At 61.8% G+C, this 53,599-nt stretch carries 59 protein-coding genes (2 of these 59 cut by a window edge); 19 read left to right on the forward strand and 40 right to left on the reverse strand.

The window, feature by feature from the left end; genetic code table 11:
• From Q7C33_RS05410 to Q7C33_RS05455, 10 genes are all read right to left on the reverse strand, one after another.
• Positions 1-371 carry the 5' portion of a type III secretion system chaperone gene (locus Q7C33_RS05410; protein ID WP_407682960.1) on the reverse strand. 55 nt of this gene lie to the left of the window's left edge, so only the first 371 of its 426 coding nucleotides appear in the window; it begins with the start codon at positions 369-371; its stop codon lies off the left edge, out of view.
• Positions 358-582, reverse strand: a complete 225-nt coding sequence (locus Q7C33_RS05415; protein ID WP_030138396.1) for a type III secretion protein — start codon at positions 580-582, stop codon at positions 358-360. The genes Q7C33_RS05410 and Q7C33_RS05415 overlap by 14 nt, the downstream gene beginning before the upstream one ends.
• A gap of 292 nt (positions 583-874) precedes the next feature.
• Positions 875-1,456 (reverse strand): type III secretion system stator protein SctL, encoded by a 582-nt coding sequence (gene sctL, locus Q7C33_RS05420; protein ID WP_407682961.1) that lies wholly within the window; start codon positions 1,454-1,456, stop codon positions 875-877.
• Positions 1,434-2,021, reverse strand: a complete 588-nt coding sequence (locus tag Q7C33_RS05425) for a hypothetical protein (RefSeq protein WP_407682962.1) — start codon at positions 2,019-2,021, stop codon at positions 1,434-1,436. Before Q7C33_RS05425 ends, sctL begins: the two co-directional genes overlap by 23 nt.
• Positions 2,018-2,893 (reverse strand): type III secretion system inner membrane ring lipoprotein SctJ, encoded by an 876-nt coding sequence (sctJ, locus tag Q7C33_RS05430; protein ID WP_198796905.1) that lies wholly within the window; start codon positions 2,891-2,893, stop codon positions 2,018-2,020. The genes Q7C33_RS05425 and sctJ overlap by 4 nt, the downstream gene beginning before the upstream one ends.
• Positions 2,894-2,906: 13 nt before the next feature.
• Complete coding sequence (gene sctI / locus Q7C33_RS05435) at positions 2,907-3,281, reverse strand: type III secretion system inner rod subunit SctI (protein ID WP_030138392.1); 375 nt, start codon at positions 3,279-3,281, stop codon at positions 2,907-2,909.
• A gap of 27 nt (positions 3,282-3,308) precedes the next feature.
• Positions 3,309-4,238: a type III secretion protein gene (locus tag Q7C33_RS05440; RefSeq protein WP_407682963.1), complete on the reverse strand. Its 930-nt coding sequence runs from the start codon at positions 4,236-4,238 to the stop codon at positions 3,309-3,311.
• 58 nt (positions 4,239-4,296) lie between these two features.
• A complete protein-coding gene (locus Q7C33_RS05445) occupies positions 4,297-4,506 on the reverse strand; it encodes a hypothetical protein (protein WP_030138390.1) in 210 nt (69 codons plus the stop codon).
• A 92-nt stretch (positions 4,507-4,598) separates the two neighbouring features.
• Complete coding sequence (locus Q7C33_RS05450) at positions 4,599-5,522, reverse strand: sigma 54-interacting transcriptional regulator (RefSeq protein WP_407682964.1); 924 nt, start codon at positions 5,520-5,522, stop codon at positions 4,599-4,601.
• A 404-nt stretch (positions 5,523-5,926) separates the two neighbouring features.
• The gene (locus Q7C33_RS05455; protein WP_030138388.1) at positions 5,927-6,502 is read right to left on the reverse strand and encodes a DUF6436 domain-containing protein; all 576 of its coding nucleotides are present in this window, start codon (positions 6,500-6,502) and stop codon (positions 5,927-5,929) included.
• A 107-nt stretch (positions 6,503-6,609) separates the two neighbouring features.
• Here Q7C33_RS05455 and Q7C33_RS05460 point away from each other — a divergent pair, with 107 nt between their 5' ends.
• Complete coding sequence (locus tag Q7C33_RS05460; RefSeq protein WP_323155914.1) at positions 6,610-7,557, forward strand: alpha/beta hydrolase; 948 nt, start codon at positions 6,610-6,612, stop codon at positions 7,555-7,557.
• Between the two features lie 96 nt (positions 7,558-7,653).
• Here the strand turns inward: Q7C33_RS05460 and Q7C33_RS05465 are convergent, their stop codons facing one another.
• Entirely contained in the window at positions 7,654-8,397 is a 744-nt protein-coding gene (locus Q7C33_RS05465) for a DUF2059 domain-containing protein (RefSeq protein WP_030138386.1), read from the reverse strand.
• Positions 8,398-8,537: 140 nt separating this feature from the next.
• Here Q7C33_RS05465 and Q7C33_RS05470 point away from each other — a divergent pair, with 140 nt between their 5' ends.
• Both Q7C33_RS05470 and Q7C33_RS05475 read left to right on the forward strand, forming a co-directional pair.
• Entirely contained in the window at positions 8,538-9,170 is a 633-nt protein-coding gene (locus Q7C33_RS05470) for a 2OG-Fe(II) oxygenase (protein WP_407682965.1), read from the forward strand.
• Between the two features lie 2 nt (positions 9,171-9,172).
• On the forward strand, positions 9,173-9,664 hold the full coding sequence (locus tag Q7C33_RS05475; RefSeq protein WP_407682966.1) for a DUF523 domain-containing protein: 492 nt from the start codon (positions 9,173-9,175) through the stop codon (positions 9,662-9,664).
• A gap of 166 nt (positions 9,665-9,830) precedes the next feature.
• On the opposite strand, the gene Q7C33_RS05480 is transcribed toward Q7C33_RS05475, so the two are convergent.
• Both Q7C33_RS05480 and Q7C33_RS05485 read right to left on the reverse strand, forming a co-directional pair.
• Positions 9,831-11,204: a GTPase/DUF3482 domain-containing protein gene (locus Q7C33_RS05480; protein WP_407682967.1), complete on the reverse strand. Its 1,374-nt coding sequence runs from the start codon at positions 11,202-11,204 to the stop codon at positions 9,831-9,833.
• A complete protein-coding gene (locus Q7C33_RS05485) occupies positions 11,197-12,564 on the reverse strand; it encodes a DUF2868 domain-containing protein (protein ID WP_407682968.1) in 1,368 nt (455 codons plus the stop codon). Before Q7C33_RS05485 ends, Q7C33_RS05480 begins: the two co-directional genes overlap by 8 nt.
• A gap of 77 nt (positions 12,565-12,641) precedes the next feature.
• On the opposite strand from Q7C33_RS05485, the gene Q7C33_RS05490 reads away from it, so the two are divergent.
• Positions 12,642-13,154 carry a dihydrofolate reductase gene (locus Q7C33_RS05490; RefSeq protein ID WP_407682969.1) on the forward strand — a complete coding sequence of 171 codons (513 nt, stop codon included), beginning with the start codon at positions 12,642-12,644 and terminating at the stop codon, positions 13,152-13,154.
• Between the two features lie 120 nt (positions 13,155-13,274).
• On the opposite strand, the gene Q7C33_RS05495 is transcribed toward Q7C33_RS05490, so the two are convergent.
• A complete protein-coding gene (locus Q7C33_RS05495; protein ID WP_334598477.1) occupies positions 13,275-14,666 on the reverse strand; it encodes an L-cystine transporter in 1,392 nt (463 codons plus the stop codon).
• A gap of 241 nt (positions 14,667-14,907) precedes the next feature.
• Between Q7C33_RS05495 and Q7C33_RS05500 the strand changes: the two genes are divergently transcribed.
• Positions 14,908-15,963 carry a phosphorylcholine phosphatase gene (locus Q7C33_RS05500; RefSeq protein ID WP_030138379.1) on the forward strand — a complete coding sequence of 352 codons (1,056 nt, stop codon included), beginning with the start codon at positions 14,908-14,910 and terminating at the stop codon, positions 15,961-15,963.
• A gap of 264 nt (positions 15,964-16,227) precedes the next feature.
• On the opposite strand, the gene ilvD is transcribed toward Q7C33_RS05500, so the two are convergent.
• The 6 genes from ilvD to Q7C33_RS05530 all read right to left on the reverse strand — a co-directional run bounded on the left by ilvD (position 16,228) and on the right by Q7C33_RS05530 (position 23,806).
• The gene (ilvD, locus tag Q7C33_RS05505; RefSeq protein WP_323155191.1) at positions 16,228-18,069 is read right to left on the reverse strand and encodes a dihydroxy-acid dehydratase; all 1,842 of its coding nucleotides are present in this window, start codon (positions 18,067-18,069) and stop codon (positions 16,228-16,230) included.
• 258 nt (positions 18,070-18,327) lie between these two features.
• On the reverse strand, positions 18,328-19,533 hold the full coding sequence (locus Q7C33_RS05510) for an MFS transporter (RefSeq protein WP_217860565.1): 1,206 nt from the start codon (positions 19,531-19,533) through the stop codon (positions 18,328-18,330).
• A complete protein-coding gene (locus tag Q7C33_RS05515) occupies positions 19,526-20,479 on the reverse strand; it encodes a diiron oxygenase (protein ID WP_198796894.1) in 954 nt (317 codons plus the stop codon). Before Q7C33_RS05515 ends, Q7C33_RS05510 begins: the two co-directional genes overlap by 8 nt.
• Positions 20,476-21,558: a SagB/ThcOx family dehydrogenase gene (locus Q7C33_RS05520; RefSeq protein ID WP_217860564.1), complete on the reverse strand. Its 1,083-nt coding sequence runs from the start codon at positions 21,556-21,558 to the stop codon at positions 20,476-20,478. Before Q7C33_RS05520 ends, Q7C33_RS05515 begins: the two co-directional genes overlap by 4 nt.
• A gap of 407 nt (positions 21,559-21,965) precedes the next feature.
• The gene (locus tag Q7C33_RS05525) at positions 21,966-23,162 is read right to left on the reverse strand and encodes a class I SAM-dependent rRNA methyltransferase (RefSeq protein WP_030138377.1); all 1,197 of its coding nucleotides are present in this window, start codon (positions 23,160-23,162) and stop codon (positions 21,966-21,968) included.
• A gap of 104 nt (positions 23,163-23,266) precedes the next feature.
• Positions 23,267-23,806: a type 1 glutamine amidotransferase domain-containing protein gene (locus tag Q7C33_RS05530; RefSeq protein ID WP_030138376.1), complete on the reverse strand. Its 540-nt coding sequence runs from the start codon at positions 23,804-23,806 to the stop codon at positions 23,267-23,269.
• Between the two features lie 178 nt (positions 23,807-23,984).
• On the opposite strand from Q7C33_RS05530, the gene Q7C33_RS05535 reads away from it, so the two are divergent.
• From Q7C33_RS05535 to Q7C33_RS05545, 3 genes are read left to right on the forward strand one after another with little or no spacing between them, the layout of a single operon-like run.
• Positions 23,985-24,854 carry an HDOD domain-containing protein gene (locus Q7C33_RS05535; RefSeq protein ID WP_198796891.1) on the forward strand — a complete coding sequence of 290 codons (870 nt, stop codon included), beginning with the start codon at positions 23,985-23,987 and terminating at the stop codon, positions 24,852-24,854.
• 30 nt (positions 24,855-24,884) lie between these two features.
• A complete protein-coding gene (gene mutM / locus Q7C33_RS05540) occupies positions 24,885-25,697 on the forward strand; it encodes a bifunctional DNA-formamidopyrimidine glycosylase/DNA-(apurinic or apyrimidinic site) lyase (RefSeq protein WP_030138374.1) in 813 nt (270 codons plus the stop codon).
• 54 nt (positions 25,698-25,751) lie between these two features.
• Positions 25,752-26,072, forward strand: a complete 321-nt coding sequence (locus Q7C33_RS05545; RefSeq protein WP_198796890.1) for a multidrug transporter — start codon at positions 25,752-25,754, stop codon at positions 26,070-26,072.
• A gap of 139 nt (positions 26,073-26,211) precedes the next feature.
• Here the strand turns inward: Q7C33_RS05545 and Q7C33_RS05550 are convergent, their stop codons facing one another.
• The 5 genes from Q7C33_RS05550 to Q7C33_RS05570 all read right to left on the reverse strand — a co-directional run bounded on the left by Q7C33_RS05550 (position 26,212) and on the right by Q7C33_RS05570 (position 30,935).
• Positions 26,212-26,463 (reverse strand): YfhL family 4Fe-4S dicluster ferredoxin, encoded by a 252-nt coding sequence (locus Q7C33_RS05550; RefSeq protein ID WP_003206534.1) that lies wholly within the window; start codon positions 26,461-26,463, stop codon positions 26,212-26,214.
• A gap of 133 nt (positions 26,464-26,596) precedes the next feature.
• On the reverse strand, positions 26,597-27,076 hold the full coding sequence (gene coaD, locus Q7C33_RS05555; RefSeq protein ID WP_007897855.1) for a pantetheine-phosphate adenylyltransferase: 480 nt from the start codon (positions 27,074-27,076) through the stop codon (positions 26,597-26,599).
• Positions 27,077-27,191: 115 nt separating this feature from the next.
• The gene (locus tag Q7C33_RS05560) at positions 27,192-28,787 is read right to left on the reverse strand and encodes a GMC family oxidoreductase (RefSeq protein WP_407682970.1); all 1,596 of its coding nucleotides are present in this window, start codon (positions 28,785-28,787) and stop codon (positions 27,192-27,194) included.
• A 145-nt stretch (positions 28,788-28,932) separates the two neighbouring features.
• Complete coding sequence (locus Q7C33_RS05565; protein ID WP_030138371.1) at positions 28,933-29,478, reverse strand: hypothetical protein; 546 nt, start codon at positions 29,476-29,478, stop codon at positions 28,933-28,935.
• Between the two features lie 26 nt (positions 29,479-29,504).
• Positions 29,505-30,935, reverse strand: a complete 1,431-nt coding sequence (locus Q7C33_RS05570; protein WP_407682971.1) for a coniferyl aldehyde dehydrogenase — start codon at positions 30,933-30,935, stop codon at positions 29,505-29,507.
• A 151-nt stretch (positions 30,936-31,086) separates the two neighbouring features.
• On the opposite strand from Q7C33_RS05570, the gene Q7C33_RS05575 reads away from it, so the two are divergent.
• Both Q7C33_RS05575 and Q7C33_RS05580 read left to right on the forward strand, forming a co-directional pair.
• A complete protein-coding gene (locus Q7C33_RS05575; protein WP_198796886.1) occupies positions 31,087-31,758 on the forward strand; it encodes a TetR/AcrR family transcriptional regulator in 672 nt (223 codons plus the stop codon).
• Between the two features lie 37 nt (positions 31,759-31,795).
• On the forward strand, positions 31,796-32,650 hold the full coding sequence (locus tag Q7C33_RS05580; protein WP_407682972.1) for a sulfurtransferase: 855 nt from the start codon (positions 31,796-31,798) through the stop codon (positions 32,648-32,650).
• A gap of 146 nt (positions 32,651-32,796) precedes the next feature.
• Here the strand turns inward: Q7C33_RS05580 and Q7C33_RS05585 are convergent, their stop codons facing one another.
• From Q7C33_RS05585 to Q7C33_RS05600, 4 genes are read right to left on the reverse strand one after another with little or no spacing between them, the layout of a single operon-like run.
• A complete protein-coding gene (locus Q7C33_RS05585; RefSeq protein WP_030137928.1) occupies positions 32,797-33,795 on the reverse strand; it encodes a hydrolase in 999 nt (332 codons plus the stop codon).
• 31 nt (positions 33,796-33,826) lie between these two features.
• Positions 33,827-34,438 carry a 16S rRNA (guanine(966)-N(2))-methyltransferase RsmD gene (rsmD, locus tag Q7C33_RS05590; RefSeq protein WP_030137927.1) on the reverse strand — a complete coding sequence of 204 codons (612 nt, stop codon included), beginning with the start codon at positions 34,436-34,438 and terminating at the stop codon, positions 33,827-33,829.
• The gene (locus Q7C33_RS05595) at positions 34,438-35,928 is read right to left on the reverse strand and encodes a M16 family metallopeptidase (protein ID WP_407682973.1); all 1,491 of its coding nucleotides are present in this window, start codon (positions 35,926-35,928) and stop codon (positions 34,438-34,440) included. The genes rsmD and Q7C33_RS05595 overlap by 1 nt, the downstream gene beginning before the upstream one ends.
• On the reverse strand, positions 35,921-37,276 hold the full coding sequence (locus Q7C33_RS05600; RefSeq protein WP_030137925.1) for a M16 family metallopeptidase: 1,356 nt from the start codon (positions 37,274-37,276) through the stop codon (positions 35,921-35,923). The genes Q7C33_RS05595 and Q7C33_RS05600 overlap by 8 nt, the downstream gene beginning before the upstream one ends.
• 344 nt (positions 37,277-37,620) lie before the next feature.
• On the opposite strand from Q7C33_RS05600, the gene ftsY reads away from it, so the two are divergent.
• The 4 genes from ftsY to rpoH all read left to right on the forward strand — a co-directional run bounded on the left by ftsY (position 37,621) and on the right by rpoH (position 41,672).
• Complete coding sequence (gene ftsY, locus Q7C33_RS05605) at positions 37,621-39,018, forward strand: signal recognition particle-docking protein FtsY (RefSeq protein WP_407682974.1); 1,398 nt, start codon at positions 37,621-37,623, stop codon at positions 39,016-39,018.
• Entirely contained in the window at positions 39,015-39,686 is a 672-nt protein-coding gene (gene ftsE, locus Q7C33_RS05610; protein WP_030137923.1) for a cell division ATP-binding protein FtsE, read from the forward strand. The genes ftsY and ftsE overlap by 4 nt, the downstream gene beginning before the upstream one ends.
• A complete protein-coding gene (gene ftsX / locus Q7C33_RS05615) occupies positions 39,683-40,705 on the forward strand; it encodes a permease-like cell division protein FtsX (RefSeq protein ID WP_030137922.1) in 1,023 nt (340 codons plus the stop codon). The genes ftsE and ftsX overlap by 4 nt, the downstream gene beginning before the upstream one ends.
• 112 nt (positions 40,706-40,817) lie before the next feature.
• Positions 40,818-41,672 (forward strand): RNA polymerase sigma factor RpoH, encoded by an 855-nt coding sequence (rpoH, locus tag Q7C33_RS05620; RefSeq protein WP_030137921.1) that lies wholly within the window; start codon positions 40,818-40,820, stop codon positions 41,670-41,672.
• A 201-nt stretch (positions 41,673-41,873) separates the two neighbouring features.
• Here rpoH and mtgA read toward each other — a convergent pair whose 3' ends face one another.
• Positions 41,874-42,596 carry a monofunctional biosynthetic peptidoglycan transglycosylase gene (gene mtgA / locus Q7C33_RS05625; RefSeq protein WP_030137920.1) on the reverse strand — a complete coding sequence of 241 codons (723 nt, stop codon included), beginning with the start codon at positions 42,594-42,596 and terminating at the stop codon, positions 41,874-41,876.
• 73 nt (positions 42,597-42,669) lie between these two features.
• Here mtgA and Q7C33_RS05630 point away from each other — a divergent pair, with 73 nt between their 5' ends.
• From Q7C33_RS05630 to trmB, 4 genes are all read left to right on the forward strand, one after another.
• Positions 42,670-43,050, forward strand: coding sequence for a DUF423 domain-containing protein (locus Q7C33_RS05630; protein WP_030137919.1), 381 nt, complete (start codon positions 42,670-42,672; stop codon positions 43,048-43,050).
• A gap of 84 nt (positions 43,051-43,134) precedes the next feature.
• Positions 43,135-43,335, forward strand: coding sequence for a sulfur carrier protein ThiS (gene thiS, locus Q7C33_RS05635; RefSeq protein WP_018609493.1), 201 nt, complete (start codon positions 43,135-43,137; stop codon positions 43,333-43,335).
• Between the two features lie 54 nt (positions 43,336-43,389).
• Positions 43,390-44,184 carry a thiazole synthase gene (locus Q7C33_RS05640; protein WP_003177480.1) on the forward strand — a complete coding sequence of 265 codons (795 nt, stop codon included), beginning with the start codon at positions 43,390-43,392 and terminating at the stop codon, positions 44,182-44,184.
• A 9-nt stretch (positions 44,185-44,193) separates the two neighbouring features.
• Entirely contained in the window at positions 44,194-44,919 is a 726-nt protein-coding gene (trmB, locus tag Q7C33_RS05645) for a tRNA (guanosine(46)-N7)-methyltransferase TrmB (RefSeq protein ID WP_030137918.1), read from the forward strand.
• 145 nt (positions 44,920-45,064) lie between these two features.
• Here trmB and Q7C33_RS05650 read toward each other — a convergent pair whose 3' ends face one another.
• The 9 genes from Q7C33_RS05650 to Q7C33_RS05690 all read right to left on the reverse strand — a co-directional run bounded on the left by Q7C33_RS05650 (position 45,065) and on the right by Q7C33_RS05690 (position 51,836).
• Complete coding sequence (locus Q7C33_RS05650; RefSeq protein ID WP_014340681.1) at positions 45,065-45,388, reverse strand: DUF3392 domain-containing protein; 324 nt, start codon at positions 45,386-45,388, stop codon at positions 45,065-45,067.
• Between the two features lie 18 nt (positions 45,389-45,406).
• Positions 45,407-46,606: a radical SAM family heme chaperone HemW gene (hemW, locus tag Q7C33_RS05655; RefSeq protein WP_030137917.1), complete on the reverse strand. Its 1,200-nt coding sequence runs from the start codon at positions 46,604-46,606 to the stop codon at positions 45,407-45,409.
• Entirely contained in the window at positions 46,603-47,199 is a 597-nt protein-coding gene (rdgB, locus tag Q7C33_RS05660) for an RdgB/HAM1 family non-canonical purine NTP pyrophosphatase (RefSeq protein WP_030137916.1), read from the reverse strand. Before rdgB ends, hemW begins: the two co-directional genes overlap by 4 nt.
• Entirely contained in the window at positions 47,196-47,630 is a 435-nt protein-coding gene (locus Q7C33_RS05665) for a DUF4426 domain-containing protein (protein WP_198796882.1), read from the reverse strand. The genes rdgB and Q7C33_RS05665 overlap by 4 nt, the downstream gene beginning before the upstream one ends.
• A gap of 25 nt (positions 47,631-47,655) precedes the next feature.
• Positions 47,656-48,276 carry a methionine biosynthesis protein MetW gene (gene metW, locus Q7C33_RS05670; RefSeq protein ID WP_198796881.1) on the reverse strand — a complete coding sequence of 207 codons (621 nt, stop codon included), beginning with the start codon at positions 48,274-48,276 and terminating at the stop codon, positions 47,656-47,658.
• A gap of 7 nt (positions 48,277-48,283) precedes the next feature.
• Complete coding sequence (gene metX / locus Q7C33_RS05675) at positions 48,284-49,423, reverse strand: homoserine O-succinyltransferase MetX (protein WP_407682975.1); 1,140 nt, start codon at positions 49,421-49,423, stop codon at positions 48,284-48,286.
• Positions 49,424-49,695: 272 nt separating this feature from the next.
• Positions 49,696-50,286 carry a YggT family protein gene (locus Q7C33_RS05680; RefSeq protein ID WP_198796880.1) on the reverse strand — a complete coding sequence of 197 codons (591 nt, stop codon included), beginning with the start codon at positions 50,284-50,286 and terminating at the stop codon, positions 49,696-49,698.
• Between the two features lie 10 nt (positions 50,287-50,296).
• Positions 50,297-51,115 carry a pyrroline-5-carboxylate reductase gene (gene proC / locus Q7C33_RS05685; RefSeq protein ID WP_198796879.1) on the reverse strand — a complete coding sequence of 273 codons (819 nt, stop codon included), beginning with the start codon at positions 51,113-51,115 and terminating at the stop codon, positions 50,297-50,299.
• A 28-nt stretch (positions 51,116-51,143) separates the two neighbouring features.
• A complete protein-coding gene (locus Q7C33_RS05690) occupies positions 51,144-51,836 on the reverse strand; it encodes a YggS family pyridoxal phosphate-dependent enzyme (RefSeq protein ID WP_407682976.1) in 693 nt (230 codons plus the stop codon).
• Positions 51,837-51,892: 56 nt separating this feature from the next.
• Here Q7C33_RS05690 and Q7C33_RS05695 point away from each other — a divergent pair, with 56 nt between their 5' ends.
• Positions 51,893-52,927 carry a type IV pilus twitching motility protein PilT gene (locus Q7C33_RS05695; RefSeq protein WP_198796877.1) on the forward strand — a complete coding sequence of 345 codons (1,035 nt, stop codon included), beginning with the start codon at positions 51,893-51,895 and terminating at the stop codon, positions 52,925-52,927.
• A 175-nt stretch (positions 52,928-53,102) separates the two neighbouring features.
• On the opposite strand, the gene Q7C33_RS05700 is transcribed toward Q7C33_RS05695, so the two are convergent.
• A protein-coding gene (locus tag Q7C33_RS05700) for a C40 family peptidase (protein WP_030137908.1) crosses the window boundary here: on the reverse strand, positions 53,103-53,599 show its 3' portion. Its footprint extends 115 nt past the window's final position; 497 of the gene's 612 nt are visible here — the last part of the coding sequence; its start codon lies off the right edge, out of view; it ends in the stop codon at positions 53,103-53,105.

Consider the following 53,599-nt stretch of genomic DNA (forward strand, 5'->3'; position numbering starts at 1 on the left):
ACGGCGCGTGGGCTTTTATGAAGGGCCGACTGCCAGGTGTCCCGCTGGTTGAGCAATGCTTCGAGCGTTTCGAGCAAATCGTCGAGGTGTGCGTCCTGGGCCAGGTGCGCCAGTAGCCATAACCGGTCGTCCTGGGGCGAACGGGCCAGCGCACCGGGAAACCGCGAGAGGCTTGGGTGCGCCAGCCGCAGGACGTCTTCCAGGGACGCTTCGTTGCCCAGCGCGACGTTCAACTCGACCGACACCAGCAAGCCGGCTTCGAGCGTGTTGAAAACCGCTTCGCCATCGTCGACGACAAGGGCGAAATGCTCGGGGCCATCGACGCTGGCGCGCCAGCGGGCGAGCTGTGTGCGCAGCTCATGGCATTGCATCGATGATCGCCTTGGCGAGGTTGTGGTGGGCGGTGGTCTGTTGAGTGGCCGCATTCACCGCGACCGACATGCCGTTCATGCTGGTGAAGAACGAATGCATGTCGTCCAGCGATTGGCTCTCTGCGGCATTGATCGCCGCGTTGTTGACGTTATCGGTGGCGCGCTGGAAGTAGGTGTCGAGGCGGCGCTGCAAGGCATCGATAGAAGACATGGACGGTTCCTCCGAGATAGGCGTGTTCACCGGATGAGTGGTGGTTACGCCAGTGGCGGTTCCGCGAAAAGTGAGGAAAAGATCGAAGGGGAGGCGTGAGACTCTTCAGGGGCGCGCAATCCCCGTGGCGAGGGAGCTTGCTCCCGCTGGTTTTGTAGGAGCTGCCGAGCGAAGCGAGGCTGCGATCTTTTCACTACTCATTGAAGCTTGAGCAAAAGATCAAAGATCGCAGGCTTCGCCAGCTCCTACAGAGCCGAGCGGGAGCAAGCTCCCTCGCCACGGGGGCGTGGTGCTACCGCTGCGGTTCAGGCAGGCGCAACGCGTTGACGGCTGTTTCCCAATCGAGCAGGAACGTCCCCCCCGGCGTTTCCAGCTTCAGCTGGTGAACCTCCAGGTTGGCGTCCGCGACGGGCGTCCAGGGACGTTCGCCTGCCGCGCCCAGGCTTTGCGCCAGGCGCGTCAGGTCATCGGGATGACAGCGAAGGGTGGCCTCGATCGGGTCGTCCTGGCGGGCCGCCAACTGACGCACGAGCGCATCGATCCGTGCCTGCTCCGGGACATCGTCCAGTAGCGTCCCCAGGGCCTCGTTGACCAGCTGCGCGGCGCTGGTCTCGATCCGTTCCCACATGGCCTGGCGCTGGCTTTCCCAAGCGGCGAGCACGGTTTCGGCGTTCTCCCAGAATCGCGCTTGAGCCTCGATCACCGCGGCGTCGGCCTGCTCGGCGGCGCGTGCGATCAACTGCGCGGCCTGTGCCTGGGCATGCTCGAGTACGGCCTGGGCACGGCCACAATCCACCAGGGTTTCGTAAGGGATGTAAGGCTGTTGCAAGCCTTGACCTTCAGGGCGTAGTTCAAGCGAGCGCCGGGCGAGCATCGTGCGTCTCCGTTTGGGTAGTCGCTGGTGCCAGGCTTTGCTCGGCTTTCCAGCAGGCGGACTGCCACAGCGTGTTGAGCTTGGCGGCGGGCGGCTGTGGGGTGGGCTGCGATTCGAGGGCGATGATCCGGCTGCGAGGAAAGGCCAGGCGCACCCGCTTCCAGGTCCGCTCTCCCAGCCAGGCGCGTAGCAGTACAAGCGAATCCTGGTCCTGTTCGAGCCAATGGCCAGGACGCAGTGCCTTGGCGGTACGCTCGCACCAAGCCTGATCCTGTGGGCAAAGCTCGGCGGATACCGTTAACGGCGAGCACGTGTTCGCCACCAATTGACAAGCAAGGTGCAGGGTTCGGGGCGTGCCGCAACACAGCGAAAGCACCGAAGGATCGGGCGGGGGTGGCATGCAAGGCGTGATGCCGAAGCGGCGCGCCAATGCGGCGTGCTGCCCTCTCGCCAAGGCGTCCATTTGTGGCGCGGTCAACAGGCGAAGCGCCGGCGGATACCAGTCCCGATCGGCCTCGCGCCACGCAAGACTCCACCAGCGAACCCAATCGAGCGTCGCGTTCATGCCGCCGTCCCGTTGTTGTCAGGCTTGGCCCCCGGGGATTTCACTGCGAACAGCGACGGTGTCGCGCCGCTCGGTTGCGGCGCCGGCGTTCCAGCCTTGCGATCGAGAAAACGCGGCAACACCAGCACGCCGTTGCGCCACAACCGATAGACGCCGTACAAGACGCCCGCCAAGAGCGCGAGCAACGTGACGCTGGCCGCAACGGTCACGGCGCGCCAATAACCGACGTCTTCGGCCTGCATGAGGAACGGTCCGAAATAGGCCATCTTGCGCCGCTCCTGATAAGCCGCGGCGGGGACGAAGACCACCGACAGCTTGGCCGGGTTCTGGGCCGCGTCGGCCATGCCGGGGATCCCGCTGGCGACCAGGTTGCGCACGCGCGGCGTGATGCTGTCGGGATCCAGGGCGCTGGTGTGCTTGATGAACACCGAGGCCGATGCCGGTTGGACCGGCTCGCCTGGCGCGACCCGTTCCGGCAGGACCACATGGACCCGGGCGAGCACCACGCCATCGATTTGCGACAGCGTCGATTCGAGCTCCTGGGACAGTGCGTAGATGTAGCGGGCGCGCTCTTCCATCGGCGTTGAAATAACCCCTTCCTTGCGGAAGATCTCCCCCAGGCTGGAGCGCGACCGGCGTGGCAGGCCGGCCGCTTCCAGCACCTGCACGGCGCTGTTCATGTCGGCCGGCTCGACCAGTACGGTCAGCCCGTCCTTGTCGACCTGCTTGCTGGCCTCGACATTCTTGTTCGCCAGTTCGGCGATCACTTCATTGGCATCCTGCTCGGAGAGATGACTGTGCAGCGCGGTCCTTTCGTCGCAACCGGCGAGCAACAGGCACAGCACTAGAGATGAGAATGCGCGCATGAACATGACCGGCTTCCCTTTACTGGAGATTGGTGAGCTTCTCGATGGCCTGGGAGCCCTTGCTGACGATCTTCGCGGTCATCAGGCTCTCCAGGTGGAAGGACGACAGCGACCGGTTCGACTGCAACATGTCTTGCGGATCGGCGGTGCGGATGGCCTTGAGCATGTCGCGGTTGGCGCGATCATCCAGCCGCTGCAATTCGCCGGAGCGGCTGGACAGCGAATCGATGATCCTCGCCGCGACATTGTTTTCGCTGTCGGGGACTGGGGGCTTCTCGTGCATTTGCGCGTTGAACCAGCTGACATCGCTGGTCTCGGCTCGCGCGTGGGGGCTGCCGCCAGGCTTGGCAGCGGTGGAGGCAACGCTGGTCGTGTCGAGGGCTTGGATGGTCATGGATTTTCTCCAATTTCAGGGTGGGCTTCAGGCGTACATCAGCTTCAAGACGTTGCGAGCGCTACCGGTGACGCTCAGGTGAAACTCGACTTCTTCCCGGCTGCGTCGGCCGCGCCGCATCATCGGGGTGTGCTGGCCGGACAGGCGGGCGAGGGCGAGGTCCAATTCTTCCAGGGCAAGTTGGACCAACCGGGTTTCGCGAGCATCCAGGGACGCACCGCAAGCAACGCGTTCGGTCCATGTCCACTGCCCTGCATCGGGGCCTGTTGGTGATGGATAGCGCGTCGGGTGTTGGTCCATGAATCGTGCGACTTCGAACAGCAGGTCCAGGTCCTCTGGTTCATAGCGCGCCTGCCGTTCCTCTTCGTCGATGTCCAGCAGCGTCAGCAATTTCCTCCGGCCCAGGACCGCGATGATCTGCAGCAGCAGCGACAGGCTCGTGTCATGACGACTGCGCCGCGTGGCGTGTTCGCCCTCCATCTCCCAGGCGCCGAACAGCGCGCCACAGAACGGGTTGTTGGCGTTGCCGAAGTCGCTCTGGCTGTCGACATCGTTGTCGCCGATGGGCTGCCGGCGATGGGCGAGCATCTGCGCCAGGTCGTTGAACAGGTCTTCGTTGGAATAGGCGTCATCGATGTCCACGTCGAGCGTGGAGCCGGTGCCACCGTTGATCTCTTCAAGAATGTCTTCGAGCACCAGGTGCAGAGGCGCTTCGGTCTCTGCCGCCAGTCTGTCCTGTGGGCTGGGCAGGCCTGGCCGGGACTGGCCGCCTGTCGAGCCGTGCTCACTGCCCCATTGCACGAGCGATTCGCGCAGCCGATTGCCCGCACCCGGCTGTGCCAGATGTTCGGCGAGCAGATTCGCCAGGCCCGCCGAGGTCGAGGTGGGGCGCTGCGTCGTGTCGTCGCGGGGCAAGTCCCTGGGAGCGTGAAGGCTGTCGGGCGTATGGATCTGCATAGGGCCTCCTCTCATCGCACGTGAGGTTCCCCGCCGGAGCGGGGCTGGAGCGAGAGGGTCAGAATCGTATGTTTTTCGACGCCTCCCCCATGGCGGTGATGGCCTTGGTCGCGCTGTCCATCGACTCCGCTGAAATGGCATTCATGGTGTCGGCGACCAGTTTTTTCTGGTCGAATTGGGATTTCATGGTCGTCATCGCCGCCGACGTGGCGTCCATCTGCTGCATGGCAGCCATGGAGGCGGCGAGAGAAGCTCCACCGAAACTCATAGTCGTATCTCCGGATTGTGGAATGGCGAGACGATCGTGAACGTCTCGACGGTTAAGTGGCGACCGCTACGCAAACGGTTCCACCGATCCACTCAACTCGAGGAGATTTGCAGGCACTTCATCCGGTAATACAGCGTGCGCCGGGCGATGCCCAGCTCAGCGATGACTTTGTCGATGCAGTGATGGTGACGGCGCATGCAGTCTTCGATGAGGATCTTTTCGAACTGCTGCAAGTGTTCCTTCAGCTTGAGCGTCGAGCTGTTGTGCTCCAGCTGCTCGGCGCGGGGCAGTGCCGGGAGGCCGAGCACGTAGCGCTTGGCGGCCGATTGCAACTCGCGAATGTTTCCGGGCCAGGCGTAGCCGAGCAACTGGCGCAGCAGCGCCGGCGACGGTGCGACATAGGGGCGGTCCAGCGCCTGGGCTTCGCGCCGCACGAGGGTCTGGAACAGCGGCACGATGCGCTCCTTGCGGCTGCGCAGCGGCGGCAACTTGAGGCTGATGATGTTCAGGCGAAAATAGAGATCCCGGCGAAATTCGCCGCGTTCGACCATGTCCGCCAATGGGCTTTGGGCCGAGGCGATCACTCGCATGTCCACCGGGATGTTCTGGGTCGAGCCCAGCCGCTGCACCGTCCTCGACTCCAGGACACGCAGCAGCTTGGCTTGCAGCCCCAGCGGCATGCTGTCGATTTCATCCAGGTACAGGGTGCCGTTGTGCGCGGCTTCGACGAACCCCGCGCGATTCTGGCTGGCCCCGGTGAATGCCCCGGTGTTGGCTCCGAAGAGCTGGCTCTCCGCCAGGGATTCGGGAATGGCGGCGCAGTTGATGGCGACGAATTTTCCGGAACGGCCGGACAGGCCGTGGATCTTTTCCGCCAGGGTGTCCTTGCCAGTGCCGGTTTCGCCGCGCAACAGCACATCGACCCCTAGCGGGGCCACGCACTGGGCAAACGCCTCAAGGTTGAGAGCATCCTCTTTGGTGGAAGTGGAAAGTGCAGCGCATAGCAACTTTTGCATCACTGACGATTCCATTTTTTGTTTGGTTTAGGAGGGTCGACAAGTAAAACGATGAAAAGGCGTGTACAACTTCCTCGATATATAACGCCGCCGCGCAACCGAATAGGTGATCAACATCTGCTGTACGGGTTTAGAGAAGCGTTTAAAGAAAAGTTCACGTTGCGGCGGCGGTTGTTAAACGATTCAGCTCAACGGTCCGAAGGCCTCGAAAACCCCTGATCAACCCGGCTGGCCTGGGGCTTGAAGGCAAAAATGAGGCGCATCGGGCGCGCTGGGAGAAATTGGATCCGACAAACGGTTCAGCTGAAACCGTCACTTTGAGCAAGCGCTCTAAAACAGAGTAAACGCTCAACTTTGCGCGGCGAGGGTGGGCTATTGCCAATACGTATCGTAGTTTGCTTAGATCAATGCGAAGTCGACCACGGGCAATAACAGCCCACCGCGAGCGTATGGGTCGCGTTAACTTCCCGGTTAACACTTAGTGCTTCGAGAATCGGTTCGATAAAGCTGTTGCTCGAGTTGCACGTCAGGCCCTCGCTGTAAGGCCCGAAATACGCCAGCTTGCCAGCGCGGTCCCAGATCGCCACGGCGGGACTGGCAGGAATCTGCCCCGAGCCGGGCAACGCGGCCAGGGGCTTGAGGTGGGTCAGGTTGGTGGGTAGGTGCCCTTGGCTGCCGGTTTTCTGAACCGCATAGAACTCGACCCCTTGGGCTGCGTATTTGTCGATCAGCTCGGAAAGGTGCTGCTGGTTGCCGACGTTGCACGGGCAGGCCGGATCCCAGAAATGCACCAGGCGGATCGCGCCGGGGCCGGCCAGGTCGGGAGGCAGGCGCAGAGGATCGCCGGAAAACACCGCGGTATGTTGGCTGAATGCCCTGAGGAAGCGCCCCTGGAACCAGTCGTAGGCGAACCACAGCACGGCGGCGCACCCGAGGGCGATGAGGCTGGCAAGCAAGGTCGTGCGGTGGGACGAGCGCATGGAGTCGATCCTCTGAAGCGGCGTAGCTTGCCATGCCTGGCGCGACAGATGAATATCGCAGGCTCATAAAGCCTGTTTCGCGCGATGCGCTTTTGCCTGGACTCTTGATGCCTGCCTCTTTCGACCCCGATCAACTGCGCGCCAGCCTGCAACCGCTGGCGCAATGGCAGCCCCTTTCTGCGCAAGCGCAGGCTTATCAGCGCTTCTATGGGCTGGATTTCCCGACACGTACCTTGCGCCGAGGCCTGGGACGGTTCGAGCGCGCCGGGTATGAGTTGGTAGGCCAGGTGTGGTGGCCGGAAAAAGCCGTGGCGACCTTGTTCCTCTTTCACGGTTATTACGACCATATGGGGTTGTATCGGCATCTGATCGAGTGGGCTCTGGACCAGCAATTCGTGGTCATCAGTTGCGATCTGCCGGGCCATGGCCTGTCGGGTGGAGAGCGCGCCAGCATTGGCGATTTCGCCGACTACCAGGCAACGCTGCAAGGCCTGCTGGCTGAGGCCGGAACGCTGGATTTGCCGCAACCCTGGCACCTGTGCGGACAAAGCACCGGCGGGGCGATCGTGGTGGACCATGTGCTCAACCAGGGCGCGCAAAGTCCGGCCCAGGGCCAGGTCATCCTGTTGTCGCCCTTGGTGCGACCTCGGGCCTGGGGCTGGTCACGCCTCAGTTATTACCTGCTCAAGCCGTTCGTGACCGGCATTGCCCGGCGCTTCAGCGAGAACTCCACCGATCCGGATTTCCTGCCATTCCTGCAAGCCGACCCACTGCAACCGCTGCGCCTGCCCACCGCGTGGGTCGGCGCGCTGGCGCAATGGATCAAGCGTATCGAGGCGGCGCCGAGCAGCTCGCGCCAGCCGCTGATCGTGCAGGGGCAGGCGGACATGACCGTGGATTGGCGGCATAACCTGCAGGTGTTGCGCGGTAAGTTCGACCGGCCGCAAGTGTTGATGCTGCCCGAAGGACGGCATCACTTGGCGAACGAGGCGCTGGAGATTCGGCAGGAGATGTTTGGGTTCTTGACCAAGCGGATGAGCCGGGATCGGCGGTGACTGGGCTACCGTCAATCGCGAGCAAGCTCGCTCCCACAATGGAACTGTGCATTCAGTCCCTGTGGGAGCGAGCTTGCTCGCGATAGCGATGCTGAACTACTGCCCCAGGTTCTGCCCCACCGCCAACCCCGCCCGAATCGCCGCCAAGGCGGCTTGGTAATACGCCTGTCCCTCGGCCGACTCGGCGAAGGTGGCGAACTCTTCCAGCTCGGTGTCGCTCAGGTCGCGGTAGACGTACAGCAGCGTGTTGTTCAGGTCTGCGCCGATCTGGTCCATCAGGCGCTGGCGCTGGCCGTTCAGCATGCCTTGGGCCTGGCCGCCGCCCAGCAGGCCGGGAATCATCGAGCTCAGGCTGTCGGCGGCCACGCCGGCGATCGCCAGGCTGACTTCGGCACCCGCTTCACGGGCGGGCAGCGCCTGGGCCAGGTGGCCGATGATCAGCAGGCGGTTGTCGCTGGCTTGCATCTTCGGCAGGCCCTTGGCGTTCTTCGCCAATTGATCGCGGCGAGTGGCAAGCAGTTCGGCGGCGACGACTTTACGGCCCAGCGGCGTCTGGAAAAAGCTCAGGGCCGGGTTCGGGTCGGCCAGTTTCTTGCGCAGTTGGGCCTCGGCCCGTTGATCCATGGCCTGGGGCGCGAAACGCTGATTGCTGTTGTTCACCAGCGCCTGGAACACCGCCGGCGGCAGGCTGCTCTGGTAACGCTGCTGCGCGGCGCTCAAGGCGTCATTGAAATGCGCCCGTTGTTCCGGCCAGCCGGCGACCTTGTACAACTGGTCGTAGCTGTCTGCCCAGGCGGGCAAAACGCAGAACATCAACAGTGAGAAAAGCAAACGGCGCATAGGGACTCCTGTCAGCAGCGGACTATTCTCCGTGGGGTACGGGAACTTGTCGAGAATTCGTATCAAGTTCGTACGGCGGTGCTACCTGGCGTGGCTGATCTGCTGCGCGGCGCTGTCGGTTTTGCAGGCACAGGAATACTATGCGCGCCATGCAAATACCTTCTGATCATCCGTTGCTGTTACGTATCGTCGACGACCTGGCCGAGCGCGGCTGGTCGCAGCAGAACATCTTCCTGCCGGATGCGCTGACGCGTGCCCTGGCGGCTGAATGCCGCCAGCGCGCCGTTGAAGGCGAACTGGCCCCGGCCGCCGTCGGGCGCGGGCCGTTTTCCGAGATTCGAGAGGGTATTCGGGGTGATCGCATCCAGTGGATCGAGCCTGGCCAGGTCGACGCCTGCGATCGTTACCTGGCGCTGATGGACAGCCTGCGCGAGGCCTTGAACCGTGGGCTGTTCCTGGGCCTGGAGGATTTCGAAAGCCACTTTGCCCTGTATCCGCCGGGTGCGCTCTATCTCAAGCACGTCGACCGATTCCGGGATGATGACCGGCGCATGGTTTCGGCGGTGCTCTATCTCAACGACGCCTGGTTGCCGGAACACGGTGGTCAATTGCGCATGTACCTGGATGACGGCGTGGAGCATGACGTGGTGCCCACGGGCGGCTGCCTGGTGGTGTTTCTCTCCGGGGACATTCCCCATGAAGTCCTGCCGGCCACCCGTGATCGCCTGTCGTTGACCGGTTGGTTCCGGCGTCGCGGCAACGAGTTGTTCTGAACATGGAAAAAATCCTCGTCAGCCGCTGCTTGCTCGGTCACCGCGTACGCTACGACGGTGGCGCCAGTGGCCCGTTCGATCAGCTCCGGCAATGGCTCGACGAGGGTCGGGTCGTGCCGCTGTGCCCGGAAGTCGCCGGCGGCTTGCCCACGCCTCGGGCGGCTGCGGAGATTCCCGGTGGGCAGGGTGCGCAGGTGCTCGATGGCGACGCGGCGGTGATTACCACCGACGGCGAGGACGTGACCGTGCAGTTTCTGTCCGGTGCGCATCAGGCATTGGACCTGGTGCGTGAACACGGCATCCGGATCGCTGTGCTCAAGGCCAACAGCCCGTCTTGCGGCAACCTGCTGACCTATGACGGCACGTTCAGTGGTGTGAAAGTCAGTGGCGAAGGCGTGACGGCGGCGTTGCTCAAGCGGCATGGCGTACGGGTGTTCAATGAACTTGAATTGGCGGAAGCGGCTTCGACGCTAAAAGCGTTGGCCGCAAAATAATTGCGGCGAATCGCTTTTTTGTGGCGAGGGGATTTATCCCCGCTGGGGTGCGAAGCGCCCCCAAAAAATATCGGCCGCAGCAGCGCATCCAATGGAAAGCCGGGGCCGCTACGCGACCCAGCGGGGATAAATCCCCTCGCCACAGAGGAAGGCTTAGGCTGGTGGGCTAGAGCTGCTCGGCCAATTGCTCGATCTGCTCTTGTCGCTCGGCCTGGCTCAATCGCGGGTTGGCATTGAGCGACGACCACTGCGGATACGCCCGGGCCTTGGCCAACGCCTCGGGCAGCTTGCCCTCGCGCCAGGTCTTGTCCTGGGGTGTGGCGATGCGGATGCTGTCCATCGCCGCATGGCCGCGCTGGTTGATCGCTTGCAGCAATTGCCGTTGGCGCAAGGCCAGCAGGCGCAGCACGCCGTCGTCCACGGTCAGTTCACGCTGGCCCTTGAGCTTGCCCATCAACCGGTTGCCATAACTGCGGGCTGTTTGCAGCGCACCGCCAGCAATCGCCCCGGCCAGGGCGGCCGCGCCAAGGGTCAGCCCGCCCACCAGCAAATCCACGCCTGCACCAGCCGCTGCACCCGCCGCGATCCCGCCGCCGACGCGTACACCGAGTTGCTTGAGGGTATCGGGATTGAACAAGTCGTCGCCCCAGCGGCCATCCAGCAGCGGCAAGTCGCCAGTCGCGGCGTCCTCGGGGCGGAAGGCGTAGAGCTTGAGCAGCGCTTCGACGCAGCGCTGCTCACGCTGGCGAACGGCGTCGCGCAATTGGCTGATGGCTTGGTGCTCCAGATTGGCATCGCTGGCAACGCTGCGTCGGCAGGCGGCGCAGTCGATCAGCAGTTCAGCGATCAGGCGCTTTGCACTCTGCTGGCGCGCCTGGCGCTGGGCCTGTTGATCGGTGATCAGCCGCTCCAGTTGTTCGCGCGCGCTTTCCAGCAACAGCGCCAGGCTTTCATACAGGCGTCGTTCGCCATCTTCCGGTGGGGCGACGCTGTCGAAGCGCACCAACGCATGCAGCCCCAATCGCGCCAGGGCTTCGCGCCACTCAGGCTCGCGATGCTGGGCGCTGCTGACGAAGTTGAGCACTGGCAGCAACGGTTTGCCGCAACTGGCGAGGACTTCCAATTCATCACGGTACTTGGCCAGCACGGGCTCGCGGGCATCGATGACATACAGCCCGGCATCGCTGGCGAGCAATTGCCGCAGCACCTTGGCTTCCTGTTCGAAGCGTTGCCGAGCCTCGCTGCCGTCGAGGAAGCGTGCAAGCCGCGCCGGGCCGTCCAGGCGTTCACCGGGACGTTCGAGACGTTCGAGGTAATCGAGCAGGGCGATGGCGTCTTCCAGCCCCGGTGTGTCGTACAGTTCCAACAGCGCCTGGCCATCCACCGACAGGCGAGCGCCCTCAACATGACGGGTGGTGCTCGGGCGGTGGGAGACCTCGCCGAAGCCGACGTCGCGGGTCAAGGTGCGCAGCAAGGAGGTCTTGCCGACATTGGTGTGGCCGACCACCGCGAGCTTCAGAGGCTTGAAGGATTCAGTCATGGCCGGTCTCCAGCCAGTTCATCGGGGCGCAGTCGGCAAACGGCAGTTGCAGCTGTTGCAGCGCGTTGTGCCAGTCTCCCAGGCGCTCGGCATCCAGGGCTTCGCCGGGCGGCGCCTGCAGCAGCCAGACACGGGTGGCGCTGGCGCTGCGGGCCAGCTCGGCAATCAACGCGAGGCTGCCGCGGTCTGGCGAGCGCCGTGGATCACAGGCAATCGCCAGGCGCGCGGGAGGAAAGCGTGACAGTTGTTCCAGGAGTTTGTGGCGAGACTCGCGGCTGTCGAGGATGCCGGCGTTTTTAACGGAATCGGGCAGCTTCGGCGGCCAGGGCCGTTCGTCCAGCTCGATCGCCACCAGCAACGCGCCGTCACTTTCCATTGCGCCGATGGTGCTGTCGATTCGGTGCAGTTGCGCGGGCGCGGCATCGTTGACCCCCAGGCGTTCGCTGCTGGGCATCAACCGCTCGCGCAACTGCGCGTAGCCAGGCAGGTTCAAGTCCAGGCGAAGGCTGGCGCGGCCACGACGCCAACGCCACAGGCACAGCAGCGCCAGGCATAGACGTGGCAGTACGCCGTAGACCAGCAGGACGCCGACCAACCAGCCGGCCCAGGCCTGGCGGGCGCTCTCGATATTCAACGCGGCGTCGCCGCTGGCGCGGATCATCTCGATGGTCGGCACGCTGAAGCCCAGCAGGGCCGGCAGTGCGCCAAGGGCCTGGGTCATGGCGACAAAGGTCTCGCCACCGAGGATGGTGGTTTCCCAGACGAAGCCATAGCGCCGGGTCGCCATCAGCAGCAAGACGATGACCAACGCGCTGAGCATCGCCAACAGCCATAAACCGTTGACCAGCACACCGAGGGCCCAGCGATTGAGCCGGTGCCGTTGCAGCAACAGCAACAGGGCTGGCGCCAGTTGGGCGGCCTTGGCGTCGCGGGCGAGTTTTTCGCTGAGCCACAGCCAAAGGCGTCCCAGCGTGGCGCCTTGTTCCCCGGCGAATATCAAGCCCAGGGCCCAGCCGATGAGCAGGAGCACGTTCAACCCCAACAGACTGCCCAAGGCCCAGAAGACATTGACCGGCGCACGCCCATCCCCGAGTGCGGCAAACCCCAGGCCGGCGCCGCTGATGATGGCGAGCACCGCCAATACCACCAGTGCCAGACGCGCCCCTTGCAGCCAATGGCGCAGGGCTTGGGTAAGGCCATCGCGGTCGGCCAGCCAGCGGGCGCGGTGGCGGATGCGGGTGGTTAAATCGCCTCCTGCCGCGCGGGCCAGGCGATTGGCTTCCTGGTCCTCGAGCGGGCCGGCGTGTTCTTCACGCAGGCGTATCGTCTCGGTCAGCCAGAGGTTCTGCAGTTCTGTCACGGGGGCTTCCGTTGCTCGAATGAGCAAAGAGCATAACCGCTGTGGCGCCGGTCCGGGCCTCTGGTATCCTCGCGGTCATGAAAAAAACACTTCCCTTAAGCCTGATCGCAGCCCTCGGTGAAAACCGTGTGATCGGCATCGACAACAGCATGCCCTGGCACTTGCCGGGGGATTTCAAATACTTCAAGGCCACCACCCTGGGCAAGCCGATCATCATGGGGCGCAAGACCTGGGACTCCCTGGGTCGGCCGTTGCCGGGTCGCTTGAACATCGTGGTCAGCCGCCAGCCGGACCTGGTTTTGGATGGCGCGGAGGTTCATTCCACGCTTGAAGCGGCGGTGGAGCGGGCCGAGGCCTGGGCGTTGGAACAGGGGGTGGGCGAGCTGATGCTGATCGGCGGGGCCCAGCTCTATGCGCAGGCGCTGGACCAGGCTGATCGGCTGTACCTGACCCGCGTGGCGCTGAGCCCGGAAGGGGATGCGTGGTTCCCGGCGTTTGATTCGAGCCTATGGACGCTGGTGTCGAACCAGCCGAATCCGGCTGAAGGGGACAAGCCGGCCTACAGTTTCGAAGTCTGGGAAAAGCGCTAAAAGCATCGCGAGCAAGCTCGCTCCCACATTGGATTTTTGGCGAACATGAAATTTGTGTTCAGTGCTGATCCCTGTGGGAGCGAGCTTGCTCGCGAAGGCGATCGATCAGGCGCCGCCGAGTCAAGCGTGCACCAACTCCCCATGCTCCTCGGCATCCAGCAGCGCCTTGTCAGTCTGCTGCATCACCTGGCTGGTGATCGCCCCCGCGGTGATCGAGCCGCTGACATTCAACGCGGTGCGGCCCATGTCGATCAGCGGCTCCACAGAGATCAGCAGCGCCACCAGTGAAACCGGCAAGCCCATGGCCGGAAGCACGATCAGCGCGGCAAATGTCGCGCCGCCACCGACACCGGCCACGCCCGCCGAACTCAAGGTCACGATGGCGACCAGCGTTGCGATCCACACGGGGTCCAGCGGGTTGATGCCCACCGTCGGCGCGACCATCACCGCCAACATCGCCGGATAGAGCCCGGCGCAGCCGTTCTGGCCGATGGTGGCGCCGAACGAGGCGCTGAAGCTGGCGATCGCACGGGGAATGCCGAGGCGGCTGGTCTGGGCTTCGATGCTCAACGGGATGGTTGCAGCGCTCGAGCGGCTGGTGAAAGCGAACGTCAGCACCGGCCAGATCTTGCGGAAGAAGCACAACGGATTGATCCCGGCCGCCGATACAAGCAGGCCATGGACCACGAACATCAAGCCCAGCCCCAGGTACGACACCACCACGAAACTGCCGAGCTTGATGATGTCCTGCAGGTTGGAGCCGGCGACTACCTTGGTCATCAATGCCAATACGCCGTACGGCGTCAGTTTCATCACCATGCGCACCAGGCGCGTCACCCAGCCTTGCAAGGTGTCGATGGCATTGATCACTTTCTGGCCTTTCTCGGCGTCATCCTTGAGCAACTGCAACGCCGCGACACCCAGGAACGCGGCGAAAATCACCACGCTGATAATCGACGTCGGCTTCGCTCGTGCCAGGTCGGCAAACGGGTTCTGCGGAATGAACGAAAGCAGCAGTTGCGGGATATTCAGGTCGGCGACCTTGCCGGCGTAGTCGCTCTGGATCACTTGCAGGCGCGCCAGTTCCTGGGTACCGGCCACCAGGCCCTCGGCGGTCAGGCCGAACAGGTTGGTCAGGCCGATGCCGATCAGTGCCGCGATGGCGGTGGTGAACAGCAGCGTGCCGATGGTCAGGAAGCTGATCTTGCCCAGGGACGAGGCGTTATGCAGTCGTGCCACGGCGCTGAGGATCGAGGCGAAGACCAGCGGGATCACGATCATTTGCAGCAACTGCACGTAGCCATTGCCGACCAGGTCGAACCAACCGATCGAGGCCTTGAGCACCGGGTTGCCTGCGCCGTAAATCGTATGCAGGGCGATGCCGAACACCACGCCCAGCACCAGCGCCAGCAATACCTTTTTTGCCAGGCTCCAGGTGCCGTGGCGGGTTTGCGCCAGGCCGAACAGCAGCCCGATGAACACCAACAGATTGAGTATCAGCGGCACATTCATGAAATAGCTCCGATAAGACTTTGCCAGCCGCCAAGCGCCGCGACTGTGAGCCGGAAAGCCTAACAGTCTGAAATCTAAAGAATTAATACTAAAAAAGAATGTTTACTGTCGCTTTTGGAATAAGCCGCTGGCGCCCAGGGACATGCCGCTGCCGTTATCGAGACGCAAGCGGTCGCCCACAGGCGAGATCTGTCACAGGCATTTGTTAGCGTCGAACTCTTATCAAATGGGAGTAATGCCGATGAAGCTCGTACCTCACTTGCTCGCTGTCGCTTTAGGCCTGAGCCTCGCCGGCCAAGCGCTCGCCACCGATCTCAAGCACTGGCCGGCGGAACAGGCCAAGGCCTTGGAGGCCATGATTGCGGCCAATGCCAACAAGGGTAACTACGCGGTGTTCGACATGGACAACACCAGTTACCGCTATGACCTCGAAGAGTCGTTGTTGCCATTCATGGAGAACAAGGGGCTCATTACTCGGGAAAAACTCGATCCATCCTTGAAGTTGATGCCGTTCAAGGACACGGCGGATCACAAGGAAAGCCTGTTCAGCTATTACTATCGCCTGTGCGAAGTGGACGACATGGTCTGCTACCCGTGGGTGGCCCAGGTATTCTCCGGGTTCACGCTCGAGGAATTGAAGGGGTATGTCGACGAATTGATGGCTTCCGGCAAGCCGGTGCCGACCACCTATTACGATGGCGACAAGGTAGTCCAATACAACGTCAACCCACCGAAAGTCTTCACCGGCCAGGCCGAGCTGTACAACAAGCTGATGGAAAACGGCATCGAGGTCTATGTCATGACCGCCGCTTCCGAAGAACTGGTGCGCATGGTCGCCTCGGACCCGAAGTACGGCTACAACCTCAAGCCACAGAACGTGATCGGCGTGACCACGCTGCTCAAGGACCGCAAGACCGGTGAACTGACCACGGCACGCAAGCAGATCACTGCCGGCAAGTATGACGAAAAGGCCAACCTGGGCTTGGAATACACGCCCTATCTGTGGACTCCGGCGACGTGGATGGCTGGCAAGCATGCCGCGATCCTGACCTACATCGACGAATGGAAAAAACCGGTTCTGGTGGCTGGCGATACGCCGAGCAGCGACGGCTACATGCTGTTCCACGATGTGGACGTGGCCAAGGGCGGCATTCACCTGTGGGTCAACCGCAAGGACAAATACATGACCCAGATCAACGGCATGATGGCCAAGCACGCGGCTGCCCAAGCCAAGGAAGGACTGCCGGTGACGGCGGACAAGAACTGGGTGATCGTCAAGCCGGAAGATATCCAGTAAATCTCCCGTCCCCTGTGTGCGAGCTTGCTCCACCCAGGGATACCAAGGAACCTGTGGCGAGGGAGCTTGCTCCCGCTGGGCTGCGCAGCAGCCCCAAGGTCGTCAGCTCATACATTGAGGTGAGGGGCGAATTTTGGGGCCGCTTCGCGACCCAGCGGGAGCAAGCTCCCTCGCCACGAAGATCACTTGGCTCAACGGGCCGAGCTGAAGCCCAAAAAAATGCCCCGCACTTGGCGGGGCATTTTTGTTTGCGGCTCGGGGCGCTTACAACCCGTCAAGCATCGCCTTGTTGCGCACCGCGCCCTTGTCGGCGCTGGTGGCGAGCAGGGCGTAGGCCTTCAGGGCCGTGGTGACTTTGCGCGGACGCACTTCCACCGGTTTCCAGCCTTTCTTGTCCTGTTCTATGCGGCGCTCGGCCAGTTCCTCGTCGCTGATCAGCAGGTTGATCGAGCGGTTTGGAATGTCGATCAGGACCTTGTCGCCATCGCGCACCAGGCCAATGGCGCCGCCAGCCGCCGCTTCCGGCGAGGCGTGGCCGATGGACAAGCCTGAAGTGCCGCCGGAGAAACGACCGTCTGTCAGCAGGGCGCAGGCTTTGCCCAGTCCCTTGGACTTCAGGTAGGAAGTTGGGTAGAGCATTTCCTGCATGCCCGGGCCGCCCTTCGGACCTTCATAGCGAATGATCACAATATCGCCGGCCTTCACTTCATCGGCCAGGATGCCGCGTACGGCGCTGTCCTGGCTTTCGAAGATCTTGGCGTTGCCTTCGAATACGTGGATCGACTCGTCGACGCCGGCGGTTTTCACCACGCAGCCATCCAGGGCGATGTTGCCGTACAGCACGGCCAGGCCGCCTTCCTTGGAGTACGCGTGCTCGACACTGCGGATACAGCCGTTTTCACGGTCGTCGTCCAGGGTTTCCCAGCGGGTCGACTGACTGAACGCGGTTTGCGTCGGAATACCCGCCGGGCCGGCCTTGAAGAAGTGATGCACGGCCTCGTCGGTGGTCTGGGTGATGTCCCACTTGGCGATGGCCTCGGCCATGCTCTTGCTGTGCACGGTCGGCAGATCGGTGTGCAGCAGGCCGCCACGGGCCAGGGAGCCGAGGATGCTGAAGATCCCGCCGGCACGGTGCACGTCTTCCATGTGGTACTTCTGGATGTTCGGCGCAACCTTGCACAGTTGTGGTACGTGACGGGACAGGCGGTCGATGTCACGCAGGTCGAAATCGATCTCGGCTTCCTGGGCAGCGGCCAGCAAGTGCAGGATCGTGTTGGTGGAACCGCCCATGGCGATGTCCAGGGTCATGGCGTTTTCGAACGCCTTGAAGTTGGCGATGTTGCGTGGCAACACCGACTCGTCGTTTTCGCCGTAGTAGCGCTTGCACAGCTCGACGATGGTCCGGCCAGCCTGCAGGAACAATTGTTCGCGATCGCTGTGGGTGGCGAGGGTCGAACCGTTGCCAGGCAATGCCAGGCCCAGGGCTTCGGTCAGGCAGTTCATCGAGTTGGCGGTGAACATGCCGGAGCACGAGCCGCAGGTCGGGCAGGCGCTGCGCTCGTACTCGGCGACCTTCTCGTCAGAGGCGCTGGAGTCGGCGGCGATCACCATGGCATCGACCAGGTCGAGGCCATGGCTGGCGAGCTTGGTCTTGCCGGCTTCCATCGGGCCGCCGGAGACGAAGATCACCGGGATGTTCAGGCGCAGGGCGGCCATGAGCATGCCCGGGGTGATCTTGTCGCAGTTGGAAATGCACACGATGGCGTCGGCGCAGTGGGCGTTGACCATGTATTCGACGGAGTCGGCGATGATCTCGCGGCTCGGCAGCGAATAGAGCATGCCGTCGTGGCCCATGGCGATGCCGTCGTCCACGGCAATGGTGTTGAATTCCTTGGCAACGCCGCCGACACGTTCGATTTCACGGGCAACCAGTTGGCCGAGGTCCTTGAGGTGGACGTGGCCCGGTACGAACTGGGTGAAGGAGTTGGCAATGGCGATGATCGGCTTCTTGAAGTCGTCATCCTTCATCCCCGTGGCGCGCCACAAAGCACGGGCGCCGGCCATGTTGCGGCCATGGGTGGATGTTTTCGAGCGGTAATCAGGCATGGAGCACTCCGGGCGGCTAATCAAAGTATCAAAGGGGAAGTGAGCTTCTGTTGACCTCTGGAACACTCGGGATTGGCGGTGTATCCGGAAGTGGCCGATGACTTTGCAGGATCGCTGCGCGCCTCGGCATGAGCTCATAAACCCGCCGGGGATGAATGGCGATGAATGCCACGATTCTACACCGCTGGCGCCAGGATGAAATGACGCAAAGCGCTGAATCGAGGCCAATGTCGCGCTCGGGATGACGACTGGCACGGTTCAGCCGGGCAACAAGCCCTTGCCACGCTGCCGGACCAGGGCATTGAGTACCAGCCCCAGCAGGCTGAGCAGGATCAGGCAGAGGGCCAGGGCCAGCTGTAAGTCCAGCGGGGTGAGGCTGATCACGGCACTGGTTATCCCGCCGACAATAAAGATCAGTACGCTACCGGCCGAGGCGGACGTGCCAGCCTGCGCCGGAAATATCGTCATGGCTTGGTTGTTGGCTGCCGCCCTGGCAATGGTCGTTCCGGCGGTGCAAACGATCATGGGCGCTAACAGAGTAGTGATCGACAAGCCTAGGTAATTGGCGAGCCCCAGCATCAGGAGGCCTGCGGCAAGGATCAGGCCCAGCCCCGTGACGATTTGCGCCTGTGGATCGACTCGATTGCTCAGCACGGACGCCACCGCGCCCCCACCGATATAGGCCAGCCCATAGCCCAGCAGTACCAGCGAAAAAGCCTCGGGTGATAAGTGCAACTGGTCGATCAGCACCAGGGGGGAAATGACGATGAACGAAAAATGGCAGGAAAAAGCCAGCGCCGAGGTTAACCAATAAGCGATGAAACTGAAGTCACCGAAGACCTTTCGATAGGATGCGATGATATTGAAACGCCTGGATTGACTGCCGGACGGGGAGCGTTCAAGCAAATGACAGGCGCTTGCGAATACGCCAATTGCCAGGGCAATGAACACCAGGAAGCTGCCGCGCCAGCCCATCCAGCTTTGCAGCCCGGTGCCAGCCAGGGGCGAAACGGAAATAAAAATCCCGCCGCAGGTGACCAGCAAGACTCGCAATCGCTGCTGTTCCTGTCCGGTGAACAGGTCTTGGATCAGCGCTTGGGACAGCACGAAACAACCGCACCCCAAGGCCTGGACGACACGGAAGAAGAGAAAGGACCAGTAACTGTCGGCGAGTACGCAACCTGTTGCTCCACCCGCTGAAATGGTGATCCCGATCAACAGCAGGTTTTTTCGTCCCATAACGTCGGAAAGCGGACCGATCAGCAGTTGCGAAAGGGCGATGCCCACCGCGAACAGGCTGACAGACAGGGCGATATCGGATGATGGGCTCTGAAAGTGTTCGGACAGTGCAGGGAACGAGGGCAGCACCACATCTATCGGAAACACGCCAAGCAAGGTCAGCGTCAGTAGCAAACCGACGGCAGCAGGTTTGCGGGTCTGCATAAGGATCTTGGTGTCAGCCATCGATAAACCCCGCTTGAGAAAAAAGCTGTCGGTTGTGTTCGTTGTCGAAGAAGCGCGCCTTCTTCATGGCTGCGAACGTCGATACCGTGCCGGAGCGAAGCCGTTGTATATGGGCGTCTGGTTGCAAGAGATCTGCGATGATCAGTCGGGATGACTGCTCGTCGAAGCCTACGCTGGCAAGGCTACTCATTAGCCAGGACGCGTCTGGTTCGAAATAAAGCCCTATGATCTCCAGTAACATCCTTGCGGCCTGATCGCGCTGTGGTGGGGCTAGGACGGCCCACAGAAACTGGAACACTTCGCTAAAGTAGCGACTGTGGCGTGCTTCGTCCTCAAGATGATTCCTGAGCATTCGGTACACCGTGGAAACCAAGCTTTCGCGGGTGATGGCCAGCAGCTCTTTGGCGATTATTGTTTCAGAGACGAATCCCATCAGGAACCATGCCAGGGGACGATGCTTCGAATGGATTTTATCGATCATGCCCAGCAGCCGTTCAATGCGTCTCGGCGTTTGACGATCACCGATGCCATACATGGCGGCGACCTGCTCGGCTACTTCATTGGAGAACAGCGCGTGATAGCCTTCATCGGTATAGAGCTGCAGCGCGGCAGTTTTCATCATGTTCGGAATCGTCACGTCAAGTTCGCCATGAACGATGGTCTCCACGGAACGGTTGACGACCCGGTGTTCCAGCAACGTGGTGTAGTCTAAGAAATACACTAGGTGATTAGCCTCAAGACGCTGGACGATGGAACGTCCAGCTGCCTTGATCAGCGGGTGTTCGATATAGGGGACGAAGGCCGGCGGGAACCAGTCCCTGACCCACAACTGTTGCTCCAGATCCTCGGGAAGGCGGTAGTCGTCCTTGCGCACGCGCACCGCTGCCTTGTTGTCCCAGTCGCCTAGGGTGTAGCAAGGCGTTTGCGTAAAGGTTGAGCCAGTCATGGGGTAATGTCCTGAGTATTGGCCAATGCCCTCAGTGCTTCGCAATGCACTTGCCCGTCGCCCCGGCCACAACCGACAAAAAACAATGGTTGCTCGGGACTTTCTTTAAGGCCCAGCAGTTGTTCCACCTTGCAATCAGTTAGCGCTCCGGTCAGCCACGTATCGAGTCCAAGACCGGTCGCGACCATCAGGAATACCTGAGACACGTGTCCCACTTCGATGAAAGCCATCCGATAGGTGCGGGAGTGTTCGTATTTCCACCAGAGTTTGTCGAATCGGGAGGTGAGGAATAGCCCGAATGGCAGCGCATTGATGAAATGTTGTCCGCTTAACAACAGGCCCAAAGGTTCAGCCGGTAGCGGGCCGATCAGGCTCAAGGCATGTTTATCCGGGTAATAAGCGTAGACACCGGCTTTCAACCCCTCGACGTTGCGCACGTAAAGGTAGCCATCGCAGGCATTCAAACCTCCACCAGAGGGACTGCTGCGTCGCGCGCCCAAGGCTTCCGGCTGGTCAGCTCCGGGAACGAAAGGTCGTTCGTTCAGGTAACCTAGCGTCAGATAAAGCAGGGTGCTGACCTGCTTTAGCGAAATGGACTCTTCGCTGAATGAGCGAGACGTGCGGCGGTCGACAAGCGTCTGCGCCAGAGAAACGTCCTGAAGGTCCTCCCACGAGCAGGGCGAAAGGAAAATAAGCTTGCTCAAGTCCGGTTTTATCTTGGCCGGAGGTGCTGGCGACTCGAGGACTTCGTTGCAATGTTCCAGATAAAGCTTTGCCCATTCGGTCACGTTTTGAGGAACAGTTTCGCAAGGAATATTTTTTGTGCCGATATGGAATATCTTAGACAATGAATCCCATTTCCAATCTAAAGGTTTTTTGGGCTCTGCTATAAGTATCCCAGCTTCTAATAGATCGATATCAATGGGATTGTGCTTGTCGAATAAAGTTGGGTCGCTAGTGAGTTGAGCTAGACGTGTAGAATAGTCGAGTTCGAGTTCATGCTGGGTGTGGTTTTCATAGTTCCAGACAATCTGGCATGGCGGGTGCGCAAGTATAAAGAGGCTCGGATTTATATGCATCGATTTTGACCCCGCAGTGGCTCATAAGTTGAATGGGGCTGAGTTGCCGGCACTCCTCGGCCCCACTTATTACTTACTTAGCGGCTTTTGGAATAATCAGGCTCGCCAGGTTTGCAATTTTATTAGCTTCTAGATGGATTGTTTTCATTGTTAAACTCCTTTGCTTTGTTGATGTGTTTTTTTTGTATGGATTGTCACTTGCGTCGTGACAGGTTGATCATAGTTATTAGTGAGACATTGGCAAATAAATTTTGAGTAGGAAAGTTCTAATAATGTCGTGGGGAGCTTCTTACAGAAACTTCAATGCAGTACTTTCCAGACGCGCAAAAAAATCGCAGCCAAGGCCGCGATCAGCATGGAATTCGAATGTGCGGGGCACAGCGCTACGGCACTGGCCCCGCCCGGCCTCAGCTGTTAGGCAACAACCGGCAAGTGATGCTCTTGATGTAGCGGGTTTCGGCGATTGCCGGGTGCACCGGATGGTCTGGTCCCTGGCCGCCGCGTTCGAGCAGTTGGATGTTGCGGTCCAGGTGACGGGCGCTGGTCAGCAGGATGTTCTGCAGGTCGTCTTCGGGCAGGTGCATCGAGCACGAGGCGCTGACCAGGATGCCGTCCTTGGTGAGCAGGCGCATGGCTTGCTCGTTCAGGCGGCGGTAGGCGCCTTCGCCGTTCTTCATGTCTTTCTTGCGTTTGATGAACGCCGGCGGGTCGGCCACGATCACATCGAAGCGTTCTTCGCTGGCCTTCAGTTCCTTGAGGGCTTCGAACACGTCGCCTTCGATGCAGGTCATTTTTTCGGCGACACCATTCAGTGCGGCGTTGCGCTCGACACCGTCGAGGGCAAAGGCCGAAGCATCGACGCAGAACACTTCACTGGCGCCGAACGCCGCGGCTTGCACGCCCCAGCCGCCGATGTAGCTGTACAGGTCCAGTACACGTTTGCCTTTGACGTACGGCGCCAGGCGTGCGCGGTTCATGCGGTGGTCGTAGAACCAGCCGGTTTTCTGGCCTTGGATGACTGGCGCTTCGAATTTCACGCCGTTCTCTTCGAGGGCGACCCATTCCGGCACCAGGCCGAACACGGTCTCGACGTAGCGTTCCAGGCCTTCGGCGTCACGAGCAGCGGAGTCGTTCTTGAACAGGATGCCGCTGGGCTTGAGCACTTGGGTCAGCGCGGCGATCACGTCGTCTTTATGGGCTTCCATGGTGGCGGAGGCGATCTGCACCACCAGGATATCGCCGAAACGGTCGACCACCAGGCCCGGCAGAAGATCGGAGTCACCGTAGACCAGGCGATAGAAAGGCTTGTCGAACAGCCGCTCGCGCAAGGACAACGCCACGTTGAGGCGATGCACCAGCAGGGACTTGTCCAGCGGCAGCTTCGCATCGCGGGACAGCAGGCGCGCGCAGATCAGGTTGTTGGGGCTCATCGCGACGATGCCCAGCGGCTTGCCCCCCGCGGCCTCGAGGATTGCCTGGTCGCCGGCCTTGAAGCCGTGCAACGGGGTGGCGGCTACATCGATTTCGTTACTGTAGACCCACAAGTGGCCGGCGCGCAGGCGACGGTCGGCGTTGGCTTTGAGGCGCAGGCTAGGCAGGGACATGACGTCGCTCCGGAAAAAAGAGCGGGAGTATACCGTGTTGCAACCGTTGCGGGGCTCGTGGTGGACATGCGGCGAGGGAGCTTTGCTCGCCTCGCCACCATGGGTCACGCGGACAATGCGCTGATCAGCTCGCGATTGAACGCCGGAATGTCGTCGGGTTGGCGGCTGCTGATCCAGGTTCCGTCCTTGACCACTTCCTGGTCGACCCAATTCGCTCCGGCGTTGACCAGGTCGTCCTTGAGGGTTTTGTAGCTGGTCATGGTCTTGCCCTTGACCAATCCGCTCGACACCAGCAACCAGCCGCCGTGGCAGATTACCGCGATGGGTTTGCCCGCCGCGTCGAAGCCCTTGACCAGGTTCTGGGCGTCGGTGTCGATGCGGATGGTGTCGGAGTTCTGCACGCCGCCGGGCAGCACCACGGCATCGTATTGGTCGATATTGGCGGCCTTGAAGGTCAGGTCGACCTTGAAGTCGTCGGCCGGTTTGTCATGGTTCCAGCCTTTGACCTGGCCTTCGCTGGCCGAGACAATCTCCACCTTGGCCCCGGCCTGCTCCAGCGCCTGCTTGGGGCCGGTCAGTTCGGCCTGTTCGAAACCGTTTGTCACCAGGATGGCCACGCGTTTGTCATTCAGGGAGCCAGGCATGAAAAATCTCCTCAAGCTGAGTAGGTAGGCTGCCGACCTAAGCCTGTATGCAGGCTTGGCTGTCGGCTCTACAAAATCCGAAGCCGAGGCTTTAATGAAAGTTCCGCCGAGCTACCCGGCGGTGTATCGGATTGCGCTTTAAGCGTTAGAATCCCCGCCTGGCCCAGAGTGCGTACCCATGTCCAAAGAGCTTTCCGCCGAACAGATCCAACAGTCCCTGCAAGGCATCAGTGTCCCGCCCCAGCCGCAAATCATGGTGGATTTGCAGATGGAGCAGTACATGCCCGACCCGGACCTTGAGACCATCGCCAAGCTGATTTCCCAGGACCCGGGGCTCTCGGGCGCGTTGCTCAAGATCGTCAATTCGCCGTATTACGGCCTGAGCAACAAGATCACCTCGATCCAGCGCGCGGTGAACCTGCTGGGCAGCCGTTCGATCATCAACCTGATCAATGCGCAGTCCATCAAGGGCGAATTGCACGATGACACGATCGTCACCTTGAATCGTTTCTGGGATACCGCCCAGGATGTGGCGATGACCTGCCTGACCCTCGCCAAGCGCGTCGGCCTGCAGAACGGTGACGAAGCCTATGCCCTGGGCTTGTTCCATGATTGCGGCATACCGCTGATGCTCAAGCAATTCCCCACTTACATGAGCGTGTTGGAGGAGGCCTACGCCAATGCCAGCGCCGAGTGCCGGGTGGTCGACACCGAGAACCGCGTGTTCAACACCAACCATGCGGTGGTCGGTTATTACACATCCAAATCCTGGCGCCTGCCGGATCACGTCAGCCAGGCCATCGCCAATCACCACAACGCCCTGGCGATCTTCAGTGACGAAACTTCGCGCAATAACAGCCCGCTGAAGAACCTGCTGGCGATCCTCAAGATGTCGGAGAACATTTGCGCCTCCCATCGCGTGCTGGGCAACCAGGCCGACGATCACGAGTGGGACAGCGTCGGGCCGCTGGTGCTCGATTACATCGGGTTGTCGGAATATGACTTCCAGACCCAGAAACAGGAAATTCGCGACCTGGCCACTCGTTGAGTGCCGGTGTTCGCCTGATTCGAGAACCCCATGCCAGAACTGCCGGAAGTCGAAACCACCCGTCGAGGCATCGCGCCCCATCTTGAAGGCCAACGGGTCAGTCGTGTGGTGGTCCGTGACCGCCGCCTGCGCTGGCCGATCCCGGAAGATCTCGACGTGCGGCTCTCGGGCCAGCGCATCGTGCAGGTGGAGCGGCGGGCCAAGTACCTGTTGATCAACGCCGAGGTCGGCACGTTGATCAGCCACCTGGGTATGTCCGGCAACTTGCGCCTGGTTGAAATCGGCATGCCGGCCGCCAAGCATGAGCATGTCGACATCGAGCTGGAGTCTGGCCTGGCGTTGCGCTACACCGACCCTCGCCGTTTCGGCGCGATGCTCTGGAGCCTGGATCCGCTCAACCATGAGCTGCTGATTCGCCTCGGCCCCGAGCCCTTGACCGACCTGTTCGATGGCGAACGGCTTTTCCAGCTGTCGCGCGGGCGTTCGATGGCGGTCAAGCCGTTCATCATGGACAACGCGGTGGTGGTGGGCGTGGGCAATATCTACGCGACCGAAGCGCTGTTTGCCGCCGGGATCGACCCGCGGCGTGAAGCGGGAGGCATCTCGCGGGCGCGCTATTTGAAACTGGCGATCGAGATCAAGCGCATCCTTGCCCATGCCATCGAGCGCGGCGGCACCACGCTACGGGACTTCATCGGCGGGGATGGCCAGCCGGGCTATTTCCAGCAGGAACTGTTCGTCTACGGTCGGGGCGGGGAGTTGTGCAAAGCCTGTGGCACGGGGCTGCGGGAAATCCGCCTGGGCCAGCGCGCCAGCGTCTGGTGTCCACGCTGCCAGAGATGATTTGTCCTACGGTCTATAGTCAGTTATCAGACTGCTTAGCCGAAGGATGGCCTCATGAATCTGCTTCGACCTATCGTTCTGGCGCTCTCGTTGGGTGCCAGTTTGCCTGCCTTTGCGAACACCGAGAGCGGTGACCCGCGCTACACCATCCAGAATCCGCCGGCCTACGCCATGATCGGCGATTTGCTGATTGCACGGCCGTTGCTGCTGGCTGCCACCGTGATTGGCGCCGGGGCGTTTGTCGTGTCGTTGCCCTTTACCGCGCTGGGCGGTGGGGTTGGCGATGCGGGGAAGGCGCTGGTGGTTGATCCGGCGAAGGCTACCTTCGTGCGTTGCCTGGGGTGTATCGGGGAGGGGTTTGAGCGGCAGGATTGAGCATTGGGCGCGGCTGACGCCCTCATCGCGAGCAAGCTCGCTCCCACAAGTAGTTTGCGTCAGCCGCCAATAATGTAAGCAGAGCAATCCCTGTGGGGGCGAGCTTGCTCGCGATGAGGCCAGTAGGGCCCCTGAAAATTCAAGCCTTGCCAGTAATCTTGCGATACTTCGCCATCAACTGTTCTTCAGTCTCCGGGTGCGCTTCGTCCAACGGGATGCAATCCACCGGGCAGACTTGCTGGCACTGGGGTTCGTCGTAATGGCCGACGCATTGGGTGCACAGGTTCGGGTCGATGACGTAGATCTCTTCGCCTTGGGAAATGGCTTCGTTCGGGCATTCGGGTTCGCAGACGTCGCAATTGATGCAGTCGTCGGTGATGATCAGGGACATGCAGGCTCCTGCCGGGGCATTGGGCCCGGGCATCTGAAAACGTATGGGCGCAATTGTGCCGCATTGGCGAGCGCAGTGCACGCGGGCGCGATGGACTGCGCCGTGCTGCGAGGCGACTCGCAGCGCCGGCAGGTTATTTCTTGAAACGCAGGGTCAGCGCGTCGGCCACGGCCGGATGGACAAACTTGGTGATGTCGCCACCCAACGCTGCGATTTCCCGAACCAGGGTCGAGGAAATGAAGGAATAGCGTTCCGACGGCGTCAGGAACAGGCTTTCGACGTCCGGTGCCAGTTGCCGGTTCATGTTCGCCAGCTGGAATTCGTATTCGAAGTCCGAGACCGCGCGCAGGCCGCGCAGGAACACGTTGGCGTTCTTTTCCTTGGCGAAGTGCGCCAGCAGCGTCGAGAAGCCGACCACCTCCACGTTGGGCAGGTGCTTGGTGACCTCACGGGCCAGTTCCACACGTTGTTCCAGCGGGAACAGCGGGTTTTTCTTTGGGCTGGCGGCGACGGCGATGATCACATGGTCGAACAGGCGCGAGGCGCGTTCGACCAGATCGCCATGGCCCTTGGTAATAGGGTCGAAGGTACCTGGGTACAACACTCGGTTCATCGCGTCGTCCTGGCGGGAGTGCGTTGGGGAGTCGGATGGTATCGCAGCCTTCTCGGTCGGCCAAGTCGGCTGTTGCGTAGAAAAGAACTATAGACGCTGCGAATGGTGCATATTTTCATGAATTTTTCAGGCGTTCGGCCAGATTCGACGCCAGTTTCGCCGTCAGCCCATACACCGACAACTGTGGGTTGGCGCCGATGCTGGTGGGGAACAGCGAGCCATCGTGGATCGACAGGTTGCCCAATTGGTGGTGGCGGCCAAGGCTGTCGGCCACGGCTGAGCCTGGATCTTCGCCCATGGCACAGCCGCCCATGACATGGGCGCTGCCCAGGCGCGTGCGGTAGAGGGCGAGGTCGAGCCCGTCGATCATCACCCGTGCCTCGGCCAGGGTTTTCACATAATGGGCATCGCTGTGCATCGGCATGACCGCCCTGGCCCCGCCGGCAAACTGAATCTCGGCCATGCTGTGGAACGCTCGGCGCAGACCGTCCCACGCATAGGGCGAAACCTGATAGTCGAGCACCGGCGTGCCGTCGCTGCGTAACTCGACGGTACCGCCGGGGCTGTCGGGGTGAAAGCCATCTCGCAGCAACGCCAGCATGGCGTGGGTATGGGGCAGGTGCGCCATGTGCCTGGCATTTTCCTCGCCGAAGCCTCCCAACAACGTGGCGGCCAGTGCGGGATGCAAGGGCGGCACTTCCAGCTTGTAGGACATTTTGCCGGTGACACCGTCCTGCCATTGGAAGTGATCCGAGTAGATCGATTGCGGCGCGCCGTAGAACGGATTGATGACTTCATCGAACTGGCCGGCCGACATGTTCACCAAATGCAGGAACGTACGCTTGCCCAGGCGCTCGTGAGGGTCTGGCGCATCGGAGCGCAGCAACAGGGCGGGACTGTTGATGCCGCCACCGGCAAGCACGTAATGCCGCGCCTTGACGGTGATGCGTCGCCCGGTCGGCGCCACGCAACGCTCGTCCATGGCTTGGCATTCGAGGCCGTCGACGGTGTCGTTCTTGATCGTCAGACGCTCGGCTCGCGCCAGGTAAAGCAGCGCGCCACCCTTGTCCAGCGTGGCAGGTATCGTGGTGACGAGCATCGACTGCTTGGCGTTGGTCGGGCAGCCCATGCCGCAATAACCCAGGTTCCAGCAACCGCGCACGTTGCGCGGGATGACGTGCCAGTTGTAGCCCAGTTGCTCGCAGCCCTTGCGAATCACGTCGTTGTTGGCGTTGGGTGGTATCAGCCAGGGCGCTACACCGAGGCGCTGCTCCATGCGTTCGAACCAAGGCGCCATTTCGGCGGCACTGTGACCTTTGACGTTGTGCTCGGCGGCCCAGTGCTCAAGGGTTTGCGTAGGCGTGCGAAAGCTCGATGTCCAGTTGATCAAGGTCGTGCCGCCCACCGCCCGCCCCTGGAGAATGGTAATGGCGCCGTCCTTGCTCATGCGCCCGAGGCCCTCCTGGTACAGGCTGGTATAGGCCTGGTCCTCGCGCAGCGTGAAGTCATGGCTGGTCTTGAGCGGGCCTTCCTCGATCAGCAGCACCTTGTAGCCGGCGGCGCTGAGAATCTCCGCCGTGGTACCACCGCCGGCGCCGCTGCCGATGATCGCCACATCGGCTTCCAGCGTCAGGTCCTCGGCCAGTTGCGCGCCGTTGTAGGTGGTCCAGCCACGGGCGAGGCCTTCGCGGAACGGGTCGGGTACGGGCATGTTCGGGGCCTCTTGTTGTGAGTAGGTTGCGACAGGCTCTTGTGGGAGCGGGCTTGCTCGCGAAGGCGGTGGATCAGCTTGCACAGGGGAGAATGTATAACTGCATTCGCGGGCAAGCCCGCTCCCACAGGGATTGGATCTTGCTTCAAACCACTGGCGGCCCTGGGTATCCGCAATGGCCCCAGGATTCGGGGCAGCTGTACCAAGCCATCATCACCATTTGCAGCAACGATCCGTGGCCTTGGCGCAACAAACTCAGCGAGCTGTTTTCCCACCGTGCCAGAAACGCTTGGATGTTCTCGGTGCTGGCGTTTTCCCACGCACCCCAGATCCCGGTCAGTGGCCCGCGAGTGATACCCAGCGTGAGCACATCGAAGAGCTGGCGTGTGAGCTTGAGCATGGACGGGGACAGATGCGCCAGGCCGCGATCCAGGCTCTGCAACGTGGCGTTGGTGGCGGCGTCGAGCGTTTGCGCCGTCACGGCGCCGTTCAGCATCACCGCAATGACCGCACGCAAAAATGGCAGGTCACTGTCACGCAATGCTACTAGGCCGCTGGCCGGCTGGCTGGTGGAGCAACCGCTCAACGTGGCTCCCAATCCGACCGTGGCGAGAAACGCGCCGGCGCCGAGGCTCAAGTGCAGCAAGCCCCGCCGCGACAGGGTGGGCGTATCGGTCAGGCTCGGGTTCATTATTGTTATTCCCCTGGGAAGCACTGTCAGCGGATGAACAGCTTCTGGATCAATTTCTGCAAAGGCTTGCCATAGGGCGGATAGATCAGTTTCGCGGCGTTGAACCGCTGCTTCACCAGCACGCCCTTGGCCTTGCTGAAGGTCAGGAAACCCTCGTGTCCGTGATAGTGCCCCATCCCTGAGGCACCAATGCCACCGAACGGCATGTCGTCCTGGGCCACGTGCAAGAGCGTGTCGTTCAGGCAGACGCCACCGGAATGGGTTTCATTGAGTACGCGATTCTGCTCGGCCTTGTTGTAGCCGAAATAGTAGAGCGCCAGCGGGCGAGGTCGCTGATTGATGTAGGCAAACGCCTGGTTCAAATCTGTATAAGGCACGATCGGCAGCAGCGGGCCGAAGATCTCGTCCTGCATGACGGTCATGTCATCCGTTACGTTGAGCAGCAGACTATGGGCCATGCGTCGGCCCTGGCCCTGGTCGAACAGCTCGATCAGCAAGGCGCCTTTACTGGTGGCATCACTGATGTTGCCGTTGAGCCGTGCCAGCTGTCGCTCATTGATGATTGCGGTGTAGTCCGGGTTGTCAGCCAGCGTCGGATAAAAACCACGGACCGCCTCACGATACGCCTCGACGAACGCCCCGACGCGGTTCTGCGGCACCAGCACGTAGTCGGGCGCGACGCAGGTCTGTCCGGCATTGAGGGTCTTGCCGAAGGCGATGCGCTCGGCGGCGTCCTTGAGTGGGACATCCTCGGACACGATGGCGGGGGACTTGCCGCCCAGCTCAAGGGTAACGGGGGTGAGGTTTTCAGCAGCGGCACGCATCACATGCTTGCCGATGCTGGTGGCGCCGGTAAACAACAGGTGGTCGAAGGGCAGCCGGGAGAACGCAACGCCGACGTCCGCTTCGCCCAGCACGACGCACACCAGGTCCTGGGGAAAGACCCGGGCCAGCAATTGCTTGAGCAGCAAGCCGGTGGCAGGCGTCGACTCGCTGAGCTTGAGCATCACTCGGTTGCCCGCCGACAGCGCCCCCACCAACGGCCCGATGGCCAGGAACAGTGGATAGTTCCAAGGCACGATGACTCCGACAACGCCCAGCGGCTGGTAGACGACCTTGGCCGACGCCGGCTGGAACGCCACGCCGACCTTGCGTCGGGAGGGTTTCATCCAGCCCTTCAGGTGCCGGCTGGCGTAATGGATGCCATGCAGGCTCGGCATCAGCTCGGCGAGTAGCGTTTCGTCTGGACTGCGGTGGCTGAAGTCCTGGCTGATCGCATTGATCAACGCCTGCCGTTCATTGCTCAACAGTTCGCGCAATGCCTTGAGCCATTGCAGGCGCTGTTCAGCCGGTGGCATCGGATGGGCTGTGTAGGCCAGGCGCTGGGCATCGAACAATGCTCGGAGCTCTTCCAGTTGCTGTTGGGACTCGTGCAGGTAAGCAACGTCGGCGGGCATGGTGGGCACCGGATTTATTATTGGAGTCGGTGCTTTCTAGAGCTAATACTCTAGAAAGTCAAATGAGGACCTGTAAAATTGCTTGGGTTTTATCCCGTGACCGATAGGTCGTAAGATGCCTCCCACTGACTTTTGAATTAAAGCCCAAGCCATGGCCCCACGAATAAAAACCAGCGAGCGCATCGTGCAGAACAGCCTGGAGTTGTTCAATCGGCAGGGCGAGCGCAGTGTCAGCACCAATCACATTGCTGCCCACATGGACATGTCCCCGGGCAACCTCTATTACCATTTCCCCAACAAGCAGGCGATCATCGCCGTGCTGTTCAGCGAATACGAAAACCTGGTGGACAGCTTCCTGCGTCCGCCCCAGGGCCGCGCGGCCACGGTGGACGACAAGCGCTTCTATCTGCAAGAACTGCTGTCAGCGATGTGGCGCTACCGCTTCCTGCATCGGGACCTGGAGCATCTGCTCGACAGCGACGCGGAGCTGGCGGCTCGCTATCGACGGTTCTCCCAGCGCTGCCTGATCCATGGCACCGCGATCTACGAAGGCTTCGTCGCTGCCGGCATCCTGAAGATGGACCGGGTGCAGATCGAATCCCTGACCCTCAATGCCTGGATTATCCTCACCTCGTGGGTACGTTTCCTCTGCACGACCCGGGAAAACTCCAGCCATCTGAGCGAGCAGGCGATCAAGCGCGGTGTCTATCAAGTGCTGGTGCTGGAGGCGGGTTTTGTGACCGACGGAGCCCGTGAAGCGGTGGATGATCTGTTCAAAGAGTTTTACGTCCCGCTGGCCCAGACCCTTGAGGAGGGGCAGTAGGTTCGGCCCTCCCTTGTTTCAATCTCAGGAGCTCACCATGCCCATCGCGCAACTTATCAGCCCCCAGGCCCTTGAAGAGAGGCGGTCGCAACCCGGGTTGGTCATCCTTGATTGTCGTTTTGCCCTGGATGATCCGGACTATGGCCAGCGCAGTTACGCCGAGGGCCATATCGCCGGTGCGTCGTTCGCGGACCTGGAGCGGGATTTGAGCGGGCCGGTTCTAAAGGGTGTGACCGGGCGCCACCCTTTGCCCGGTCCTGGCGCCTTGATCGCGCGCCTCCAGAGCTGGGGCATCAACAACGACAGCGACATCGTGCTGTATGACGATGGCCCCGGTGCCTATGCCGCCCGGGCCTGGTGGCTGCTGGCCTGGCTGGGCAAGCGGGACGGCGTGTATCTCCTCGACGGAGGACTCAAGGCCTGGCACGCGGCCGGCTTGCCCCTGAGCCTGGATCCGCCTGCCACGTCGGCCGGGACCTTCAGTGGTTCGCCGGATGCGGATTTGCTGGTCGATGCCGACACGCTGCAGCAACGCCTTGGCCAGCCGGACATGACCTTGCTGGACGCACGAGCGCTGCCGCGCTTCAAGGGCGAAGTCGAGCCGATCGACCCGGTGGCCGGACACATCCCGGGAGCGCAATGCGCGGCCTTCACCGATAACCTCGGCGCGGATGGCCGGTTCCTGCCGGCCGACCAGCTCAAGCAGCGCTTCGCCGAAAAACTGGGCGATCGCTCGCCGACTGGGCTGGTGGCCTACTGCGGCTCTGGCGTGACGGCGTGCCATAACCTGTTTGCCTTGAGCCTGGCCGGGTATACCTTGGGGCGGCTGTACGCTGGCTCGTGGAGTGAGTGGATCAATGATCCTCAGCGCGGTGTGGCGAAGGGCGAGTAACAGCTGCTCAGGGGCAATGTGGGAGGGTCAATGTGGGAGCGAGCTTGCTCGCGATGACGGTGCGTCAGTCAAATTCAATGCGGCTGACCACCGCTATCGCGAGCAAGCTCGCTCCCACATGGGCTTTGGGCAGATTCGTGTCTTAGTCACCCGCGACCCAGGCTGGCCAGCCAATCCGGAATGCGCCGTTCCAGGTAATACCCTGGACACCGCAAGGTTCCATCGACAAACCCCACATGCCCACCCCTGGCGTGCAGCTCGAATTGGGTCGAGGTTGATAACTCGCCGGGTTCGGGCAGGCTGTGGGGGAACACGAACGGATCGTCGGCGGCCTGGATGACCAGGGTCGGCGTGCTGATATCCGCCAGGAAGTAACGGCTGGAGGCACGACGGTAATAATCCGCTGCGTCGGAAAACCCATGCAGCGGCGCCGTTACCCGGCCATCGAAATCCCAGAAGGTGCGCATGTTCTCCAGCGGGCCAAGCGCCGCCAGGGTTGCCAGGCCCTCATGACGTCCGTCGTGCAGGAACTGGCGTTGCTTGTTGCGCACATAGGCCACCAGTTGCCGCATGAAGTGCGCCTGGTAGAACTTGGAAAATCCCTGGCCGATGCGATCGGCGCACTGGTCGAGGCGAAACGGCACCGAGACCGCCACCGCGCCTTGCAACTGGCTGTTGCTGCCGGTTTCCCCCAAGTGCTTGAGCAACACATTGCCGCCCAGTGAATAACCCACTGCAAACAATGGCGCCAAGGGTCGCCGGGCTCGTAGATGAGCAAGGGCGGCTGCCAAATCTTCGCTGACGCCAGAGTGATAGCTGCGGGGCAACAGGTTCGGCTCGCCCGAGCAACCGCGCCAGTTCAAGGCTGCACTGGCCCAGCCCTGGCGATCGAGAGCCTGCTGCAAACCGGCCACGTAAGGGGAGTTGGAAGAGCCCGTCAACCCATGAAGCACCAGTACCAATGGCGCTTCGGCGCTGTGGGGGCCGTACCAGTCGAGATCGAGGAAATCGCCATCCTCGAGCCACAAGCGCTCGCGTTGACGAGCGATGTGCGTGGTCTTGCGCCACAAGGGGCCCCACAAGGTTTGCAGGTGAGGATTGCCGAGCCCCGGAGCCGGGGCGAAACGTTCAGATGCGGCGGACATCATTATTATTCTCGATGCACTGGTCAGCCGTTCAGCCAATGTCCTTTGTCAGACGCTGCCACAAGGCGTAATACACCCGTCCGGATTTCTGCTCGCGGTGCAAGCGCCAGTTGCCCGGCAAGCCCAGGGTGGACGGGGCGGTTTCGCTTTCAGTGTAGACCCAGGCATCCTCGGCCAGCCACTGACGTTCCTCGAGCAAGGCGCAGACCGCCGGCAACAGGTTCTGGTTGAAAGGCGGGTCTAGAAACACCAGGTCGAAGGCCGTCGCCGGTTGGCTGTCAAGGTAGCGCAACGCATCGGCGGTTTGCACCTGGCCAACGGTGCAACGCAGGGTCCCCAGGTGTTCCTTCAGGCTGGAAACCGCCACGTTGCTGGCGTCCAGCGCCTGGCCCATGGCGGCGCCACGGGACAGCGCCTCGAGAAACAGCGCACCGCTGCCGGCAAACGGGTCGAGGACCTTGGCGCCCGCCACGTAAGGGGCGAGCCAGTTGAACAGGGTTTCGCGCACTCGGTCCGGGGTCGGCCGCAGGCCAGGGGCATCGGGGAAACTCAGGCGCCTGCTGCGCCATTCGCCGCCAATGATACGCAACTGGTTCACGCCGTTGTGCGCGGGTTTCTTGCTGGGATTGGATGGGCGGGCCATTAATGCTCCGGGACCCCGAGCGGCTGCTCGGCAGGTTTGTCAGTGGGGGCCGGCAACGGCTTTTGCGGCACGCTCGGGCCAGCGGTGACGATGACCATCTTGTCGGTGCTCAGATGTTTGTTCAGTGCGGTCTTCACCTGCTCAACCGTCAGTTCCTGGGTTTGACGCATGAAGTCTTCCAGGTAGCTCAGCGGCAAGTCATAGAAACCCATGGCGCCGAGCTGGCCGACGATGTCGGCATTGCTGGCGGTGGACAGTGGGAAGCTGCCGGCCAGTTCGCGCTTGGCGTCTTCGAGTTCCTTCTGGGTCGGGCCATTCTTGAGGTAATCGGCGAACACGTCCTGAACCAGCTTCAAAGTGCCCTCGCTCATCTCCGCGCGGGTTTGCAGGTTGATCATGAACGGGCCACGGGCTTGCATCGCCGTGAAGCCGGAGTAGACGCCATAGGTCAGGCCGCGCTTCTCGCGCACTTCCGTCATCAATCGCGTACCGAAACCACCGCCACCGAGGATCTGGTTGCCGAGGGTAACGGCCGCGTAATCCGGGTCGTCGCGGTCGATGCCCAGTTGCGCGAGCATCAGGTTGGTCTGCTTGGACGGGAATTCGATATGGCCGATGCTCGCCTTCGGCTCCGCCGGTGCGGGGGTTTTCGCCAGGGCCGGACCTTTGGGCAGCGCGGCGGAGACCTGGCTGGCAACGGCTTCGGCCTCGGCGCGGGACAAATCACCCACCAGCGCAATCACGGCGTTACCGGCGGCGTAGGCCTTGGCGTGGAAGGCCCGGGCCTGGGCCAGGGTGATCGGCGGAATGCTGTCGGCGGTGCCATCGCTGGAATGGGCATACGGATGCTCGCCGTACAGGCGCTTCATCAGCTCCAGGCCCGCCAATTTGCCGGGATTCTGCTTCTGGTACTCGAAGCCGTCGAGCATCTGGTTCTTGATCCGGGCGAAGGAGTCGGCGGGGAAGGTCGGTTTGCCGACCACTTCGGCGAACAGCTTCAACGCCGGCTCACGCTTGTCCGCTGCGCTGAGGCTGCGCAGGGACGCCACGGCCATGTCACGGTAGGCGCCGTTGCCGAAGTCCGCGCCGAGGCTTTCGAAGCCTTGGGCAATCGCGCTGACGTCCTTGCCGGCTACGCCTTCGTTGAGCATGGCGTTGGTCAGCAGGGCGAGGCCGGGGGCGTCGCCGTCCTGGCTGCTGCCGGCGGCGAAGGTCAGGCGCAGGTCGAACATCGGCAGCTCGCGGGCTTCGACGAACAGCACCTTGGCGCCGTCGGCGGTTTTCCAGGTCTGCACGTCTAGCTGGCGCCGACTGGGCGCCTTGTCGTTCAGTTCGGCCAGGGATTGCAGTTTGCTGCTGGACTTGGCTTTGTCCAATGCCTGGCTGGCCTTGGGGGCGCTTGAAGGTGTCAGGTAAAAGGCCAGGGCGCCGACCAGGGCGATCAAGACCAGGCCGATCAGCACCAGGCGCGATGATTTGCGCTCACTCATGAGCTTTCTCCTCGGGCAGGACGTGCGCAACGCTCAGGCGCGAGCGGGTGAAATACAGCTGGGCTGCCTTCTGGATATCCTGCGGGGTCACGCTTTGCAGTTCGGCGAGTTCGCTGTCCATCAGTTTCCAGGACAAGCCGACGGTTTCCAGCTGGCCGATGGCGGTGGCCTGGCTGGTGATCGAGTCGCGCTCATACACCAGGCCTGCGATGACCTGGGCGCGGACGCGTTCCAGCTCCTCGGCGGTCGGTGCGGTGGTTTTCAGCTGTTCAAGCAAGCGCCACAAGCCCGCTTCGGCCTGGGCGAGGGTCTTGTTTTTCTGCGTGTTGGGCGTTGCCGACAAGGTGAACAGCGTGTCGCCGCGGGTAAAGGCGTCGTAGTTCGACGAGCCGCCGGACACCAACTCTTCGCCGCGCTCCAGCTGGGTCGGGATCCGGCCGCTGTAGCCGCCATCCAGCAGGGCCGAGATCAGCCGCAGCGCGTTGACCGACGCCTTGTCCGTCGCGGTGGCGATGCTTGGCACATTGAAGGCCAGCATCACGCTGGGCAGTTGGGTCTGCACATGCAGGGTAATCTGGCGTTCGCCGGGTTCGGCCAGCTCCAGGGGGATTTTCGCGACCGGCACCGGGCGCCGGGCAATCGGACCGAAATAACGCTGGGCCAGGGATTTGACCTCGTCTGGCGTCACGTCGCCGACCACCACCAGCGTGGCGTTGTTCGGGGTGTACCAGGACTCGTACCAGTGGCGCAGCTCCTCGACAGTCATCCGATCCAGGTCGGCCATCCAGCCGATCGTCGGCGTGTGGTAGCCGCTGGCCGGGTACGCCATGGCCTTGAAGCGTTCGAAGGCCTTGGACATCGGCTTGTCATCGGTGCGCATGCGGCGCTCTTCCTTGATGACTTCGATCTCGCGGCTGAACTCTTCTGGCGGCAGGCGCAGGCTGGCCATGCGGTCGGCTTCCAGTTCGAAGGCCACGCCCAGGCGATCGCGCGCCAGCACTTGGTAGTAGGCGGTGAAATCGTCGCTGGTGAAGGCATTTTCTTCGGCACCGAGGTCGCGCAGGATCAGCGACGCCTCGCCGGGGCCGACTTTCTCGCTGCCCTTGAACATCATGTGTTCCAGGGCATGGGACAAACCGGTCTGGCCCGGTGTTTCGTAGCTGGAACCGACCTTGTACCAGACCTGGGATACCACCACCGGCGCGCGATGGTCTTCGCGAACGACGACCTTCAGGCCGTTGTCGAGGGTAAATTCGTGGGTGGGTTGTGGATCGGCAGCAAGGGCTGAAAAAGGCAGGCAGACCGTGCCGAGCAGCAGGCCAGCGGCGCAGCGGGCAAGAGCATTCATTCGTGTTTAAACCTGTTGGGCTGCCTGCCGGGTCTTAGCCGCAGCAGGCGAGGAGGTGCTAGGATAACGGTCCGTTTTACTGGCGGCCACGCCTATCGGGTCTTTTATCGGCCCAAGGTTGTCTGGGTTCTGGGCATTAACGTTGGGTTTTTTCGTGGATCCCCGCGTTTTCGCCGATGATGCCGTACCAGTCCTTCGAAAAAATCGACCAAGAGGTGTCCTGGCGACATTTCGACAATCTGTTGCGCGTGAACAAGCTGGATGAAACGCAGTCTGTTCAGCATCGAATATTTATCACCGAGGCGCCCTCGTGGCGCGTCGCTACCGTGAGATAGCCGTCCTCCATGTTTGGTTCCAACGACGACAAGAAGACCCCAGCTGCGGCTGGCGAGAAGAAAAGCCTGTTCGGATGGCTGCGCAAGAAGCCGCAGGAAACCGTTGCCGAACAGCCACAACCGCAGCCAGAGCCCGCCGAAGCGCCGGTGGCCGAAGAGGCCGCGCCCATTGTCCTGCCGATTGCCGAACCGGTATTGCAGCCGGCCGAGCCTGAAGCCGAGCCAGTGGCTGAGCCGGTGCTCGAGCAACCCCTGACTCCGCCCGCCGGGCAGACGCCCTGGCTGACCCTGCCCGTGGCGGAAGAGCCGGTCGCGCTGGTGGAGGACGCCCAGGCGCCCCACGTCACCCCGCCAATTCCCGCCCCGACGCAACCGGAGGAAACACCGAGCGCCGTGGTCGTGCCTCCGGTTCCAGATCTTGTAACAGAGCCAGAGCCAGAGCCAGTAGAGGTTCCGGTCCCGGCCGAAGAGAACAAAGTCGGCTTCTTTGCCCGCTTGAAGCAGGGCCTGTCCAAGACCAGCGCCAGCATCGGCGAAGGCATGGCCAGCCTGTTCCTGGGCAAGAAAGTCATCGACGATGAATTGCTGGAAGACATCGAGACCCGCCTGTTGACCGCCGATGTCGGCGTCGAGGCCACTTCCGTGATCATCCAGAGCCTGACCCAGAAGGTCGCGCGCAAACAGCTGACCGATGCCGATGCACTGTACAAATCCCTGCAAGGCGAACTGACCAACCTGCTCAAGCCGGTGGAAAAACCCCTGGTGGTGGCCTCGCAGAACAAGCCATTCGTGATTTTGGTCGTGGGCGTCAACGGTGCCGGCAAGACCACCACCATCGGCAAGCTGGCGAAGAAGCTGCAACTCGAAGGCAAGAAGGTCATGCTCGCCGCCGGCGATACCTTCCGCGCTGCCGCAGTCGAACAGCTGCAAGTGTGGGGCGAACGCAACAAGATCCCGGTGATCGCCCAGCACACCGGCGCCGACTCCGCCTCGGTGATCTTCGACGCCGTGCAGGCCGCCAAGGCCCGGGGCATCGATGTGCTGATCGCCGACACGGCCGGTCGCCTGCACACCAAAGACAACCTGATGGAAGAATTGAAGAAGGTCCGCCGGGTAATCGGCAAACTCGACGCCGATGCGCCTCACGAGGTCCTGCTGGTGCTGGACGCCGGTACCGGCCAGAACGCCATCAACCAGGCCAAGCAATTCAACCAGACCGTCGAACTGACGGGGTTGGCCCTGACCAAGCTCGACGGCACTGCCAAGGGCGGGGTGATTTTCGCCCTGGCCAAGCAGTTCGGCCTGCCGATTCGCTACATCGGCGTGGGCGAAGGCATTGACGATTTGCGCACCTTTGAAGCCGAGCCTTTTGTCCAGGCATTGTTTGCCGAGCGGGAGCATTCATGATTCGTTTCGAACAGGTCGGTAAACGCTATCCGAACGGTCACGTCGGCTTGCATGAGCTGAGCTTTCGGGTCCGTCGGGGCGAGTTTCTGTTTGTCACCGGCCATTCCGGCGCTGGTAAAAGTACCTTGCTTCGCCTGCTGCTGGCGATGGAGCGACCCACCACCGGCAAGCTGCTGTTGGCTGGCCAGGACCTGAGCACCATCAGCAACGCCCAGATTCCCTTCTTGCGCCGCCAGATCGGCGTGGTATTCCAGAATCACCAGTTGTTGTTCGACCGCACGGTGTTCAACAACGTCGCGCTGCCGTTGCAGATCCTTGGGTTGTCCAAGGCCGAGATCAACAAACGCGTGGATTCGGCCTTGGAACGCGTAGCGTTGTCGGACAAGACCGACCTTTATCCGGGCGACCTGTCCACCGGCCAGCAACAGCGCGTGGGTATCGCCCGCGCCATCGTCCATCGTCCGGCCTTGCTGTTGGCGGATGAACCCACCGGTAACCTCGACCCACGACTGGCGGCAGAAATCATGGGCGTATTCGAAGACATCAACCGTCTGGGCACCAGCGTACTGATTGCCAGTCACGACCTGGCCCTGATCGCACGCATGCGTCATCGCATGCTCACCTTGCAGCGCGGTCGACTGATCGGTGACGGGGAGGCAGGTGTATGAGCGCAACCCGAAGCCCTAAAGTGGCCGAGCGTGTAGCCCCCAAGGCCTCCGATCCGCAGCCGCCGAAAAAGAAACGCGACGATGACGACGGTCCGGATTTCGCCACGCTGCTACATGCCTGGATCGAAAGCCATCGCGCCAGCCTGCTCGATAGCCTTCGGCGCCTGGGCAAGCAGCCCATCGGCAGTTTCTTTACCTGCATGGTCATGGCAGTGGCCTTGAGCTTGCCCATGGGCCTGTCATTACTGCTGAATAATGTCGAACGCCTGGGTGGCTCCTGGCAGCGTGCGGCGCAGATCTCCCTTTATTTGCAACTGGATGCGACGCCGGGCGAAGGCGAGGCGCTGCGTGAGCAGATCAAGGCCATGCCGGGCGTGGCCGATGCCGAGTACGTGGGGCGCGAGCAGGCTCTTGAGGAGTTCCAGCAGCAATCCGGCCTGGGCGAAGCCCTCAAGGAACTGCCGGAAAACCCGCTGCCGGGCGTGGTGCTGGTGACCCCGAACGAGGTCGACAAGCCGACCCTTGAAGCATTGAGACAAAGACTTTCCGAATTGCCGAAGGTACAACAGGCACAACTTGATCTAGTCTGGGTCGAGCGTCTTGCGGCGATACTCAAGCTCGGCGACCGGTTTGTCTTCGGCCTGACGGTGCTGCTGGTTTCCGCATTACTTTTGGTGATAGGCAATACCATTCGTCTTCATATTGAAAACCGCCGCACCGAGATAGAAGTGATTAAACTCGTCGGCGGTACGGACAGTTATGTACGCAGGCCCTTCCTTTATATGGGGGCGCTGTATGGCTTCGGTGCCGGGATCCTGTCCTGGGGCGTATTGGCGTTCGGCCTGGATTGGCTGAACGATGCGGTAGTGGGTCTGGCCGGTTTGTACGGCAGCGATTTCTCGCTGGCCGGTGTGCCAGTCGCCGACGGTCTGTCGCTCTTGCTTGGCGCGGTGCTGTTGGGTTATATCGGTGCATGGATTGCGGTAGCACGCCACCTGCGTGAGCTTGCTCCAAAATAGTATTTTTTGCGCGTATTGACCTTTCAGTTTTTGTGGGAACTTGTCCTACGGTTCCCGGTCAATTTTCGCAGTGCTGAACTGCACGAGTTATGTGAGTCGGAGGTTTTTTCGTATGACCACTTCTTTGCAACCTGCTTATGCTCTAGTCCCGGGTGCAAACCTTGAGGCCTATGTGCACACGGTGAACAGCATTCCATTGCTGTCGCCCGAGCAGGAGCGTGAACTGGCCGAGAGTCTCTATTATGAGCAGGATCTTGAGGCGGCTCGGCAGATGGTGCTCGCCCACCTGCGTTTTGTCGTACATATCGCCCGCAGCTATTCCGGCTACGGGCTGGCCCAGGCCGACCTGATCCAGGAAGGCAACGTTGGCCTGATGAAGGCGGTCAAGCGTTTCAACCCGGAAATGGGTGTGCGCCTGGTGTCGTTTGCGGTGCACTGGATCAAGGCGGAAATCCACGAGTTCATCCTGCGCAACTGGCGCATCGTGAAAGTCGCGACCACCAAGGCCCAGCGCAAGCTGTTCTTCAACCTGCGCAGCCAGAAGAAGCGCCTGGCCTGGCTGAGCAACGAGGAAGTCCATCGCGTAGCCGAAAGTCTAGGTGTGGAACCTCGTGAAGTGCGCGAAATGGAAAGCCGCCTGACCGGCCATGACATGGCCTTCGACCCGGCCGCCGAAGCGGACGACGACAGTGCTTTCCAATCGCCGGCCAATTACCTGGAAGACCACCGGTACGACCCGGCGCGTCAACTGGAAGACGCCGACTGGAGCGACAACTCCAACACCAACCTGCACGAAGCCCTGGAAGTGCTGGACGAACGCAGCCGCGACATTCTCTACCAGCGCTGGCTGGCCGAGGAAAAAGCCACGCTGCACGACCTGGCGCAGAAGTACAACGTGTCGGCCGAGCGGATTCGCCAGCTTGAAAAGAGCGCGATGAACAAGCTCAAGGTGTCGATCGCGGCCTGACCTGCGATAAAGGCCACAAACAAAACGCCCCGATCAGTGATGATCGGGGCGTTTTTTATTGTGCGCGATGTTGGATTCGACCCGGGTCCCTTGTGGGAGCGAGCTTGCTCGCGATGGCGGTGGGTCAGTCGACATCTCTACTGAGTGCTCAATTGTCATCGCGAGCGAGCTCGCTCCCACAGTTGATTATTGGTGTCTCGGCTACTGCGCCCAAGGCGCCCGCCGCGCATGATCGAGTTCCAGCAGATAACCATCGCCCCCCAACTGGCTCATCTGCTGACGAATCCAGCCCGCCCGCCGTAGCACATAAGGGCTCGGTCGGCTGGCGCTCCATTTGCGCGGGTTGGGCAGCACCGCTGCCAACAAGCTGGCCTGTTGCCGGGACAAGGCATCGGCACTTACGCGAAAGTGGTGCCGCGCCGCTGCTTCCGCGCCGAACACCCCGTCGTCCCACTCGACACTGTTGAGGTACACCTCAAGGATCCGCTGCTTTGGCCAGAACACTTCAATCAGCGCGGTGAACCAGGCTTCCAGCCCCTTGCGCAGCCAACTGCGACCGGACCACAGAAACAGGTTCTTCGATACTTGCTGGCTAAGGGTGCTGGCGCCACGAATTGAACCGCCGCGTCCGTTATGGGCGAACGCAGCCTGGATTGCACTGATGTCGAAGCCCCAGTGTTCGGGAAACTTCTGATCTTCGCCGGCAATCACCGCCACCTTGAGGTTGTCGGAAATCTGGTCCCAGGGTTGCCAGTCGCGCTGCAGGTCGATGGGTTCGCCACCGAACCAGGATTCAACCTTGCGCTCGATCATCAGCGCGGTGAATGGCGGCGGCACCACGCGAAACAACAGCACCAGCACAACACTGCCGACGGCGAACCAGAGCAGGGCTTTAACGAATCGTCGAAACAATGTACGCAGCATAGAGATGGCTTGGCCGAACCCGTCGAGCGGGCCATTATACAGACCCTGTCCACCGAGTCTGATCGGAGTTCCCATGTTGCGTAGCTTTCTGATGCTGGCGGCTTTTTTCGGCTTCACCGGCGTGGCCTTAGGTGCGTTTGCCGCCCATGGCCTGAAAAACCGCCTGAGCGCCGATTACCTGGCGATTTTCCACACCGGCGTCACCTATCAACTGGTGCATACCCTGGCCCTGCTGGGTGTCGCGCTGCTGGCCACGCATATTCCGGGTCGTATCGTCACGTGGGCCGGGATCTCATTTGTGATCGGCATCCTGCTGTTCTCCGGCAGCCTTTATTTGCTGACCCTCACCGGCATCAGCAAGCTGGGCATCATCACGCCCCTGGGCGGCGTGGCCTTTCTGATCGGCTGGTTATGCCTGGGCATCGCGGCCTGGCGCCTGCAACTTGCCGCGTGAAGCTTGAAGCTGACCAAGGGACTTGGGTCACCCAGACTGATCGGGCTAGAATGCCAGCCCCTAAAAATGATGGCGGCATCCGGCATGCGCATTCAGTTGAACGGCGAACCCCTTGACCTGCCCGACGGCGAAACCGTTGCGGCCCTGCTGACCCGTCTGGAACTTACCGGACGCCGCGTCGCGGTGGAGCTCAATCTGGATATCGTCCCGCGCAGCCAGCACGCCGAAACCACGTTGAACGACGGTGATAGCGTCGAAGTGGTCCACGCCATTGGCGGTGGCTAGTCGCCTCGATTTCGCAGCCTTTCGCAAGAACCTCACCCCTACAGAGGATTTCCCATGAGCATCGTTCGTAGCGACAAGCCTTTCGTCCTGGCCGGTCGTACCTACCAGTCGCGTTTGCTGGTAGGCACCGGCAAATACCGCGACATGGAAGAGACCCGCCTGGCCATCGAAGCCTCGGGCGCCGAGATCGTGACCGTCGCCGTGCGCCGGACCAACATCGGCCAGAACCCGGGCGAACCGAACCTGCTGGATATCCTGCCGCCGGATCGCTACACCATCCTGCCGAACACCGCCGGTTGCTTCGACGCCATCGAGGCCGTGCGCACCTGCCGCCTGGCCCGTGAGCTGCTCGATGGCCATAACCTGGTGAAGCTGGAAGTGCTGGCGGACCAGAAAACCCTGTTCCCCAACGTGATCGAAACCCTCAAGGCTGCGGAGACGCTGGTCAAGGAAGGTTTCGACGTGATGGTCTACACCAGCGATGACCCGATCATCGCCCGTCAACTGGCGGAAATCGGCTGCATCGCGGTCATGCCGCTGGCCGGCCTGATTGGCACCGGCCTGGGGATCTGCAACCCATACAACCTGCAGATCATCCTGGAAGAAGCCAAGATCCCGGTGCTGGTGGATGCCGGTGTCGGTACCGCCTCCGACGCCACCATCGCCATGGAGTTGGGTTGCGAGGCGGTGCTGATGAACTCGGCCATCGCCCATGCCCAGCAACCGATCCTGATGGCCGAAGCCATGAAGCACGCCATTGTTGCCGGCCGCCTGGCCTACCTCGCGGGCCGCATGCCGAAAAAACTCTACGCCAGCGCGTCTTCGCCGCTGGATGGTCTGATCAAGTAAGAGCCATTGATGACTGAATCGAACGACACGCCTGTCCTGCCGGAAGAGGGCGAAGAGCGCCAGCACCGCCGCATCAAGAGTTTCGTGATGCGCGCCGGGCGCATGACTGAAGGCCAGCAACGCGGCCTGGAGCAAGGCGCCCCGCTTTACGTCCTGCCCTTGGCCGATGCGCCGGTGGATTTTGACCAGGTCTTCGGCCGCTCGGCGCCGCGCTCGCTGGAAATCGGCTTTGGCATGGGCCATTCGTTACTGGAGATGGCTGCCGCTTCGCCGGAGCAGGATTTCATTGGCGTGGAAGTACACCGCCCGGGCGTCGGAGCACTGCTCAACGGTGTGTTGACCCAGGGCCTGACGAACCTGCGGGTCTACGATTGCGACGCCATTGAAGTGCTCAATCGCTGCATCGCCGACAACAGCCTCGACCGACTGATGTTGTTCTTCCCGGATCCTTGGCACAAAAGTCGTCACCACAAGCGCCGGATCGTCCAGGCGTCGTTCGCTGAGCTGGTGCGTAGCAAGTTGAAGGTCGGCGGTGTGCTGCACATGGCTACCGACTGGGAGCCCTACGCCGAATACATGTTGGAAGTGATGAACGTCGCCCCGGGTTATCGCAACCTGGCCGAAGACGGCAAGTGCGTACCGCGCCCGGCCGAACGGCCGATCACCAAGTTCGAACGCCGTGGCGAACGGCTTGGGCATGGGGTTTGGGATTTGAAGTTCGAGAAGCTGGCCTAAACACCAGAAGACCCATGGTGAAATGGTACTCCCTGTGGGAGCGAGCTTGCTCGCGATGAGGGCATGACATTCAACATCAATGTTGACTGTTACACCGCCATCGCGAGCAAGCTCGCTCCCACAGTTGTTTTTGGTTGTGGCTGAATCAGCGCCGATCCGCCACCACGCCAATCAACACCAGCACCACCAACAACACCGGGGCCAGGCTGTAGTTGTTGAACTGGCTCAAGCCTCGGACGATCCACGGCGTGGCGTAGATCAGCGCGGCGCCACTGCCGATCATGCACAGCAGGGCAATCAGCGGGACGCGCAACGCGCCGGCGATGCTGCCCAGGCGTTGTTCGACCCAGCCCTTGATATCGGCACCAAACAGCACCAGCAGGCAGCCTACCAATGCCAGGGAGATTTCCGACAGGTTGCTGCGGCTCCAGCGGGACACAGTGGCGAGCAGGTCGAGTACCAGATCCATTCGATTTCCTTGTGTTGATCAGCTCAGAAATGTTTGCAGCAAGTCATTGAGAAACAGCTGTCCGCGCTCGGTCGCCGCCAGACGTGACGGTTCGACCTGCAACAACCCACTTTGTTCGGCCTCGCGCCGGCCTTCGGCCAGGCTCTCAAGGGGCAGACCGGTGCGCTCCGGGTACAGCCGCGCTTCCACGCCTGCGGTCAGGCGCAGGGCATTCATCAGGAACTCGAACGGCAGTTCCTCGTTGGCGAGGGTTTTCTCACCCGCCTGGAAGCTTTTGGCCGGATTCAGGTAATCCTTGGGCAAGCGGGTCTTCCAGGTGCGCACGATGCGCCCGTCCGGATGGCTGAGCTTGCCGTGGGCCCCGGCGCCGATGCCGATGAAATCGCCGAAGCTCCAATAGTTGAGGTTGTGCCGCGCCGCCCGACCGGGCTGGGCATACGCCGAGACTTCGTACTGGGCGTAGCCGTGCTCGGCCAGCAATGCCTGCCCGGCTTCCTGGATGTCCCACAGCGTGTCGTCTTCCGGCAATGTTGGCGGCTGGTTCCAGAACACGGTGTTCGGCTCCAGCGTCAGCTGGTACCAGGACAAATGAGTGGGCTTCAGCGCAATGGCCTGGCGCAGGTCGCTCAAGGCGTCTTCGAGGGACTGGTCAGGCAAGCCGTGCATCAAGTCGAGGTTGAAGTTGTCGAACCCGGCCTGGCGGGCCATGCCAGCGGCGCGCACCGCCTCATCACCGTTGTGGATCCGGCCCAGCGCTTCGAGCTTGGCCTGCTGGAAGCTCTGGATGCCGATGGACAGGCGATTGATGCCCAGCGCCCGGTAGGCGACGAACTTCGCTTGCTCGAACGTTCCGGGGTTGGCTTCCAGGGTGATTTCAATGTCCGGCGCGAAGGGAATGCGCGCCTCGACACCCTGGAGAAGCCGTCCCAGCGCCTGGGCGCTGAACAGGCTTGGCGTACCGCCGCCGAAAAATATCGAACTCAGTTCACGACCATGAACCGCGTGCAGATCCTGGTCGAGATCGGCCAGCAAGGCGTCGACATACTCTTCTTCCGGCAACTGCGGGCTGGCGGTGTGGGAGTTGAAGTCGCAATACGGACATTTGCGCACACACCACGGGATGTGGACGTACAACGCCAGGGGCGGCAGCACCGGCAGTGGCGCCCGAGGGGTTTGCGCGCCGCCGTGGATCAGCGGTGCGGGGGCGTCGGTGGTCATTGCAGGCCTAGGCGCTGGCGCAGCAGGGCCATGGCGCGGGCGCGGTGGCTCAGTTGGTTCTTTTCGACCGGTCCCAGCTCGGCGCTGGAGCAACTGCGCTCCGGCACCCAGAACAATGGGTCATAGCCGAAACCGTGTTCGCCGCTGGCTTCGGTGAGGATGCGTCCATGCCACAGGCCTTCGCAGAGGATCGGCAGCGGGTCATCGGCATGGCGCACCAGCGCCAGCACACATACGAACTGCGCGCCGCGCTCGGCTTCAGGAACATCCTTGAGGGCTTCGAGCAGCTTGGCGTTGTTCGCCGCATCACCCTTGCCATCGGCGTAACGGGCTGAGTAAATGCCCGGCGCGCCGCCGAGGAAGTCCACCGCCAGGCCGGAATCGTCGGCCAGCGCCGGCAGGCCGGAGATGCGCGCGGCGTTGCGGGCCTTGAGAATGGCGTTCTCGACGAACGACAGGCCGGTCTCTTCCGGTTCCACCTGGCTGAACTCGCCGATCGAGCGCAATTGCACCGACCCGCCGAGCATGGCCTGGAGTTCCTTGAGTTTGCCGGCGTTGTGGCTGGCCAGCACGAGTTGGGTGAGCTTGATCATTGGCCCGGGAACAGTTCCTGGTTGAAGTTGAGGGTGTTGATCTTGTCGCCGATTTGCACCTTGATTTCAAAGGTACGGGTTTCCTGCTGGTCCACCGGGTATTGGGCGACGTAGTAAATCGCGCCTGGCTCGGTGATCTGGCGGAAGCTGAGCGGGACCGTCTTGCTGGTCAGGTCCTTGACCGTGCCGCTGACCTGGGCGATCAGCGGCTTACCACCCTTGATCACCGAAACATTGATCACGCCCTGGTTCTTGCTGCGGATCAGTTCGGCGCCCTTGGCGATGTCAGGCGTTAGGAAGGTGGAGTTGAACGTGTTGTAGTGCACGGTGACGTCACCGAACACTTCCTTGCGCTCGCCCTTGATGACATCGGCGGCCATGACGCCGACGCTTAGGCAGGCGGTGATGAGAAACAACCCTAGACGTTTCATGTCGTGCTCCTGGAAAGGCCGGCGTTTACACCGCGACCTGATGATCGGCGAGGCCTGGGCTGCTGACCCGATAGATGCCTATCTCACCTAACAGATTAGGCCAAAGCTTGCTCGCCCACCCGTGGCGGTGCTGCTGGTCTACGGCCAGGCGATCAATGACCTTGGCTTCGCGTTCGCGGCACAACTCCTCGAAATCCTCGAAGGTGCAGAAGTGGATGTTCGGCGTGTTGTACCAGGTGTAGGGCAGGAACTCCGACACCGGCATCCGCCCCTTGCTCGCCAGGTACCAGCGGCACCGCCAGTGACCGAAGTTGGGGAAGGTGATGATGCACTGGCGCCCGACGCGCAGCATTTCGTCGAGGATCTTGTCCGGGTAGTGCACGGCTTGCAGGGCCTGGGTCATGACCACGATGTCGAAGCTGTTGCTGGCGAAGTTGCCCAGGCCCTTGTCCAGGTCCTGCTCGATGACGTTGATGCCCTTGGCCACGCATTCGGCGATGTTGTCCGGGTCGTTTTCCAGCCCGTAGCCCGTCACTTGCTTGTTGTCCCGCAGCCAGGTCAGCAATTCGCCGTTGCCGCAGCCCAGGTCGAGCACCCGGCTGCCGGCGGGGATCCATTCCTGGATGATGTCCAGATCGGCTCTCATGGCGTCCTCACAGCGTAATACGGTTCATGTAGTTGCCGAACGCCTGCAGGTAGCGCGGGATCGGGATCAAAAAGGCGTCGTGGCCCTGGGGCGCGTCGATTTCCAGGTAGCAGACGTCCTTGCGCGCGGCCATCAGTGCGTCCACCAGTTCCCGGGAGCGGGCCGGGGAGAAGCGCCAGTCGGTGGTAAACGACATCACGCAGAACTTGGCGGTGGCGTTGGCGAAGGTTTTCGCCAGGTTATCGTCGAAGTTCGCCGCCGGATCGAAGTAGTCCAGCGCCTTGGTCATCAACAGGTAGGTGTTGGCGTCGAAACGCCCGGAGAACTCTTCTCCCTGATAACGCAGGTAGCTCTCGACCTGGAACTCGACGCTGTGGAAGTCGTAGTTGAGCTTCTCGCTCTTGAGACCACGGCCGAATTTCTCGCCCATGGAATCGTCGGACAGGTAGGTGATGTGCCCGACCATCCGTGCCAGCATCAGCCCGCGCTTGGGGATCACGCCGTGTTCCTGGAACGAGCCGCCGTGGAATTCGGGGTCGGTGAGGATCGCCTGGCGCGCCACTTCGTTGAAGGCGATGTTCTGCGCCGACAGCTTGGGTGCCGAGGCGATTGCCAGGCAGTGGCGCACACGGTCCGGGTAGGTGATGGTCCATTGCAGCGCTTGCATGCCACCCAGGCTGCCGCCGATCACCGCTGCCCATTGGGCGATGCCGAGACGGTCGGCCAGGCGCGCCTGGCTGTGGACCCAGTCTTCCACGGTCAGCACCGGAAAATCGGCGCCGAAGGGCTTGCCGGTGTCCGGGTTGATACTGCTGGGGCCGGTGGAGCCGTTGCAACCGCCGAGGTTGTTCAGGCTGACGACGAAGAACTTGTTGGTGTCGATGGGCTTGCCCGGGCCGATGCAACTGTCCCACCAGCCGGGCTTGCGGTCATCGACGCTGTGGTAGCCGGCGGCGTGGTGATGCCCCGACAAGGCGTGGCAGATCAGCACGGCATTGCTCGCCGTGGCATTGAGGGTGCCGTAGGTTTCGTAGATCAGGTCATAGGCTGGCAACGAACGGCCGCAGGCCAGGGCCAGGGGCTCGCTGAAATGCGCCATTTCAGGCGTCACCAGACCAACGGAATCGGGGGGAAAGGCAGCTGGCATCGACCCTGCTCGCGTTGAAATGAGGCGTAAGTCTAAAGACCGCTGGGGTTAGCGGCAAGCAAACGGCGCAAGCGGGGAATCCGATGGTTGCGAGCGGATTTATTTGTGGCGAGGGGATTTATCCCCGTTGGGCTGCGAAGCAGCCCTGAAACCTGAGTATGCGGAGTATCAGGCTGGCCGAGTTGTCTGCTTTGGGGCCGCTTCGCGGCCCAGCGGGGATAAATCCCCTCGCCACAGACAGGTCCTTTGCCACAGGGATCAGGTTGCCTGGATCAAATAAGCACCCGCAAAATCTCCGGCATCATAGTCATCGCCGCCAAATTGTTGATCACCAGCATGTCGAGCAGCTTGAGCACCATGAACGCCAGGATCGGCGAGATATCCAGGCCGCCGAGGTTCGGCACGATGCGACGGAACGGCGCCAGGGCCGGCTCGCAGATCTGGTTCACCAGTTCGGCCCCCGGGTTGTGGCTGCCCGGTGCGACCCAGGACAGGATCACGCTGATGATCATCGCGAAGAAAAATATGTTCAGGAACAGCGCGGTCACGCCAATGAGCGACCAGATCAGCAGTTGCAGCGGGTTGCCGGTGGTGCCGTAGGTCAGCAGCAGGGTCAGCGCCATCAGCGCCAATTGCACCAGGATCGCCAACACCAGCGAGGACATGTCCAGGCCGAACAGGCTAGGGATGATCCGGCGCAACGGCTTGAGCAGCGGCTGGGTAGCCTTGACCACGAACTGGCACAGCGGGTTGTAGAAGTTGGCGCGCACCAATTGCAATACGAAGCGCATCAGCACGATCAGCAGGTACAGGCTGCCGAGGGTTTGCAGGACATAGACCGCTGCAGTGTTCAATCCAATCATGAATGGCTCCTTATTGGCCCAGTTGTTCGGCCATTTCGGCCGAGCGGTGCGCGGCGGCGCCGAGTGCTTTTTCCACCAGGGCTTCGAAGCCGCCGGCCTGGAATGATTTGATGGCCGCTTCGGTGGTGCCGGCCGGAGACGTCACGCGACGGCGCAGCTCGGCCGCATCGACGTCGCTGGACACCGCCATGTGGGCGGCACCGAGGGCCGTCTGCAAGGTCAACTGGGCGGCGGTCTCGCGGGGCAGGCCGAGTTTCTCGCCGGCGGCGGTCATGGCTTCGATCAGCAGGAAGAAATACGCCGGGCCCGAGCCGGAGACGGCGGTGACGGCATCCAGTTGCTGCTCGGTCTCCAGCCACAGCGCCAGGCCGACGGCCGACAGCAGTTCTTCGGCCTGCTGGCGCTGTCCGGTGCTCACTTGGCCGGTTGCATACAGGCCGCTGACACCCTGGCGTAGCAGGGCCGGGGTGTTGGGCATGCAGCGCACGATCGGCTGGGCGCCGAGCCAGTTGTTCATGCTCGCGCAGGTAATGCCCGCGGCGATCGACACCACCAGTTGATGAGGCTGGAGATTCGGGCGAAGGGCTTCGCAGACGGTCTTCATCGCTTGCGGCTTGACCGCCAGCACGATGACGTCCACGCCGTCGATGGCCTGGGCGTTGTCGGCGAAGGTTTCGATGCCGTGCTCGGCGCTGACCCGCTTGCGAGTCTCTTCACCCGGATCGCTGGCGCGAATCATGGATGCGTCCAGGCCCTTGGCCCGCAGGCCGCCGATCAGGCTGGCGGCCATGTTGCCGGCGCCGATAAAGGCAATACGCGTGTTGCTCATGACAGGTCCTTATAAAGAGATGAATGGATCAGCTGGGTGTTTGACCGTAGTCGCGAGCGCCAAACAATGCAGTACCGATGCGCACCCAGGTGGCGCCTTGGGCGATGGCGGATTCGAGGTCATGGCTCATACCCATGGATAACGTATCCAGGGGCAGGTCCAGGCTGGCTTGCAGGCGCTGGACGGCCGCAAACGCCGCGTCCTGCTCGGCGCGATCGTCGGTCGGTTCGGGAATGGCCATCAACCCGCGCAACGTGAGATGCGGCAATGCAGCGATGGCCTTGGCGAGGGCTGGCAGGTCCGTTGGTGTGCAACCGGATTTACTGGCTTCGCCGCTGACGTTGACCTGGATGCAGATGTTCAACGGCGGCAGCTCGGCCGGGCGCTGCTCGGACAGGCGTTGGGCAATTTTCAGGCGATCCACGGAGTGCACCCAGTCGAAATGTTCGGCAATAGCGCGCGTCTTGTTCGATTGAATGGGGCCAATGAAGTGCCAGATCAAGGGCAGGTCGGTCAGTTCCGCCTGCTTGCCGAGCGCTTCTTGCAGGTAGTTCTCGCCGAAGTCCCTGAGGCCGGCGGCATAGGCTTCGCGCAGGGCCTGGGCGGGCTTGGTCTTGCTCACTGCCAGCAGTTGGACGCTGTCTGCGGCACGCTGGGCGGCGTGCTCCGCCGCATGGATGCGCGATCTAACCTGAGCAATGTTGTCTGCTATCGTGGTCATAAAGAAAGGCCAGCGGGTCTGAGGTTCGCGGCATTCTACTGGAATTGAGGAGCGCTATGGATATCACTGAACTGTTGGCCTTCAGCGCCAAACAGGGGGCGTCGGACCTGCACCTGTCCGCCGGGCTGCCGCCGATGATCCGTGTCGACGGCGATGTGCGACGGATAAACCTGCCGGCACTGGACCATAAACAGGTTCATGAGCTGATCTACGACATCATGAACGACCGGCAGCGAGTGGATTACGAGAAATTTCTGGAAACGGATTTCTCCTTCGACGTGCCGGGTGTGGCGCGGTTCAGGGTCAACGCCTTCAATCAGAATCGTGGCGCCGGGGCGGTGTTCCGGACCATCCCGTCGAAAGTCCTGACCATGGAAGACCTGGGCATGGGCGAGGTGTTTCGCAAGATCACCGAGGCCCCACGCGGGCTCGTACTGGTGACCGGGCCTACTGGTTCAGGCAAGTCCACGACCCTGGCGGCGATGATCGATTACCTGAATAGCCACAAGCACCATCACATCCTTACCATCGAGGACCCGATCGAGTTCGTCCATGAACCGCGCAAATGCCTGATCAACCAGCGCGAGGTGCACCGCGACACCCAAGGTTTTTCCACGGCCCTGCGCTCGGCCCTGCGGGAAGACCCGGACGTGATCCTGGTGGGGGAAATGCGTGACCTGGAAACCATTCGCCTGGCGCTGACCGCCGCTGAAACCGGGCACTTGGTGTTTGGTACGCTGCACACCACATCGGCAGCCAAGACCATTGACCGGGTGGTGGATGTGTTCCCCGGCGACGAAAAGTCCATGGTTCGCTCGATGCTGTCGGAGTCGCTTCAAGCGGTGATCTCCCAGACGCTGGTCAAGAAGATCGGTGGCGGCCGGGTCGCTGCACACGAAATCATGCTCGGCACCTCGGCGATCCGCAATCTCATCCGGGAAGACAAGATCGCGCAGATGTATTCGTCGATCCAGACCGGCGGCTCGCTGGGGATGCAGACGCTGGACATGTGCCTGAAAGAGTTGGTGAACAAGGGGCTGATCAGCCGCGAACATGCGCGGGAGCGGGCGCGTACGCCGGATAATTTCTAGGGTAGGAGGCAGTACCGCTTTTGTGGCGAGGGAGCTTGCTCCCGCTGGGGCGCGGAGCGGCCCTGAAGGCGGCTGCCTGGGACTGTCTGGGTGACGGTGGCGTCTGGTTTGGGGCTGCTTCGCAGCCCAGCGGGAGCAAGCTCCCTCGCCACAAGGGCCATGCGAGCTCTTCAGCTCAGCGCTGAACCACCCGCATCGCACCCGGCTCTTTCGGCAGCACCCGCTTGGCAACCACGTAATGGGTGTTCCAATACGGCTTGTTCAGCGTGTCGATGGTCACCGACTTGCCCCGCCGTGGCGCGTGGATGAAGCGGTCGTTGCCCAGGTAGATCGCCACGTGGTTGACCCGGCGGCTCTTGAGCTTGAAGAAAATCAGGTCGCCAGGCTTCAAGTCCTTGCGCTCGACTTTCTCGCCATGACCGGCAGCCATCGCATTGGAGGTGCGCGGCAGGTCGAACGTGGCGTCGTTGAAGGCGTACTTCACCAAACCGCTGCAATCGAAACCTTTGCTTGGGCTGCTGCCGCCCCAGCGGTAAGGTGTGCCCAGTACATTCACGGCGCGGCTCAACACGTTGCTGCTCGCTTTGGTCGCCATGGGCGGAACCAGCTTGCTGTTGGTCGTGCTCAGGCGCTGGGTGCCTGGGTTGTTTTTGCTCCCTGGAGCAGAAACAT

Source organism: Pseudomonas sp. BP11-1-1 (genome assembly GCF_052112105.1).
Classification (GTDB): domain Bacteria; phylum Pseudomonadota; class Gammaproteobacteria; order Pseudomonadales; family Pseudomonadaceae; genus Aquipseudomonas; species Aquipseudomonas alvandae.

Bases quoted from the DNA above. Each gene is read 5' to 3' on its own strand.
- Q7C33_RS05570 (WP_407682971.1), bottom strand. From the start codon at position 30,935: ATGCCCGCCGACGTTGCTTACCTGCACGAGTCCCAACAGCAACTGGAA.
- Q7C33_RS05425 (WP_407682962.1), bottom strand. From the start codon at position 2,021: ATGAACGCGACGCTCGATTGGGTTCGCTGGTGGAGTCTTGCGTGGCGC.
- Q7C33_RS05455 (WP_030138388.1), bottom strand. From the start codon at position 6,502: ATGCGCTCGTCCCACCGCACGACCTTGCTTGCCAGCCTCATCGCCCTC.
- rpoH (WP_030137921.1), top strand. From the start codon at position 40,818: ATGACCACTTCTTTGCAACCTGCTTATGCTCTAGTCCCGGGTGCAAAC.
- Q7C33_RS05585 (WP_030137928.1), bottom strand. From the start codon at position 33,795: ATGTCCGCCGCATCTGAACGTTTCGCCCCGGCTCCGGGGCTCGGCAAT.
- rsmD (WP_030137927.1), bottom strand. From the start codon at position 34,438: ATGGCCCGCCCATCCAATCCCAGCAAGAAACCCGCGCACAACGGCGTG.
- rdgB (WP_030137916.1), bottom strand. From the start codon at position 47,199: ATGATCAAGCTCACCCAACTCGTGCTGGCCAGCCACAACGCCGGCAAA.
- sctJ (WP_198796905.1), bottom strand. From the start codon at position 2,893: ATGTTCATGCGCGCATTCTCATCTCTAGTGCTGTGCCTGTTGCTCGCC.
- Q7C33_RS05525 (WP_030138377.1), bottom strand. From the start codon at position 23,162: ATGTCCCTGCCTAGCCTGCGCCTCAAAGCCAACGCCGACCGTCGCCTG.
- Q7C33_RS05535 (WP_198796891.1), top strand. From the start codon at position 23,985: ATGTCCAAAGAGCTTTCCGCCGAACAGATCCAACAGTCCCTGCAAGGC.
- thiS (WP_018609493.1), top strand. From the start codon at position 43,135: ATGCGCATTCAGTTGAACGGCGAACCCCTTGACCTGCCCGACGGCGAA.
- Q7C33_RS05470 (WP_407682965.1), top strand. From the start codon at position 8,538: ATGCGCGCCATGCAAATACCTTCTGATCATCCGTTGCTGTTACGTATC.
- Q7C33_RS05600 (WP_030137925.1), bottom strand. From the start codon at position 37,276: ATGAATGCTCTTGCCCGCTGCGCCGCTGGCCTGCTGCTCGGCACGGTC.
- sctI (WP_030138392.1), bottom strand. From the start codon at position 3,281: ATGACCATCCAAGCCCTCGACACGACCAGCGTTGCCTCCACCGCTGCC.
- Q7C33_RS05465 (WP_030138386.1), bottom strand. From the start codon at position 8,397: ATGCGCCGTTTGCTTTTCTCACTGTTGATGTTCTGCGTTTTGCCCGCC.
- Q7C33_RS05515 (WP_198796894.1), bottom strand. From the start codon at position 20,479: ATGACTGGCTCAACCTTTACGCAAACGCCTTGCTACACCCTAGGCGAC.
- Q7C33_RS05415 (WP_030138396.1), bottom strand. From the start codon at position 582: ATGTCTTCTATCGATGCCTTGCAGCGCCGCCTCGACACCTACTTCCAG.
- Q7C33_RS05445 (WP_030138390.1), bottom strand. From the start codon at position 4,506: ATGAGTTTCGGTGGAGCTTCTCTCGCCGCCTCCATGGCTGCCATGCAG.
- Q7C33_RS05440 (WP_407682963.1), bottom strand. From the start codon at position 4,238: ATGCAGATCCATACGCCCGACAGCCTTCACGCTCCCAGGGACTTGCCC.
- Q7C33_RS05575 (WP_198796886.1), top strand. From the start codon at position 31,087: ATGGCCCCACGAATAAAAACCAGCGAGCGCATCGTGCAGAACAGCCTG.
- Q7C33_RS05500 (WP_030138379.1), top strand. From the start codon at position 14,908: ATGAAGCTCGTACCTCACTTGCTCGCTGTCGCTTTAGGCCTGAGCCTC.
- Q7C33_RS05565 (WP_030138371.1), bottom strand. From the start codon at position 29,478: ATGAACCCGAGCCTGACCGATACGCCCACCCTGTCGCGGCGGGGCTTG.
- metW (WP_198796881.1), bottom strand. From the start codon at position 48,276: ATGAGAGCCGATCTGGACATCATCCAGGAATGGATCCCCGCCGGCAGC.
- Q7C33_RS05475 (WP_407682966.1), top strand. From the start codon at position 9,173: ATGGAAAAAATCCTCGTCAGCCGCTGCTTGCTCGGTCACCGCGTACGC.
- Q7C33_RS05490 (WP_407682969.1), top strand. From the start codon at position 12,642: ATGAAAAAAACACTTCCCTTAAGCCTGATCGCAGCCCTCGGTGAAAAC.
- proC (WP_198796879.1), bottom strand. From the start codon at position 51,115: ATGAGCAACACGCGTATTGCCTTTATCGGCGCCGGCAACATGGCCGCC.
- Q7C33_RS05530 (WP_030138376.1), bottom strand. From the start codon at position 23,806: ATGCCTGGCTCCCTGAATGACAAACGCGTGGCCATCCTGGTGACAAAC.
- sctL (WP_407682961.1), bottom strand. From the start codon at position 1,456: ATGCTCGCCCGGCGCTCGCTTGAACTACGCCCTGAAGGTCAAGGCTTG.
- Q7C33_RS05560 (WP_407682970.1), bottom strand. From the start codon at position 28,787: ATGCCCGTACCCGACCCGTTCCGCGAAGGCCTCGCCCGTGGCTGGACC.
- mutM (WP_030138374.1), top strand. From the start codon at position 24,885: ATGCCAGAACTGCCGGAAGTCGAAACCACCCGTCGAGGCATCGCGCCC.
- Q7C33_RS05650 (WP_014340681.1), bottom strand. From the start codon at position 45,388: ATGGATCTGGTACTCGACCTGCTCGCCACTGTGTCCCGCTGGAGCCGC.
- ftsY (WP_407682974.1), top strand. From the start codon at position 37,621: ATGTTTGGTTCCAACGACGACAAGAAGACCCCAGCTGCGGCTGGCGAG.
- Q7C33_RS05695 (WP_198796877.1), top strand. From the start codon at position 51,893: ATGGATATCACTGAACTGTTGGCCTTCAGCGCCAAACAGGGGGCGTCG.
- ftsX (WP_030137922.1), top strand. From the start codon at position 39,683: ATGAGCGCAACCCGAAGCCCTAAAGTGGCCGAGCGTGTAGCCCCCAAG.
- coaD (WP_007897855.1), bottom strand. From the start codon at position 27,076: ATGAACCGAGTGTTGTACCCAGGTACCTTCGACCCTATTACCAAGGGC.
- Q7C33_RS05680 (WP_198796880.1), bottom strand. From the start codon at position 50,286: ATGATTGGATTGAACACTGCAGCGGTCTATGTCCTGCAAACCCTCGGC.
- mtgA (WP_030137920.1), bottom strand. From the start codon at position 42,596: ATGCTGCGTACATTGTTTCGACGATTCGTTAAAGCCCTGCTCTGGTTC.
- ilvD (WP_323155191.1), bottom strand. From the start codon at position 18,069: ATGCCTGATTACCGCTCGAAAACATCCACCCATGGCCGCAACATGGCC.
- ftsE (WP_030137923.1), top strand. From the start codon at position 39,015: ATGATTCGTTTCGAACAGGTCGGTAAACGCTATCCGAACGGTCACGTC.
- Q7C33_RS05495 (WP_334598477.1), bottom strand. From the start codon at position 14,666: ATGAATGTGCCGCTGATACTCAATCTGTTGGTGTTCATCGGGCTGCTG.
- Q7C33_RS05665 (WP_198796882.1), bottom strand. From the start codon at position 47,630: ATGAAACGTCTAGGGTTGTTTCTCATCACCGCCTGCCTAAGCGTCGGC.
- Q7C33_RS05550 (WP_003206534.1), bottom strand. From the start codon at position 26,463: ATGTCCCTGATCATCACCGACGACTGCATCAATTGCGACGTCTGCGAA.
- Q7C33_RS05510 (WP_217860565.1), bottom strand. From the start codon at position 19,533: ATGGCTGACACCAAGATCCTTATGCAGACCCGCAAACCTGCTGCCGTC.
- Q7C33_RS05520 (WP_217860564.1), bottom strand. From the start codon at position 21,558: ATGCATATAAATCCGAGCCTCTTTATACTTGCGCACCCGCCATGCCAG.
- Q7C33_RS05480 (WP_407682967.1), bottom strand. From the start codon at position 11,204: ATGACTGAATCCTTCAAGCCTCTGAAGCTCGCGGTGGTCGGCCACACC.
- Q7C33_RS05460 (WP_323155914.1), top strand. From the start codon at position 6,610: ATGCCTGCCTCTTTCGACCCCGATCAACTGCGCGCCAGCCTGCAACCG.
- Q7C33_RS05545 (WP_198796890.1), top strand. From the start codon at position 25,752: ATGAATCTGCTTCGACCTATCGTTCTGGCGCTCTCGTTGGGTGCCAGT.
- Q7C33_RS05450 (WP_407682964.1), bottom strand. From the start codon at position 5,522: ATGCAAAAGTTGCTATGCGCTGCACTTTCCACTTCCACCAAAGAGGAT.
- hemW (WP_030137917.1), bottom strand. From the start codon at position 46,606: ATGACCACCGACGCCCCCGCACCGCTGATCCACGGCGGCGCGCAAACC.
- Q7C33_RS05595 (WP_407682973.1), bottom strand. From the start codon at position 35,928: ATGAGTGAGCGCAAATCATCGCGCCTGGTGCTGATCGGCCTGGTCTTG.
- Q7C33_RS05690 (WP_407682976.1), bottom strand. From the start codon at position 51,836: ATGACCACGATAGCAGACAACATTGCTCAGGTTAGATCGCGCATCCAT.
- trmB (WP_030137918.1), top strand. From the start codon at position 44,194: ATGACTGAATCGAACGACACGCCTGTCCTGCCGGAAGAGGGCGAAGAG.
- Q7C33_RS05640 (WP_003177480.1), top strand. From the start codon at position 43,390: ATGAGCATCGTTCGTAGCGACAAGCCTTTCGTCCTGGCCGGTCGTACC.
- Q7C33_RS05630 (WP_030137919.1), top strand. From the start codon at position 42,670: ATGTTGCGTAGCTTTCTGATGCTGGCGGCTTTTTTCGGCTTCACCGGC.
- Q7C33_RS05580 (WP_407682972.1), top strand. From the start codon at position 31,796: ATGCCCATCGCGCAACTTATCAGCCCCCAGGCCCTTGAAGAGAGGCGG.
- metX (WP_407682975.1), bottom strand. From the start codon at position 49,423: ATGCCAGCTGCCTTTCCCCCCGATTCCGTTGGTCTGGTGACGCCTGAA.